Here is a 43,176-nt window from a genome sequence, read left to right as displayed (position 1 = left end):
GCCCCCCCCCCCCCCCCCCCCCCCCCCCCCCCCCCCCCCCCCCGCCCCCCCCCCCCCCCCCCCCCCCCCCCCCCCCCCCCCCCCCCCCCCCCCCCCCCCCCCCCGACTGGATGGATGGTGGGTGGCTACTTGATCTCGAGCAGCACGGTGCCCTGGGTGACGGCTGCGCCCGCCTCGATGGCGAGGCCGGTCACGACACCGTCCTTGTGCGCGGTCACCGGGTTCTCCATCTTCATCGCCTCAAGCACCACGACGAGGTCGCCTGCGGAGACCTCCTGGCCCTCCTCGACGGCGATCTTGACGACGGTGCCCTGCATGGGCGCGGCAACCGAGTCGCCGGACGCGGCAGCACCGGCACCCTTGCTGCGAGTGCGCGGCTTCGGCTTCTTGCGGACAACGCCATTGCTCGACGACCCTCCGCCGAGAGCGAGGTCGCCGGGCAGTGAGACCTCGACGCGGCGGCCACCGACCTCGACGACCACGTTCTGGCGCGGCGCCGAATCGTCCTCTTCGATGGCTGCGCCACCGGTGTAGGGCTCGATCGGGTTGTCCCAGTCGGTCTCGATCCACTTGGTGTAGACGTCGAACGTCTCGACGCCGTTCTCATCGGTGTGGCCGACGAACGCGGGGTTGGTGACGATGTGACGGTCGAAGGGGAGGACCGTTGCGAGTCCCTCGACCTCGAACTCGTCGAGGGCGCGGCGCGCACGCTCGAGTGCCTGCTCGCGGTTCTCGCCGGTGACGATGAGCTTGGCGAGCATCGAATCGAACTGTCCGCCGATGACGTCGCCCTGCTCGACGCCGGAGTCGACGCGCACACCGGGACCCGATGGCTCCTTGTAGACCGTGATCGGGCCGGGGGCGGGCAGGAAGTTGCGGCCGGGGTCTTCGCCGTTGATCCGGAACTCGATGGAGTGTCCGCGCGGTGCGGGGTCTTCGGAGAACTCGAGCTTCTCGCCGTTGGCGATTCGGAACTGCTGGCGGACGAGGTCGATGCCCGACGTCTCCTCGGTGACCGGGTGCTCGACCTGCAGGCGGGTGTTGACCTCGAGGAACGAGACCAGGCCGTCGTTGCCGACGAGGAATTCGACGGTGCCCGCACCGTAGTAACCGGCCTCGCGGCAGATGGCCTTCGCCGACGAGTGGATGCGGTTGCGCTGTTCGTCGGTGAGGAACGGTGCGGGTGCCTCCTCGACGAGCTTCTGGAAACGACGCTGCAGCGAGCAGTCGCGGGTACCGGCGACGATCACGTTGCCGTGCTGATCGGCGATGACCTGCGCCTCGACGTGGCGCGCTTTGTCGAGGTAGCGCTCGACGAAGCATTCGCCGCGACCGAACGCGGAGATGGCCTCACGGGTGGCCGACTCGAACAGCTCGGGGATCTCCGCAATGGTGTAGGCCACCTTCATGCCGCGGCCACCGCCGCCGAACGCCGCCTTGATCGCGACCGGCACGCCGTACTCCTCGGCGAATGCGACGACCTCGTCGGCGTTCTTGACCGGGTCCTTGGTGCCCGGAGCCATCGGGGCGTCGGCCTTCAGTGCGATGTGGCGCGCGGTGACCTTGTCGCCGAGGTCGCGGATCGACTGCGGTGACGGTCCGATCCAGATGAGACCGGCGTCGAGCACTGCCTGGGCGAAATCGGCGTTCTCGGACAGGAACCCGTAGCCGGGGTGGATGGCGTTGGCGCCCGACTTCGCGGCGGCGTCGAGGATCTTGTCGAAGACCAGGTACGACTCTGCGGAGGTCTGACCGCCGAGGGCGAAGGCCTCGTCGGCGAGCTTCACGAACTTGGCGTTCGCGTCGGGTTCCGCGTAGACCGCGACGCTGGGGATTCCGGCGTCGCGCGCGGCGCGGATGACGCGGACCGCGATCTCTCCTCGATTGGCGATCAGGACCTTGTTGATCGTCGAGTTGGAGCTGATCGTGGAGTTGGGCGCTTGTTCACTGGGCACTTGCTTGATCTCCTGGGCCTGGCTCTGTGCTGAGCTGTCTTCACGGGGTGCTGCCGCCGGTGTGCGACGTCCCCCTCGTCTCACCACTCGTTGTTGATCGTGCGGCTTCGTCGTACCGGTGTCACGCCTGGGCGGTGTTGTCACGTGGACTGTGCTCTCACCTGGAGGGTGTCATCTGGGCGACGTCAACCACTCGAGTCTATCGGGTGGGTTCCGCGGTTCACCCTAGCCCACCGAGCAATCGTTCGGTTGCGGTCGGGGTCACACCGTGGAACCGAATGTGCTTGCGTCACCGACGGACCGGACGAACTCGGCGAAATCATGCAGGTAGGCGTGCACCGGACCCTCCTCGCGCGCGATCTCACCCGGAGCGGTACGTGCTTCGGGGTCGGCGATCAGCGTGGGGCCGACGACCTCGCCGACATGGCTTTCTTGGGGGAATCGTGCCGAGAAGCGCATACCCGACGGTGTGCGGTTGATCCAGATGAAGACCTCGTTGCGGGCGTAACTGTGGCTTCTGATCACGGTGGCGCGGCCACTGTCGGCCTCGGCGGCGCCGGGAGCGTAGCGCGTGTCGATGAACGAGATGACGAACTGCGGTTCACCCCGATAGCCGATGAGATCCGCAACACGCAGGAATGGCAGTGATGCGCCCTGACGTGCGCGTTTGAGCTCGTCGGTTGCGCGGGCCACCGCTTGGTCGAAGGTGGGCGAATCCGACATGTCCAGGCAGAACGGGGCGACGGCGACGAACCAACCAAGCGCGGTGAGCCACCGCTGCTCGTTTCGTGTGTGCCGCGGCAGGACGCAGCGGAACTCCCGATCACCGGTGCGGCGATGATGGACGATCGCGAACGCGGCGAGTATCCCCGCGGTCAGAGTGCCGCCGGCCTCCGAGCACACCGCCGTGAAGCGGTTCGCCGAGTCGTCGTCGACGATCACACCCGACAGCGACTCCTGCGGGACGTCGACAGCGGGATCGGGCGGCTCGTCGACGGCGGTGTTCGCCGCCGGTGTCTGGAACGCAGGCATGTCGCCTGCGCCTGTCTTCAGAAACGACGTCCAGGTGGACACGCTGGGATGGTCGGCTCCGGTTTGGTCGGCGAGTCGACGCTCCTGTGCGCTGAAGTCGACGTAGCTACCGACCTCGGGCAGTGCGGGGTCGGTGCGGTCGCGTGCGGCTCGATAGAGCGTGATCAGTTCGTGCTGGGCCATGATCAGCGAGTAGCCGTCGACCAACGAGTGGTCGGCGGCGAACAGCAGCGTGAACGACGATTCGCGGCCGACGGTGGCGAACATGTAGGCGGGCCATTGCATCGGGGCGGTCGCGCGGTCGAAGGCGCCCGCGATCTGTTCGAGGAGCGGACCGGACTCGGAGTACCACCCGATTCGGCCCATCTTGAGTCGGACGGTGCCCGGCGGCGTGCTCAACCGGTGCAGGCCGTCGGCCTTGATGATGACGTGGCTGCGCAGTACCTCGTGGCGATCGATCCACTGCGACAGCGCGGCACGGATAGCGGGAATCGAGAGCGGTTCGTCGAAGTGGATCGACAGTCCGAGCCATGACTCGCGACCGCCCTCCTTGCGGGTGCGCACGCGGTAGTCGAACGCGTCGCGCAGATGCTGCTCGTGGTTGTGCGACGTCAGCCGTGTGTCGTCGAGCCAGCCTCCGAGTCCGCCGGGAACAGAAGGAACCCACTCGACGAGACCGCCCGGTTCGATCGGCTCCTCGAGGATCTGGATGAACTTCACTGATGACCGGTCTGACTGCGTACCTGGCTCTTCACCCTGCCGAGCATCCCGGCCATACCGCGAAGACGCAGTGGACTGACCGCGGCGTCGAGTCCGAGGTCGTGGTAGAAATCGCCGGGCACCGCGAGGATCGCGTCGGCGGATTCGCCGTCGAGGCCCTGGGCGAGGATGGACGCGAAACCGCGGGTCGTCGGGGCCTCCGGCGGGGCGCTGAAATAGAGCCTCACGGCGTCGGCGTCGGCGGCGTCGACCGATAAGAACACCGGCGATTGGCACTCCGGTACCGGTTCCATCGCCTCGGTCGCGAGGTCGTCGGGGAGTGCGGGGAGTTCGCCCGCGAACTCGAGGAGGAGTGTCACCTTGTCCGAATCGCCAAGTGCGGCAAAGTCGTCGACGATCTCGGCAAGGGATGCGGGGAGTGTGCCCATCGGTATTCCTACGCGGGTGCGTCGCCGGGTTCTTCGCCGACCGCGATGGGGACGCGCACGGCGTTACCCCACTCGGTCCACGACCCGTCGTAATTGCGCACGTGTGTGAATCCGAGGAGATGGGTCAGCACGAACCAGGTGTGGCTCGACCGCTCGCCGATGCGGCAGTACGCGATGGTCGGGGTTGCGGGGTCGAGGTCGCCGTAGATCTCGTCGAGTTCGGCACGTGAACGGAATCGGCTGTCGGCGCGTGCGGCCTTGGCCCACGGGATAGAGATCGCCGTCGGGATGTGACCACCGCGCAGCGCACCCTCTTCGGGGTAGTCGGGCATGTGGGTGCGTTCGCCGGTGTACTCCTGCGGCGAGCGCACGTCGACCAGCGGCTCGGTGCCGAGCGAGTCGCGTACATCTGCCTCGAAGGCGCGGATCAGCGAGTCGTCGCGCTCGACGACGGGGTAGTCCGACCGCGGGTACTCGGGGACGTCGAAGGAGGTGTCGCGATCCTCCGATATCCATGCGTCGCGACCGCCGTCGAGTAGGCGAACGTCCTCGTGACCGAACAACGTGAAGACCCACAGTGCGTACGCGGCCCACCAGTTGCTCTTGTCGCCGTAGATGACGATGGTGTCGTCGCGTTCGATTCCCTTGCTGCGCATCAACTCTGCGAACTGCTCGCCGTCGATGTAGTCGCGCACCACCTGATCGTTGAGGTGAAGGTGCCAGTCGACCTTCTGTGCGGTCGGGATGTGACCGATGTCGTAGAGCAGGACGTCTTCGTCGGACTCGATGATCTTGAGACCCTTGGCCCCCAGATGCGCGGACAGCCACTGCGTGGTGACCAGACGCTCAGGGTGCGCGTAACCGGCGAAGGCCGGGTTCGGATCGGTTTCCACAGTCACGGTGAGATTCTCCAGCTCGGATCGGGCCACGGCGCGGGCGGCGCAGGACGGCGAAATTCAGCCTAGTCGACAACACTCCGTCCGCACGGTTGGGCGGGCGCGGTTCACCAGTCGTTTTGTGACGACCTAGACACGTTTGGGGCACTCGTGTCGGGGACGACTCGTGCCCGGATATCAGTCCGGCGCGGGTGCTAGGAAGACGCGTTGGGAGACCACAGGGCCGCGACCGGGATGTCCAGTCGGCGCAGAAGGTGACGGACGGTGGGCAGTCCTATGCCGATCACCGACGACGGGTCGCCCTCGATACCCGCGATGAACCACCCGCCACGGCCGTCGAGCGTGAACGCGCCCGCGACCTCGAGCGGTTCGCCCGTCGACACATACGCCTCGATCTCGTCGTCGTCGACGTCGGCGAACCGGACCACCGTCGACGCGGACTCCGCCGAACGTCCGACCACATCGAGTCCGCTGATGTGCGCCACGCAGTGGCCCGTCACGAGCTGGGCCTCGTCGCCGCGCACTCGCTTCCACTGCTCGATCGCCACCTGCGCAGAGTGTGGTTTACCCGTCAGCGTGCCTCGATACAGGAGCATCGAGTCGCACGTGAGCACCACGAGGTCGGGGAGGGTCTGCGCGTCGTCGGTGGCGGCGTGGTCGATGCGTTCGGCCAACAGGGTCGCGATCACCGAGTCGGCCTTCGCTTCGGCCAGTCGCGTCACGGCGTCGCCCGGATTCTCGGCAGCCATGGTTTCGAGGAGGTGGTCCTCGTCGACGTCGGCTACGACGACTCTCGGGTCGAGACCCGCATGACGCAGCACCGTCAGGCGCGCGGGCGACGCCGAGCCGAGGATCACCTCGTAGCGTCGACCGGCTCGGGTCGCGTCGGACTCCTCGCTGGACACGTCGGCGTTCCCGTCAGAAGCGCAGGAACGACGACGCCGAACCACACACAGGACGGAGGCGGTCGATCGGACGGCCCCAGTCGTTGCGCGGCTCCGCGCTGTGCGGTTCCGGAGCGCCACCGCCACCGGTGGCGAGCAGTGCCACCAGAACTGCGACGTCCTCGTCGGTCGGATTGCCCTTCACGACACGCAACACGGAGCGGGCCGATTGCTGCCCGGCTTCGGCGTCGGCAGGCGTGTTGTCGTCAGGTGAGCTCACAGCGGAATGTTCCCATGCTTCTTGGGTGGTACGTTGACGACCTTGCGCTCGAGGAGCTTGAGTGCGGTCGCGATCTGGCCGCGTGTGTGGCTCGGCGGGATGACCGCATCGACGTAGCCACGCTCGGCGGCGACGTAGGGGTTGACCAGCGTGTCCTCGTACTCCTCCTGCAGTTGGAGGCGCAGCGCGTCGACGTCCTCGCCGTTGGCCGCGGCCTCCTTGAGGCGCGCACGATAAACGAATCCGACGGCTCCCGATGCGCCCATCACGGCGATCTGAGCGGTCGGCCACGCAAGGTTGACGTCGGCACCCATGTGCTTGGAACCCATGACGTCATACGCACCGCCGTACGCCTTGCGGGTGATGACGGTGATCTTGCCGACGGTCGCCTCGCCGTAGGCGTAGAGCAGCTTGGCCCCACGACGGATGATGCCGTTGTATTCCTGGTCGGTGCCGGGGAGGAAGCCGGGAACGTCGACGAGGGTCACGATCGGGACGTTGAACGCGTCGCAGGTGCGCACGAAACGCGCGGCTTTCTCCGATGCGTTGATGTCGAGGCAGCCCGCGAACTGGGTCGGCTGGTTGGCGACGATGCCGACGCTGCGTCCGTCGACCCGGCCGAAGCCGACGAGGATGTTGGTCGCGTACTCGGCCTGCACCTCGAGGAACTCGTCGTCGTCGAGGATGCGCCGGATGACCTCGTGCATGTCGTACGGCTGGTTCGGTGAGTCGGGGATGAGCGTGTCGAGTTCGAGATCCTCATCGGTGAGGGTGTCCTCGATCGAACCGGCGGCGGGTTCGTCGACGGGCAGCCGCGGCGGATCTGCGCGGTTATTGCTCGGCAGGTAGGCGAGCAGGTCGCGGACGTACTCGAGTGCGTCCTCCTCGTCGGACGCCACGTAGTGGGCCACACCCGACTTGGTCATGTGGGTGTTGGCGCCGCCGAGCGCCTCCATCGTCACGTCCTCACCGGTGACCGTCTTGATGACGTCGGGACCGGTGATGAACATCTGGCTCTGCTGATCGACCATCACGACGAAGTCGGTCAGCGCGGGCGAGTAGACGTGGCCGCCGGCAGCAGGTCCCATGATCAGCGAGATCTGCGGGATCACGCCGGATGCGCGCACATTGCGGTAGAAGATGTCGGCGTAGAGACCGAGGGAGACCACGCCCTCCTGGATGCGGGCGCCCGCACCCTCGTTGATGCCGATCAGAGGGCGGCCGGTCTTGATCGCGAGGTCCATGACCTTGACGATCTTCTCGCCGTAGACCTCGCCGAGGCTGCCGCCGAAGACGGTGACATCCTGGCTGAAGACACAGACCTCGCGGCCGTCGATGGTGCCGTACCCGGTCACGACACCGTCGCCGACGGGGCGGCGTTCTGCGAGACCGAAGTTGGTGCTGCGATGACGGGCGAGCGCGTCGAGTTCGACGAACGACCCCTCGTCGAGAAGATGCGTGATGCGCTCGCGGGCGGTGAGTCTGCCCTTGTCGTGGATCTTCTCGATGGCGGCCTCACCGACCGGATGCAACGTCTCGTCGAGGCGCTCGCGCAGGTCGGCGAGTTTGCCTGCGGTGGTGTGGATGTCTGGAGCAGCGTCGGGCTGCTGCGGCGCAGAGGTCATAACAGCCGATGCTATCGAGCGCTCGGTAGCCCGCGTCAACCACCCCAATATGAGATCGTCCTCATCTTTCTCGTGATCGGTGCCACGTCGAGGTGTCGAAGTGTGCCACGACGACGCTGCTCGGGTGACTAATCTCGATACCTGTGAGCGACGAGCAGACACCACAGGATTCCCGACCATCTCAGGACGCCGACGCGTTGCGTGCAGCCATCGTGGAACGCTTCGGTTCGCCCGCAAGCGGTGTGGGGTCGACGATCGAGGTCGTCGAGTCGACGGGGTCGACCAACGCCGATCTCGCAGCGCGTGCGGGGGAGCCGGGGATCGTCGGAACCGTGCGCATCACTACCGACCAGACGTCGGGGCGCGGTAGGCACGCGCGGGTGTGGTCGGCTCCCGCGGGAGGGCAGGTGGCCATCTCGGTGGCGCTCGACGCGGGCGATCAGACCGAGCAGCTGGGCTGGTTGTCGTTGGCGACGGGGGTGGCCGCGGCGTCGGCCATCGAGTCGGCAACGGGCGTACGTCCCACACTCAAGTGGCCCAACGACGTGCTCGTCGACGGGAAAAAGGTGGCGGGCATCCTCGCCGAGTACATCCCGGCGTCGACGGGCGGGGTGGTGGTGGTCGGGATCGGAATCAACACCGGCATGACCGCCGACGAGCTTCCGGTGCCGACGGCCACGAGCCTGCGGGTGGAAAGCGGCCGCCCGGTCGACGTTGCCGCACTGGTGGCGGAGTACCTGCGGGCGCTGGCCGACGCGCCGTGGCCCGACGACATCGCCGAGGTCGCGCGACGTTATCGAGATCGCTGCGACACGCTCGGGCGTCGTGTTCGGCTCTCGCTGCCGGGGGACCGCGATGTCGAGGGTGTTGCCGACGACATCGACGAGCAGGGGCGGATCACAGTGCGCACCGATGACGGCCAGAAATTCACGGCCGCCGCGGGCGACGTGCTGCACCTGCGTCCCGCGCAGGACTGAGCACAGTTCCGACGGAATTCAGTGCCTGCGGAGTTCAGTGTCTGCGGAGTTCAGCGCCCACGGATTCAGCGCTGGATGCTCTTCTCGCCCATTGCGGGGATCAGCGACAGCACCGGGAGTCCGATGACGAGATGGACCACGGCCGTACCGATCCCGGTGGATATCTGCGCCGACAGCACAAGCGGGATGATCACCGCTGCGGCGATCAGTAGCCCGACGATCCAGCGGTAGAACTGGTTGGGCGACGGGGTCGTCAGGTAGAGGACGTACCAGAGGGCGCCGCCCGCGAGTGCGCACAGGAATCCGGTGATCGCGAACCAATACTCGTCCTGCGCGAGTGGGTTCCAGACGCCGAGATTGCCCGCCTCGTTGACGCGTTGGGCGATGGCCCGGATGATCCACGCCACCAGCCAGGCGGCCAGGCCGGTCACGACGCCCGTCATCACGACGCCGCCCGCGTAGAGACCCGCGTTGATGTTCGGTCGTTGACGCTGCTTGGGCTGGTTCGGGTACGAGCCCGCGGCGGCGTATCTCGGGTCGGACTGGCCGGAGCTGTAGCGAGGGTCGCCGGGCTGCTGATTGCCGTATTGCTGCTGGTACCGATCGGTCGGCTGGCTGTAGGCACGCGACTGCGGCGAGTAGCCGGTCTCGTAGCGCGCCGTTCCCTGATCCCTGGGGTCCTGATCTCGGGGGTCGCGGGGGTCGCGGTAGCTCATGGTTCTCCTGACCTGTTGCGCGTCGTGTGCACGCAGTCTACCGAGCGGGCGGCAGGAGCCGGGCCGGGTTGACCGACCGCCCGTTCATCTGCGGATATGCTGAGATTCATGTCGTTTCCCAGGGACAACCTCGCGAGTGGTGAGCGCGTCGTCGTGCATCACCACCCGCACTGGAAGTGTCTGATCGGCCCGTTCTCGATCTTCATCGTGTGCACAGGACTCGCAGGACTCGCGGCGGGGGCGATCGGGGCGTCGACGATGAACACGACGCTCGCGCTGATTCTCAACATCGTTGTCGCGGCGTGCTGGGTCGCTGCCGCGGTCTGGTTCTTCGTCCGTCCGCTCATCGCATGGAAATCGACTCACTTCGTACTCACCGACCGTCGCGTGATCTTCCGCAGGGGAGTGCTCACCCGCTCGGGTATCGACATTCCCATCCGACGGATCAACACCGTCGAATTTCGACACGGACTCCTCGACCGCATGCTGCGCACCGGCACCCTGGTCATCGAGTCGGCGTCCGACGAACCGCTCCTGTTCGACGACGTGCCGCAGGTCGAACGGGTGCATTCGCTGCTGTATCACGAGGTGCTCGACGAACACGAGGATGACTTCGGCGACCGCTTTGACCTGGCCGACAGACACGAGGGTCGCCGACACGACGGCGACTCCGCGTACTCTCGCCGCGTGGAGGTCGACAGGCGATGACGGACGTATTGCTGGCAGAAGACGACGCGGCGATCGCCGAACCGCTGGCGCGTGCGCTCGCCCGCGAGGGCTACGGATGCGACGTCGTCGGGACGGGATCGGCTGCGCTCGAGCAGGCCCGCGATCAACGCTATGAGTTGCTCATCCTCGACCTCGGGCTTCCGGAGATCGACGGACTCGAGGTGTGTCGGCGCGTGCGCGTCGAACGTCCCGAGCTCGCGGTGTTGATGCTGACCGCGCGCACCGACGAGGTCGATTTCGTCGTCGGACTCGACGCGGGCGCCGACGACTACGTGGGCAAGCCCTTCCGGTTGGCCGAACTGCTCGCGCGGGTGCGCGCGCTGCTGCGGCGACGGCAGACCGTCGACGTCGTGCTCACCGGCGGCGACGTCCAACTCGACGCGCGCGGGCGGCGGGTGCTCGTCAACGGAGAAGACCTGGTGCTCGCGAACCGCGAGTTCGATCTGCTGCGCTTCCTCATGGAGCGTGCCGGTGAGGTGGTGTCGCGCGACGAGATCCTGACCGAGGTGTGGGGTTCTGCGGACCTGCGTTCGTCGAAGACCCTCGACATGCACATCTCCTGGTTGCGTCGCAAGATCGGCGACGACCGTCACGACCGACCGCGCCACATCGTGACGGTGCGCGGCGTCGGCTTTCGGTTCGACGCCTAGGGAGAGACCTTCCAGTGCGCCGTCGAATCCTCTACACGATGATCGCCATGCTCATGGCGGTCGGCGCGCTGCTGGGAATCCCGCTCAGCGTCATCGCATGGTGGTGGGTGGCCGACAGCGCGCACCAGTTGATGGATTCGCGTCTGAAGACGATCTCCGATCAGATCATCCGCCAGGCGGAGATGGGCGAACACCTCAACAACGCGGCCATCGACTCGGAGTCGATTCGGCTCATGCTTCCCGAGGACGGCAGGCTCACCCTGCGCTATCAGGACGCCAACGGTAGGCGGGCCATCACGTCGATCGGCGCCGACATCACCGGCGCGACGATGTCGGATTCGATCGGCCTCGGCGCTGCGGGCACGTTGATTCTCGAGATCCCGATGGACAGCGTCCGCAGCGACCAACTCGCCGCTGTCGGCATCGTCTGCCTCGTGGTCGCGGGATCGATGGCCGCCGGCACCGTCGCGGCTGCGGTGACGGCCGGGCGCATCGCCGACCCTCTCATCGACCTCGCCGACCGTTCGGAGGCCATGGCTCGCGGCGACTTCCGGTCGCGGTGGAAGACCTACGGTATCGACGAGCTCGACCGCGTCTCGCGCGCGCTGGGCGACGCGAACGCCGAGATCGCACTGCGGCTCGAACGCGAGGGCGAGATCGTCGGCGATGTCTCGCATCAGATTCGATCGCGCCTCACCGCGATCCAACTGCGACTCGACGAACTCTCGCTGCACGACGATCCGGCCGTCGTGAGCGAGGCCGAAGCCGCGCTCGGGCAGGTTGAGCGTCTCGCCGCGGAACTCGACGAACTCGTTGCGGCCTCACGCGACGAACCGGTACAACCCCACAGCATCGACGTGTCGTCGCTGATCATGACCCTTGTCGGTGACTTCGATCAGGCCTTCACCGCCGAGGGCCGCACGTTGGCCGCATCATTCTCCGGCGACGCGATTGCGCGCAGCGCCGGTCCCGGTCGGCTGCGGGAAGCGGTCAGCGTGCTCGTCGACAACGCGCTACAGCACGGCAGCGGGGAGTGTCGAATCTCCGTCAGCGACCTCAAAGGCGACATGTTGCGCATCACCGTGTCCGACGAGGGCCCCGGCGTCGCCGACGACGTGGCGACCGACATCTTCCGCCGAGGGTTCTCCGGCGGCGCGGGCAACGGTGTCGGACTCTCACTCGCCCGAGCACTCGTCGAGGCCGACGGCGGACGACTCGAACTCACGTCGCGACGGCCGCCGGTGTTCGCGATCGTGGTGCCCGCGGCCGACCACGAGAACGCCCGACCCCAGGGCGCCGGTGCATCGTCGACGTCGCGCGATGTCGGCGCACGGGTGGGGCTGCGGCGCGACCGGGTACCTCATCGGTGACGTGGGTGGATGCCCATTGCATGGTCGGTGAAGCGGCAGTCACGCCGGCCATGCCACGATGTATCGCGTGACTGCCCGAGATCCAGATACCGGCGCAAACGCCGCGGCACCGCCCGATGCGGCCGCCCGAGCGATTCCCGAACGCGACATCTTGCCGACCGTGACGATGATCGGTGGTGGTCAGCTCGCCCGGATGACTCACCAGGCCTCGATCGCGCTCGGCGAGTGTCTGCGCGTGCTCGCCGCGAGTGCGACAGATCCCGCCGCCCAGGTCAGTGCGGACGTCGTGCTCGGCTCGCACGACGATCTCGACGATCTCCGACGCGCCGCCACTGGTGCGGTGGCGCTGACCTTCGACCACGAGGGGGTGCCCCTCGAGCATCTTCGGGTGCTGGAGTCCGAGGGCGTCGCGGTGCGGCCACCGTCGGCCGCGCTGGTGTTCGCGCAGGACAAGCGGGCGATGCGGGTGAAGCTGAGCGAATTGGGGCTACCTGTACCCGATTTCGCCGACCTCGCAGGTGACCTCGGACTGGCTCGCGGCCGACTCGTCGAATTCGGTGAACGGCACGGCTGGAACATCGTGTTGAAGGCCGTACGCGGCGGATACGACGGACGTGGCGTGTGGATCGTCGACAACGGGCCGGACGCGCTCGCGGTGTTCGACGAGCAGTTCGCTGCCGGCGTCGACCTGATCGCCGAGGAAAAGGTGCAGATGCGCCGCGAACTGTCGGCGATGATCGCGCGCTCGCCGTTCGGGCAGGGTGGCGCATGGCCTGTGGTCGAGACCGTGCAGCGTCGGGGACAGTGCGCGGTGGTCATCGCTCCCGCACCGGATCTGAGTGCCGAGACCGCCGAACGTGCACAGGAGATGTCGCTGCGGCTGGCATCGGAACTCGGCGTCGTCGGTGTGATGGCGATGGAACTCTTCGAGACCACCGACGGCGAGCTGCTGGTCAACGAGCTCGCGATGCGTCCACACAACAGTGGCCACTGGACGATGGACGGGGCTGTGACGTCGCAGTTCGAACAGCACCTCCGGGCCGTTCTCGACTACCCGCTCGGCGACACCTCGCCGCGCGCCGAGGTGACCGTGATGGCCAACATCCTCGGCGCACCACAGGCGCCGGAGATGTCGATGGATGAGCGCACCCACCATCTGATGGCACGCATGCCCGACGCGCGAATTCACCTGTACGGAAAGGGAGAACGCGCCGATCGGAAGATCGGCCATGTCAACATCGTGGGGAAGCCGGGCGAGGATGGCGCTGCGGTTCGCGAGCGTGCCGAGCGCGCGGCGCACTGGATGTCACACGCCGAGTGGACGGACGGTTGGGACCCGCATTCATGAACGACGAATCCGTGAACGACGAGACCGTGAACGACGAAACGACAGGCGACCTGGTGGACCACGAGACAGACACGACCGAGGCTGGGGCAACGGAGACCGCGGCAGCGGAGGCTGGGACAACGGAGACTGGGACGACCCAGGCAGGCGCTACATCTGCGCCGGACGTGGCCGGCGAGTCCGGCGCCGCTCCCGAGTCCGACACCGCCACGGAGGCGGGCGCCGCTTTTGAAACCGGCACCGCTTTTGAAGCCGAGCCGGCGTCGCCGCCGATCCGCAGCCGGGCCCGCGTCGGACTGATCATGGGCAGCGACTCGGACTGGCCGACGATGGAGGCCGCGGCCGAAGCGCTCGCGGAGTTCGACGTCCCGTTCGAGGTCGGTGTCGTGTCGGCGCATCGCACCCCGCAGCGCATGCTCGACTACGCGAAGTCGGCTGCGGGCGAGGGCATCGAGGTCATCATTGCGGGCGCGGGAGGCGCGGCACATCTCCCGGGAATGGTCGCCGCTGCCACCCCGCTGCCCGTCATCGGTGTGCCGGTACCGCTGCGCTACCTCGACGGCATGGACTCGCTGCTGTCCATCGTGCAGATGCCCGCTGGCGTCCCGGTGGCGACCGTGTCGGTGGGCGGCGCGCGCAACGCGGGGCTGCTCGCGGTACGCATCCTCGGTTCATCCGACCCCGTGCTGCGGGCACGCATGGAGGCCTTCCAGCGTGGACTCGAACAACTTGTGCTCGACAAGGACGCCGCCCTGCGTCAGCGGCTGCTCGGCGGCGACTGAGAAGCTGGGCTGACCAGCTACTGATCAGCGGCTACTGATCGTCCGCGACCGGCTTGGTGATCCCGAGCCGCTCGGCGAAGAAGTCGAGTACCGCGACCAGGGCGTCGTGCGTCGGTTCGCCCGGAACGTCGACGAGGTCGTTGGTGAGCGCGGAATGCGGTGTCGGCAACGGTGATTCCGGATTGGCCGCCGAATCGGGCAGTTCGATCGCGAGGAATGCGTCGCCGAGGACTTCGCGTAGGAACCGAAAGCGCGACGGTGGCGACATCCGATCGCCCTCGAATCGCACGCCCATGACGTCGAGTCCGCGTGCGCACCGTCCGACGACCGTTGCGAGGTCGTCGTCGGAGATGTCGAGTGATCGTGCACGACGGGGGCTGATCGCGAACGGCAGCGACGGTTGAGCCAGGACGGGCGCAAGGATGCGTTCGTCGGTGGCCATCGCGAGGGCGAACCCGCCGGTGAAGCACATGCCGATCGCGCCGACACCTGGCCCGCCGCAGCGCTGGTGTTCCTCGGCGGCCAATGCCCGCATCCACTCGACGGCAGGTGAGGTCCTGCCCGTCGCCAGGATCGTGAAATCCCTGCTGATGCAGGCGCGTCCCATCGTGCCGAGCATGTTCGACGCGCCCCGATGACCCCGAGATTCGACGGTGACGGGTCCTGACCGTCGACACCGTAGATCGACGGCATGACCGCGGTTGCTCCGATACCCGCGACCCGTCTGGCGCAGTCGGCGACGGCGGGACTGATACCGGGCATCTCGGTGATGATGATCACGGCGGGTCCCTCGCCGATGCTGTGGACGCGGCGAGGGGTGCCGTGGTGGGTTGCGATCCGTACGTCGAAGTCGGAGAGCGGGTCGTCGGCGGTGTGTCGGGTCACCGCGACGTGCCTGTCGACCACGCCTCGCGTCCGTCAGGGGCGACGAGGGTGCCCTGGAGTGCCCACTCGAACGCGCGGCCTGCGAGACCGGCTGCGAGCGGAAGGTCGGGTGAGTCGGCGGGAATGATGGTGGGCCGGACCAGTGTGTACTGCTTGCCTTTTCGAGTGATCCCGGCCGAGCCCGCGGCGAGCGTGTTACGTACCCAGTCGGTGTCGCGCCCGTAGGTCAGGATGATGTAGATCTTCTTTTCGTCGCCCGTCTCACTGACCCACGCGAGCACCGGGTTCGAGTAGATTCGCCCACTCTTGCGTCCGACGTGATGGATCATTGCCCACGGCGCCAGATAGGGCGCCCAGCGTCGTTGCAGGGGATTGGTGATCTTCTTGTTGGCGCGGGCCAACCAGTCGGGTAGCTGCATGTGGCCCACTCTGCCGCATGAGGCGCCCGCCGTGAACCACTCCGGAACAAGTGTTCACCTCGAGGGCGTCGTGGTCAGTCGAGAACGACGTCTGCGCGCTCGGAGGCCGCACGCGCCGCAAGGTCGGTGTCGGGGGTCGGGGAGACCCACACGAGACTGGCGCCGACGCTCAGCGGCGCGATGAGATTACTCAGAATGCCTGCACCCGTGCGCCATTCACGTGTCGAGAGCACCCGGCTGTGTGCGGAGACCCCGTCGGCGGATGCTGTGGCCGATGCGGTGGCGAGGATGTCGGCCGCAGGGGCGCCGTCGAGCGCAGGCCCCGAATATCGAGGCGGCGAGTATTGATCGCCGTGCACGCGGACCGCCGACGCATAGTCGGTGACCCCCGGTGGAAGGTCGCCGACGCCGAGCGCGAACGGATCGAGCGAGGCGACGACGAGTTCGTCGGCGTCGGGGTGCTCGTCGATTCCCGCGGCGCTGGTGAACGCGACCCGCGGGACGTCGACCTCGGTGGTGACATGCACATGCGCGCCTGCCCACCACGCGCCCAACAGGATTGCGGCGCTCTGCCAGTGTTCGGGCAGATCGACGACGACGTCGTCGCCGGGTGCGAGACCGAGTTCGACGACGAGATAGTTGGCGGTCTTCGCCGCCCAGTTGCCCAGCGTCGCACCCGACAACTCGGTGCGTTCGCCGGTGTGGTCGTCGTAGTAGGTGAGCAGTGGGCGGGCCCAGTCGTCGATACGCCCGAGCAGGGAGGTGGTCAGCGTGTCGTCGGCCATCAGTTCACACACACCGGTCCGTCGGTACCCGCCGTGATCGGTGGGGCGTTGTTGCCCACGCGCTCGCTGGCGGGTGTGTTGTTGGTCTGTGGTCCGGTGTCGTTGATCGATCCCGGACCGGCAAAGGTGTTGGTGAGCACCAACTTCAGGTGATGCTCGTCGAGGTCTGGTTGCGCCTCGACGCGCACCGCACGCAGATCCTTCGCGAGCAACTGTGCGCCGGGGTTGTCGGCGCTGTGTGCGTAGATCACCGAGTCCTTGATGTCGGCGGGCGTGCTGCTGGTCTTGCCCGCCTGGAATCCCTTGTTGGTCAAGATGTTCGAGACGTTGCTCGCCAGTCCGTCGATGGTGCCCGCGTTGTCGACGTCGACGGTGTAGTCGCCGCGTCGTGATTGTGACTTGGACGCACCGTCGTTGAGTAGATTGCTGGTGAAGGTGTGCACGGCATTGGGGTCGACCGTCACGACGCTCTGCTGTCCGTCTTCGCTCCAGCCCTGTTCGTCGAGCACGGGAATGGTGGCGAACTTGACGCGCCCGCCGCTGAGATCCTTGAGCTGCTCGGCGAATTGCACGACGTTCCAGTCGTCGTCGATCACCACGGAGCGCGACACGGCGTTCTCGAGGTCGTCCAACTTCGACGGATCGGTGAGGGTGTGCGCCGAGAGGATTTTCTGCGTCAGCGATGCCATGTAGACCTGCTGGCGGGTGATGCGGTCGAGATCACCGCGGGGGAGCTCGTGGCGTTGGCGGACGAAGCTCAATGCCTGTGGGCCATTGAGGGTTTGGCGTCCGGCCTTGAAACGCGCACCCGAAAGCGGTTCGTTCACAGCATCTTTGAGGCATACCTCGACACCACCGACCGCCTTGGTCAGCAACGCGAAGCCGAGCAGGCCGACCTCGGCGTAGTGATCGACCTTGACGCCGGTGAGGTCGGCAACCGTGTCGATGAGCGCCTTGCGGCCAGCGAGGGTGCCCTCGCGCTCGGCGTCTTCTTCGGGCTTGCCCGCTTCGACTGCTCGTTGGCGCGCACCCTCGCGGGTGGTGCCGTACGCGGCGTTGATCTTCGACATCCCGATACCGGGGACCGACACGTACGAGTCGCGTGGGATCGAGATGGCCGTGGCCGACGATCCGTCGTTGGGGATGCGAATGAGCAGGATGGTGTCGGTGTTGGTGGAGATGTCGTCGCCTGCCCGCAGCCACTTGAGTTCCTCGGACGACAGCGGGTTGCCCTTGGCGTCCGTGCGGGAATCGGTGCCGACCAGCAGGATGTCGGTTGCGCCGTCGTCGCCTCCGCCGAGACCGAGGCCACCGAGCTGGGTGATCTTCGACGTCAGTCCGTTGACGCTGCTCCACGCGTACCCGGTGCAGACCAGGACGGCGACGGAGACCAGCGCGATCAGTCCGCGCCCCCAGGCTTTGCGTCCGAAGCCGCCGACGGCCGCGAGGGTTCCGCGGGCGGGCGGATGTGGATCCTGGTTCGGGGTCTTCTGGTCGGGAGTCTTCTGGTCCGGTGTGTTGGGGAGGGTGGCCGAGTTCTTGGTGTGAATCTCGCCGGAGCGACGCTGCCGCGGCCGTCGCTTGACACCTGGCTCCGCGGGTGTGCCGACCTCGTCAGCGGCCGCGGCGGTCCGGCGTGAGGTCGGTGCTTGCCGAGGCGGCTGCGGCGTACGCGGGCGCTGACCGTCGGGACCTTGTCGACGAGTCGCCTCGGGATTGCCCCGACGCTCGCCGGTCCGCTGACGCTCCGAAGTCCGCTGGCCCGTACTCCGCTGACGCTCCGAAGTCCGCTGGCCCGTACTCCGTCGGCGCGGATCTCCGGCGCCTTCGCGACGCGGCGCGTCTGATGGCGCGCCGTCGGGGCGGGGCCGTTTCGGGCGGGTCGCGCGTTGCTCGTCGTGCGCGTCCTGGGCTGGGCGTCGGGGATGGGCTGCCCGGGACTCGTCGTGCGCGTCCGAGGTTGGGCGTCGAGGGCCGCTGGGCCGCCGACGCGCGCCTTCGGGTCGTGACTCCACGAGTGGTCAGGTCCTTTGCGATCGTCGAATTCGGCGTTCGGCTCCCGACTCAAGGGATCGCGTCCCGTTCCCCGCGGGACGCATGTGAATGCCGTTATTCAAGAGGTTGACGTTACTGAAGTTGTTGTACTGACGTCAGGCTACTGAAGTGGCGCCCAATATCGCGGTTGCAACGCCGACGCGATCTCGTCGTCGGAGGTCTGCGTGACGTGACGATCGACACCCCGTGTGTCGGGTCACGTGCGCGAGGCTGTGATCAGTGCGGCACGATGAGGCCATGCACAGGGGCGACGACGTAGATGAGGGACCCGCCGCGGGACCATCGGACAGCGGTAGCGCACCGAAAGCGCGCACGGTGTGGATCGTCGGAGCGGGCGGTCAGCTCGGCGCGGCGCTGCTCGAATCTGCACGCAGACCGCCGCACGTGCGCGCGCTGACGTCGCGCGACATCGACATCTCCGACGCCGCGTCGGTCGGGCGGGCGCTCGCCGACCTCGACGTCGGGGATGTCGTGGTCAATTGCGCGGCCTACACCAACGTCGACGCCGCGGAGTCCGATCGCGAACGTGCCGCCGCGGTCAACGCCAGCGGCCCGGCAAATTTGGCGACGCAGACCGCCGGAGCCGGCGCGTGGCTGATCCACATCTCCACCGACTACGTCTTCGGTGGGGCTGCCCGGGGCCGCCCCACCGAGGGCGAGACGCGGCCCGCGCCGCGGACCACGCCATACGAAGCGATCATGATCGACGACGGTCCCGCCCCCGAAACCGTGTACGGCGCAACAAAACTCGAGGGCGAGCGTGCTGCGCGAGCCGCCGATCCGACCGCCACGATCGTGCGCACCGCCTGGGTGTACACCGGAGGCCGCGACAGCCCCGACTTCGTCGGCACGATGCGCCGTCTCGAGGCGACGCGCGGTGCGATCACCGTCGTCGACGACCAGACCGGTTCACCGACCTACGTGCGCGACCTCGCCGACGGCCTGTGGGAATTGGCGGCACGCGTCGGCGACGACGCCGTGACCGGGGCGGTGCTGCACGCCACCAACACGGGTGCCGCCACGTGGTTCGACGTCGCGCAGGCCGTCTTCGCGGACGTGGGTGCCGACCCGGCGCGGGTATCGCCCGTGACCACAGACGAGTTCCCGCGGCCCGCACCGCGGCCGGCCTATTCGGTCCTCGACGCGTCGTCCTGGGCAGGCGCGGGGCTGACTCCGCTGCGGGGATGGCGGGATGCGCTGGCCGCGGCGATCTCGGAACCCGGCGTCGGCGACGAGTGAGGTTCCGCTGATCGGCAGACCACTGTGACGAACGCGGGAGGACGCACCCGGGAGGGACGTCGGGGATCCTGCCTGCCGTTCGTTACCCTGACCGGGTGACTTCTGCCCTCGGTGTCGTGACGGTGACCTACTGGTCCGGCGGCCACGTGGAGACCTTCTTGAAGAGTCTCGACCACGCGACCTCCGCTGTACCCCGCGTCATCATCGCCGACAACGGCTCCGGCGACGGCGCGCCCGAGGCCGCCGCCCGCGACCACGACAACGTGACGTTGGTGCACACCGGCGGCAATATCGGCTACGGCGGAGGCATCAACAGGGCGGTTGCCGAACTCGGCGCCGACGTCGACTTCATCGTGATCGCAAACCCCGACGTCGAGTGGTCGCCGGGTGCGATCGACGAATTGGTCGCAGCCGCCGCACGGTGGCCGCGGGCCGGCGCGCTGGGACCCCTGATCTACGAACCGGACGGTTCGGTGTACCCGTCGGCACGCAGTGTCCCGAGCCTGGTCTCGGGAACGGGTCATGCGCTGCTCGGGACCGTGTGGAAGTCGAATCCGTGGACGGCGGCCTACCGCGCCGACGACGTCGCGCCGAGCGAACGGCCCGTCGGGTGGCTGTCGGGATCGTGCCTGCTGGTGCGCCGCGAGGCGTTCGAGGCGATCGGTGGCTTCGACGAGCGGTACTTCATGTACATGGAAGACGTCGACCTCGGTGATCGGCTCGGCAAAGCCGGATGGCTCAACCTGTACGTGCCGGGCGCCGAGGTCACTCACACCAAGGGCCACAGCGCAGGTCGCGACCCCGGCGCGATGCTGCCCGCACACCATCGCAGCGCTTACATGTTCCAGGCTGATCGCAACCAGGGACTGCTGCGCGCACCGCTGCGCCTCGCCCTGCGGCTCGGACTCGCTGTTCGCTCTCGCCTCGCAGTCCGCGCTGCGGGGCGCGCCCTGATCGATGATGATGATTCGACCCACCCGAGAGGACACGACCAGTGACCGGATTCACCGTGCCGAGCACGGCCACGTCGACTTCCGCGCCCAGTGCCGACGTCGACATGTCGAAGACCCAGGCGGTGATCCTCGTCGGCGGTAAGGGCACACGGCTGCGCCCGCTGACGCTGTCGGCGCCCAAACCGATGCTGCCCGTCGCAGGCCTGCCCTTCCTCACCCATATGTTGTCGCGAATCCGCGCTGCAGGGATCACCGACGTCGTACTCAGCACCTCTTTCAAGGCGAGTGTGTTCTCGGAGTACTACGGCGATGGCTCGAAGCTCGATCTGAGCCTTCGCTACGTGACCGAGGACGAGCCGCTCGGCACCGGCGGTGGCATCCGCAATGTGCTCGATCTGCTCACCGCCCAGGACATCGTGGTGTTCAACGGCGACGTGCTCAGCGGAACCGACATCAGCCAGGTGGTCGCGACACACCAGAGCACCGAGGCCGATGTCACGCTGCATCTTGTGCGCGTCGGTGATCCGCGTGCCTACGGCTCCGTGCCCACCGACGAGAACGGGAGGGTCACGGCGTTCCTGGAGAAGACCCAGGACCCGCCCACCGATCAGATCAACGCGGGCACCTATGTGTTCCGCCGCGAGGTCATCGAGCAGATCCCCGCGGGCCGCGAGGTGTCTGTGGAGCGCGAGGTGTTCCCGCGCCTACTGGCCGAAGGCAAGCGCGTCCAGGCCTACGTCGACAACACCTACTGGCGTGACATGGGTACGCCGGAAGACTTCGTGCGGGGCTCGGCCGACCTCGTGCGCGGAATCGCGCCCTCGCCTGCTCTGGGTGACCGTCACGGTGAGTCGTTGGTCCACGAGGGCGCGGGCGTTGCGCCCGGTGCCGTCCTCGTCGGCGGAACCGTCGTGGGTCGCGGCTGCGAGGTCGGCCCACGTGCCCGACTCGACGGCGCGGTGCTGTTCGACGGCTCGGTCGTCGAAGCGGGTGCGGTCGTCGAGCGCAGCATCGTCGGCAAGGGTGCGCGTATCGGCCCGCGTGCGCTCATCCGCGACACCGTCATCGGCGACGGCGCAGAGGTCGGCGCGCGGTGTGAACTACTGCGCGGCGCGCGCGTGTGGCCGGGAGTGCAACTGCCCGACGGCGGCGTCCGCTTCTCCACCGACGTCTGAGAGTCCGTCGAGTTCGTCAGCGGGCTTTCGCCGCTGCGAGTACCTGTCAGCGGGCTTTCGCCGCTGCGAGTACACCGCCTCCGAGGGGAACGACGACGGGCAGCAACTGATCGTCGTCGGCGATGCGCAACGCGGCGGCTCGTGCTGCGCTCGTCACCGGGTCGGTGCGCGTCGGGTCGCCGACCGCTCCCGACGCCGTGGCGTTGTGTACGACGACCACACCGCCCGGCCGCAACATCCGGACGGCCTCGTCGACGAAGGTCGGGAGGTCGATCAGCGGACCGTCGATGAAGACGAGGTCGTAGGAACCGTCGGACAGCCGCGGCAACACCTCACGCGGAGTGCCGTTGATCAGCCGGGTCCTGCCGGGCGGAATGTCGGCGCCTGCGAAAGACGCGCGCGCAGCTCGGTGGTGTTCGGGTTCAGGGTCGATGGTGGTGAGGACCCCGTCGCCCGACATCCCGTTGAGGAGCCAGAGGCCACTGACCCCCGTACCGGTCCCGATCTCGGCGACGGCGTGTGCGTCGCACGAGCGAGCCAGCAACGCCAGCAGTGCACCCACCGCCGGGCTGACGGGATCGGTCCCCAGTTCCTCTGCGCGTGCCCGCGCGGCGGCCAGCGCGTCGTCTTCGACGATCGCCGATTCGGCGTAGTCGATCAGGGCCGCGGCAGCGGCATCGGTACCGGTGGGTGCATCGGTCATTCCATGAGATTAGGCCGCGCACTGCCCTCGATGTCAGTGGCACGCCCGATTCGGGTGTTCACGGGGGTCGACGCGCCGCAAAATTGACCCATCCGAATCGTCGCGGGCTCCGACGTACTTCTGTGACGACGTGCTCGGCAGGGAAGACCTACTCGGCGAGTACGTCTCAGCGAAGACTTACTCAGTGAAACCTCAGCCGCCTCACACTGCGACCACACCGCGATGGGAGAAGGTGAGACAACAGCACGGGCGCGGTGGTCGGAATAGCCGTCGATGCGCAGGTGTTCAAGATAGCGAATTCGTGTCGAATCGGACTTGTGCCGCTCGACAGTCAAAGAAGGGAACCGGCCACACGCGATGACTGATCCCCAGGCGTCCACCACCGCAGAACTGAATACGGGAGTCGAGACGATCGACGTCATCCCCTCGGGGACCGCAGGCTTCGACGCGACCGGCGACGAGTTCTTGATGCCGACGTGGGACGAGTTGGTCCGTGAGCACGCTGACCGCGTGTATCGGCTGGCCTACCGCCTGTCGGGCAATCAGCACGACGCCGAGGATCTGACGCAGGAAACCTTCATCAGGGTGTTCCGTTCGCTGTCGAATTACCGGCCGGGCACGTTCGAGGGCTGGCTGCACCGCATCACGACCAACCTCTTCCTCGACATGGTTCGTCGTCGCAATAAGATCCGTATGGAGGCGCTGCCCGAGGAGTACGACCGTGTCCCCGGCGACACGCCCGATCCCCAGCAGATCTACGCCGACGCCAATCTCGACCCGGACCTCCAGGCGGCACTCGACTCGCTGACCCCCGATTTTCGCGCCGCAGTCGTCCTCTGCGATATCGAGGGACTGTCCTATGAGGAGATCGCCGCGACGCTCGGCGTCAAGCTCGGTACCGTGCGCAGTCGTATCCACCGGGGAAGGCAGACGATCCGTGATTACCTCGCGGCTCGTGGCCACGACAATCGACGCTCGGTAGCCGTCGGAAGCTGACGTTTTCACCCGTTTCGGGAACCCCGGGCACCGTCGTGCCGTTTGGGATTCGGATAGGCTGTGGTGCCGGCACGGGCCCGCAGCGCCCTCCGTCTCGCGGACCCGACCGGTTCGCCCACGGAGACCGACCTGTGAAGAGGGGTGAATCACACATGATGGACGGCCGACGGGATCGACGAGATTCCGCAGCGGACGCCGACAAACGAGCGCACGTCGACAACAGCCCGCCTGCTGACGGTGGGTTTGCTGATGGGGCGTTTGCTGATGGGGCACCTCACGTCGACACCGCCGGGCACGCCGACGGTGTGGTTGCATCGCCGGGCATGCGGGGCCGGAGACGTTCTCCGTGGAACCCCGCCACATGGTCGCCCGCAACGTCGTCCTTCGCGCCCAACCCCGCTTTCCGACGCCCCCGTCCGCGTCGATTCGCATCAACCGAGCATCTCGCACCCGAGGCCGTCGCGGCGTTTGTCGACGGCGAGCTGGGCATGACTGCGCATGTGCGGGCGACCCACCACCTCGCGCTGTGCCGTGAATGCATGGATGCCGTCGACGCACAACTCGATGCCCGCACCAGGTTGCGCCATTCCGGCACCGTGGCATTGCCGGCTGATCTGCTCGGCCAATTGAGCCAGATCCCCACGCGTGAGATAGATATGACAGGCATGCATGACCGCCGCGAACGTGGCCGCAGAGAGCAGAGCCATCGCGAACAGGGCTCCAGAGAACAGGGCCGCCGCGAAGAGGGACGCCGCGAACAGGGACGCACTGCCGGCACGCTCGGTCCCAACAACTTTCATGCGAACCCGTTTCCGGATGGACGTTTCCATGGGCCCTGTGCCACCCCCGGACCACTCGCGGCGTCGGGCCTGCCGCCGGTGAACGCACAGGCCGACTTCGGGCACGAGTCATCGCGCCCCGCCACTGCGCCGATCGATGCGGTCAGCGGTGAGCCCGCCCGCGGGCGCCGCAACCGCTGGCGCGGGCGCTGAGTACCGGAAACCAACGCGTGGGAGCAGACGACATCGACGAGACCGCTGCCGGCGGATCGGACGGCGGTCAACGCCGTTCGCAGCCGGACGATTCACCGTTCAGCCGTGAGAACGCCGCTGCAACGGGAGGCGTGACGCCACCCGGCGATACCCAGAGCGGCGATACCCAGCGCGGCGATACCCAGCCCGGCGACGCGCACACCAGCGACGGCGCTGCGGCCCGCGGCCAGCAGCGACACGTTCCGGTGTCTCCCGCGACCGCGCAGGTCTTCGGCCGTCCCGCAGGCGTACGTGGCTCCTTCGCGACAACGCCGTCGTCGTCGGGGCCCGCTCCACAGATCGCGCCACCCGACGCGGTGCTGGCCGAAGCCTTCGGCAGGCCGGAGGGTTCCGACGAGACGCTCCAACGCGATCCACTCGCCGCGTATGGTGTCTCGACCGACGAGCCCGCTCCCGCAGATCCGTGGCGCGACCCGGAGAGCATCGCCTCCCTGGACGCGCCGGCACTCGTGGACGAGGCCGCGAGACAACCGACGGTCGCCGGTCCGAAGCTGGGCGTCAAGGATCTGCTGTTCGGTAAGCGGGTGACGTGGTACGCCCTCGCCACCCTCGCCGTGCTGGCACTGCTGATCGGGTTGGTCGGCGGACTGATCGGCCGGTTTACCGCAGAGGTCGCGGCGCCGCTGAACAGCAACACGGTGAAACTCTCGACAGGTGATGGTGGAGACGGCGGGGGAGAGCCGAAATCGGCCGTCGCGCGCGTCGCGAAGGCTGTCGAGAAATCGGTGGTGTCGGTGGATGTGCGGACCGCGAGCGCCTACGGCACCGGTTCGGGTTTCGTGATCGACTCCGCCGGTTACATCCTCACCAACAACCACGTGATCTCGATGGCTGCGAACGACCGGAGCGCCAAGCTCGAGGTTGTCTTCTCCGATCGCAACCGTGTGCCTGCCCGGATCGTCGGCCGCGACATCCACACCGATCTCGCGGTACTCAAGGTCGACAACGTGGCCAACCTGACGGTTGCCAAGATCGGCAACTCAGACAACCTGCAGATCGGTGAAGAGGTCATCGCATTCGGCTCGCCGCTGGGACTCGACCGCACTGTCACCAGCGGGATCGTCAGCGCGACGCACCGCGCGGTTCCACTCCCACCCGACGCCGAGTCGGACACCGACGCGGTGATCGACGCGATCCAGACCGATGCCGCGATCAACCCGGGCAACTCTGGTGGTCCGCTCGTCAACGAGTCAGCGGAGGTGGTCGGCATCAACACCGCCATCGCCTCGGGTGCCGGCGGCTCGATAGGTCTCGGCTTCGCCATCCCCATCAGCCAGGCCATCCCCATCGCCCAGTCGTTGATCCGTGACGGCAAGGTCAACCATCCGCAGATCGGCGTGAGCGCGAGCTCGGTCCGTAACGACCGTGTACTCGGCGCTGGCGTGCGCAATGTCGTCGCCGACGGACCCGCCGCGCAGGCGGGCGTCAAGGAGAACGACGTCATCACCTCCTTCAACGGCCGCAGCATCGAAAGCGCCGACGAATTGACGGTTGCGGTGCGCACGACGAAGATCGGTGAGCGGGTGCCGTTCACCTACTGGCGTGATGGTCGAACCTTTAACGGGTCGATCACCACTGCCAGCGACTAGCGGCGACGTTTCGGCGACAGAAGTAGGGAAGTGCCATGTTCAGCAGCATCGGTTGGGGTGAGATCCTCGTGCTGCTCGTCGCTGCGTTGGTCATTCTCGGCCCCGAGCGCCTACCCGGAGCCGTGTCGTGGACGATGCAGTCGCTGCGCAAGGCCCGCGAGTACGCGACGGGCGCCACCGATCAGCTGAAGAACGACTTCGGACCCGAGTTCGACGAGCTGCGTAAGCCGCTGTCGCAATTGAACGAGCTCCGCGGACTCACTCCGCAGTCGATGATCACCAAGCATCTCTTCGACGGCGACTCGTCGATCTTCACCAGCGGGCCGTCGTCGAACACCGTCGAGCGTGACTCGCAGACCCCGCCGATCAAGCCCGTCTCCGCGCCCGTACCCATGACCAAGGACGCCCCGAGTTCGACGACGAGTGCGTCCAGCTCTCACCAGACCCCGCGTCGGCACGACGTCGCCGATTGGGACGCCACCTGACTGTGCCCGGCAGCACTCACCTGTCGAAGTTGTGGAGCAAGTACTCGCTGAGCCGCTCTGTTGGGGCTGATTGAATAGACGTGGCACGTGCGAGTGCCACGCTCCGTCGGTGCATGTTCCCGGCCAACGCCACCTCGACGAGGCCTGACGGAGCGCGCTCGTCATGGGGGAGCAGCGCGATGCCGAGGCCGCGCGCGACGAGTTCACGTATCGTCGCGAACTCGGTGACTTCGATGCTGATCTCAGGTTCGAATCCTGCTGTACGACACCATTCTTCGGTCACCCGGCGAAGGTGGTAACTGGTCGGGTTTGCGATGAAGGGCTCTTCCGCGAGCGCTTCCAAACCAATGTTGTCCCGGTGTGCGAGTGCATGGCTGTGCGGCAGTGTCACGCAAATGTCCTGATAGCCCATGAGGCAGTGTTCGACGTCGTCTGGCGCAGGGATGACGACGGCCAGATCGAGTGCTCCGCTACGAAGTTCGTTAGTCAGCTCGTTCCCGTGTGCCTGTTTCAGGACGACATGAATTCCCGGATGCGCACGCCTGAACTGTGCCAGCAAGTCGGGCATCCGGCCTGCACCCATGGTGAGGGGGAATCCGAAACGGACAGTTCCGCGGTCAGGGTCGACGTCGTCCGACAACTCGACGAGTGCCTGGTTGAGTGCGGCGAGTGGCTCACGTATCTGCATGGCGAGTCGCTCTGCAGCAGGAGTCAGCCGCACATTGCGCCCGTCGGCGATTACCAACGGCACCTTCAGTGCCGATTGGAGTCCGTGGATTCGTCGGCTCATCGTCGATTGGGGGATACCGAGTTCGGCAGCCGCGCTGGTCATGTGACCATCGCACGACGCGAGTGCCACCAAAGCGCTCAATTGCGGCGCCAGTGAGGTCATCCACTTATCCATATTCGGATTATATTGTCTCAACTATTCATTGGACGGATCGAATTGCCCGTGATTACGTGGACTCGCAGTGACGAACACTCACTCACTTCGAGATGAAAGCCAGGTGAGCAGGATGGCGCCCGCATCCACAACCTCTTCATTCCAGTCGAACGATCGGCCCTACGATGTCGTGTTGATCGGTGGGGGGATCATGTCGGCGACGCTCGGTTCCCTACTGGCGGTCCTCGAACCCGAATGGCGCGTCGTGCTACTCGAGCGCGGCGAGTTGCTCGCCGCCGAGAGCAGCGATCCGTGGAACAACGCGGGGACAGGCCACAACGGGTTTTGTGAGCTCAACTACATGCCCAATCCCAACGACGCCACCAAGCCGTCCTTGATTGCTCGCCAGTTCCTGCAGTCACGTCAATGGTGGGCGCATCTGGTGAGTCTGGGGCTGCTGAACCCCGACACCTTCATCCACGGCGTCCCGCACATGAACGTCGTCTTCGGTGATGACGACGTCGACTACTTGCGCCGGCGATTCAGCGCATTGAAGGGCGACCCCCTCTTTGCGGCAATGGAATTCAGCGACGACCCAGAGGTCATCGAGGGGTGGGCACCGCTGGTGATGAACGGCCGCGAGCATCTCGACGACCGATGGGGTGAACCCATGGCAGCCACCTTCGAACCCGACGGCACCGACGTCGACTTCGGAGCGTTGACACGGGCACTGACGGGGATCATCACGGATCGGGGCGGAGAGGTCAATGTCGGCCACGAGGTCCGGGCGATCGATCGTGCGGAAGACGGGTCCTGGTGTATTCGTGGTCGGCGCATCGGAGAAAGCGTTGGCGCCGGGTTCGAGGTCCGTGCCGACAGGGTATTCGTGGGTGCGGGTGGGCAGGCATTGCGGCTGCTGCAGCACGCTGATCTGCCTGAGGTGCGCGGGTACGGCGTCCTGCCGGTAGGCGCTGCCTTCCTTCGGTGCTCAGCGCCCGAGGTCGTCGCTCGTCACTCCACCAAGGTGTATGGGCAAGCCGAGGTGGGTGCGCCGCCGATGTCGGTGCCCCACCTGGACAAGCGGGTGGTCGAGGGCAAGGAGTACCTGATGTTTGGGCCATACGCGACGTTCAGTACCAAGCTGCTCAAGAATGGGCGGTGGACCGACTTCTTCACCACAGTCCGGTGGCGCAACGTTGTGGTGATCATCGCCGCGGTCGTGCAAAATCTTTCGTTGGTGCGCTACCTCATCGGTCAACTCGTGTCTACACGACGTCGAAAGTTCGCCCAGCTCAGAAAGTATTTTCCCGCAGCCGACGACGCGCAGTGGGAGTTCGTCACCGCGGGACAGCGCGCCCAATTGATCACTCCCGACTCCACACGGGTAGGAGTCATTCAGCAGGGGACGGAACTGGTGCTGAGTGCTGACGGGTCGATATCCGGTCTTCTCGGCGCCTCACCGGGGGCGTCGACGGCGTTGCCGATAATGCTGGAGCTGCTTCAGCGCGGTTGGCCCGATCGGTGGCGCAATTCGTGGTCGGTGTCCATACAGGCAGCAATTCCGGCTATGGCCGAGACCGATTGGGATGTCGTCACGGCCGGACGTTTCATGGCCGAGACAGCGCACGTGCTGCGACTTGACGCTGAGGCCGTTGCGGACTAGCTACGGTGTGGCACACGGAGCCAGTAGAACTGGATCGTCAGCCGTGGCGCGTCGTGTCGATGCCCAGGCTCATGCCCGCGAGGCCACGTCGACGCACCGCGAGCTTGTCCGCGATAGCGCGCAGTGCCCGCCCCGATGCCGACTCGGGCGCTGAAAGCACCACGGGCTCACCGGAATCACCGCCCTCGCGAAGAGCCGTCTCCAGCGGCACCTGGCCGAGCAATTCGACGCTCGACCCGACAGCACGGGTCAACCGCTCTGCGACCTTCTCGCCGCCTCCGGAGCCGAAGGGCTCCATTCGCGTACCGTCGGGCAGTTCGAGCCACGACATGTTCTCGACGACGCCGAGGATCTTCTGCCTGGTCTGCAGTGCGATCGCGCCCGCGCGTTCGGCGACCTCGGCGGCGGCCTGCTGCGGGGTGGTCACCACGAGGATTTCCGCACCGGGGATGAGCTGAGCAATGGAGATCGCGACGTCGCCGGTACCCGGCGGGAGGTCGAGCAGGAGAACGTCGAGATCGCCCCAGTAGACGTCGGCGAGGAACTGCTGCAACGCACGGTGCAGCATCGGTCCGCGCCACGTGACGGGGGTGTTGCCGTCGGTGAACTGCCCGATCGAGATGAACCGCACGTCGTGGCTCATCGGCGGCATGATCATCTTCTCGACCTGCGTCGGCTTCGCATCGCTACCGAGCATGCGCGGGACGGAATGGCCGTAGATGTCTGCGTCGAGGACGCCAACGGACAGGCCGCGCTGCGCAAGAGCGGTGGCCAGGTTGACCGTCACCGACGACTTGCCGACGCCGCCCTTGCCGGACGCAACGGCATAGACCCTGGTCAGTGAATCCGGTTGTGCGAACGGGATGACCGGTTCGGCCTTGTCGCCGCGGAGCTTCTTGCGTAGCTCGGTGCGCTGTTCGTCGTCCATCACGTCGAGATCGACGCGGATCGTGCCGACACCGGGGACGTCGGCGACGGCCTTCTCCACGCGACCCGAGATCTCGGTGCGCATCGGACACCCCGACGTCGTCAGATAGATGGTGACGTCGACGCTCGCGTCGTCGTTGATCTGCACCGACTTGAGCATTCCCAGGTCGGTGATCGGCTTGCCGATCTCGGGATCGTTGACCTTGCTAAGCGCTGAGCGGATCGCGGATTCGGTTGGCTGAACTCCGGTAGTCATCTCCGCCAGCTTAGCGCCGCGATCAGCGCAGGTAGAGAACGGGTGGGGTGCTCACCCGGACACCGATCACGCGGCCGGTCCGACCATCGGGTCACAACCTCGAGGCACACCTACCCCGGCAAGATCTTCAGTGCGGGGGTGCTCGTGGTCGCTGGTCCGGGCTTGCGCGGCGCGTTCTGCTGGGGTGCGGGCTTGGGCGCGGGCTGGCCGGGGATCGTGATGCCCGGAGGCAGGCAGATCGCGCCAAGACACTGCTGCGACGGCGTTGTCGGAGTCGACGGCGTCGACGAATCCGACGACGAGTCGGGTGAACTCGGCTCGCCCGGCTTCGGAGGCTTCGACGGCTTCGACGGCTTGGAACTCGACGACGAGGACGAGGACGGTCGCTTCGGCTCGGGAATGGGGTTGGTCGGCATCACGCCGGTCGCATACGCCCCCGCCCAGGCCAAGACATTGGTCACGTAATCCATCGAGTGGTTGTACCGATACACCGCTGCGACCTTGTTCTTGTCTGTCATGATGTCGGTGAAACCCGAGCACAGGTAGCGGCCGGCCGAATAGGTGGCGTCGAAGATGTTGTTCGGGTCGGCCTTGCCGTCGCCGTTACCGTCGGCTCCCCACGCGGCCCACGTACTGGGAATGAACTGCATTGGTCCCATCGCTCGTGCATAACCGCCCTCGTGACGAATCACCTCGTTGCCTGCGAGAGAGCCGTCGAGTACGGGGCCCTCAATGGGATTGATGGTGTTGCCGTATTGGTCGACGGAGCCGTTGCTCGCATGATTCGACTCGATCCTGCCGATGCCCGCCAGCAGGAACCAGGGGAGCTTGCACTGTGATTCCTCGGTACCGATGCGGTTCGCAGCAAGTTTGTAGGCCTGGAGCACGACGCCCGGTATGCCGAGCGGACCCGATGGCAGGTCAGCTGCGAGACGATACTGCGGGGCGGCTGCGGTCGCCGCAGCGGCGGAACTGGCCGAGACGGTCGGCGGGGGCGCGAAACCCAGCAGCGCGACCGGCTCGGCGGGTGCGACCGCCGCGAGCACGACCGGCTTCTCGGGCTCGGCGCGCACCGCCACCGGAACCCCGCCCTGGGCGCTCGACGTCGCCGCTCCGAGCACCATCACACCGACGAGGGCACCGCCCGCGCCGACGGCGAGAGCTCGTCCGGGGAGTCGGGTGCGCTTGGGGCCGCGACGACGTCGAAAAGCGTGTGGCGCTCTCAATCTCGGACCCTCCCGAGATCGCTGACACCCACCAGTCGAGTCTGACCCGTCATCGACACTCCATTGCCTCCACAGAAACGCCGGGCGTCACTGTCGGCTGATGTCCGACGGCACTCCGGCTGTGACCCACCATACATATGGGTCATGCGTCCGAGTGCGGAACCTCCACGAAAGTTCACCATGTGAAAGTCATCGCGTGATCTAGCCGTGAAGTTACGCGCACCGCGGTACTAGCGCTCGGGGTGACGCCGCGCCTTCTCTGTCTCGGTCGCGCCATCGAGTCCCTCGAGGCGGGCAACGAGCCGGTCGGCGAGGTCGTCGAGCATGTCGTCGAGTTCTTTTCGCAGGTAGTCGCGGGTGACGGTATCGCCGACGGCGAGGCGGACCGCGGCGAGCTCTCGGGCGAGGAACTCCGTGTCTGCTTTGGTCTGGGCTGCACGCGCACGATCCTCGTCGAGCGCGACCCGGTCGCGGTTCTCCTGTCGGTTCTGGGCCAGGAGGATCAGGGGCGCGGCGTATGCGGCCTGCGTCGAGAAGGCCAGATTGAGCAGGATGAACGGGTACGGGTCGAATCGCAGCGCAACCCAGCTCAGATTGATGATGATCCAGACGATGACGATCACCGTTTGAATCGCCAGGTAGCGGCCGGTGCCGAGGAAGCGCGCGATGCGCTCGGCGTACATGCCGATCAGGTCGCTGTCGACGTGGAACGACGGGCGTCGGTTGACGCGTGGGGTGTCGAGGCGGCGGGTGCTCTGCTCGCTCGTCATTCACTCGCTCCTGATGTGCCGTTGCCGTTCGCGGCGCCTGCCGTCGCCGACTCTGGTTCGTCGTCCTCGGGTTCGTTCTCGCGCCAGTCGCGCGGAAGCATCTCGTCGAGGAGGTCGTCGACACTGACCGCGCCGAGGAGGTGGTTCTCGTCGTCGACCACCGGTCCACAGACGAGGTTGTAGGTCGCGAAGTAGCGCGTGACCGTCTCGAGCGAATCGTCGGGGTGCAACGACTGCAGGTCCGTGTCGAGGATGCCTCCGACGATGTTCGCAGGTGGCTCGCGCAGCAGCGCCTGCAGGTGGACGCATCCCAGATAACGGCCGGTCGGCGTGGCGGTAGGTGGACGCACGACGAAGATCATGCTGGCCGCTGCCGGGGTGACGTCGGGGTCGCGGACTCGTGCGAGCGCCTCGGCGATCGTGGTGGAGGCGGTGACGATCAGCGGCTCCGAGGTCATGAGGCCGCCCGCGGTGTCGGGGGAGTGGGTGAGCAGTCGTCGGACGGGCTCGGATTCCTGGGGATCCATTCGCTCGAGCAGCGACTCCGCCTCGGTGTCCGACAGTTCGCCGAGGAGGTCGGCGGCATCGTCGGGGTCCATCGCCTCGAGCACGTCGGCGGCACGTTCGACGCCGAGGTGTGCGAGCACGTCGGTCTGATCGTCCGGCGGCAGCTCCTGCAGCACGTCGGCGAGTCGCTCGTCGTCCAGGGCTTCGGCGATCTCGTCGCGACGTTTGGGCGGCAACTCGCGCAGGGCGTTCGCGACGTCGGCGGCGCGCATCCCCTCGAACTGGGAAAGCGCCTGTGCCACGCCCTGTCCGGGTAGCTCGAGTGCGCTCGCGGTGAGTCCCTGCACCCGATTCCACTCCACCACAATGGTTTCGCCGCGTCGCAGTCCTCGACGTGCCGGACGCGCCGCGACACGCGAGACCACCCAGTCGCGAGTACGGGTGCGCTCGATACCGAGGTCGACGACGATCATGTCGATGCCCTTGAGGTCCTCATGGTCGGGATCGTCGATGCGCACGCGCGTGTCCAGGATCTGTCCGATCGCGAGCGCTTCGCCTGGGCGCAGGTGCAGTCGCCGCAAACTCACGGTTCCGGTGTTGAGCGTCACCGCGGTGGGATCGATGGACGTGACCCGAAGCATGGGGACGAAGATCCGTCGGCGCGTGGCCAATTCGACGGCGAGACCGAGCACGCGAGGCTGTTGTCCCGGAAGGCGGACGGCGATGACGGCATCGCGGACACGACCGATCGACTCACCATCAGGACCAAGGACCGCCAATCCGACTAATCTGGCCACGAAGACCTTGCTCACCGACGCCATGTGGGTAAGGGTAGTTGCCGAGTGGAGGACATGACATGACCAACCCGCTGAGTTCCGGTCGGCAGACCCCGGGTCTCCCGACCCCGCCCAAAGGGTGGCCGATCGGCTCGTACTCGACTTACGCTGAGGCGCAACGTGCTGTCGACTATCTCTCCGATGAGAACTTCACCGTCCAGGACGTGACGATCGTCGGCGTCGACCTGATGCAGGTCGAGCGTGTCATCGGCCGACTCACCTGGGGCAAGGTGATCGGCGGCGGTGTGGTCTCGGGGGCATGGCTCGGGCTGTTCTTCGGTTTGCTGGTCTCACTCGTCGTCAGCGGCAACGCGTTGGTGCCCATCCTGTTCGGTCTCGTCGGCGGCATCGTCTTCGGTGTCATCTCGACGACGATCCCGTACGCGGCGACTCGCGGCCAGCGCGACTTCGCGTCGACGATGCAACTCGTCGCCGGACGCTACGACGTTCTCTGCGACCCGAAGAGCGCCGAGAAGGCCCGCGACATGCTCGCCCGCCTCAATCCCTGACCCACTCTTCGATCCCTCGCGTATGTGCGTGAAACCGGCGTGCGCGAAGAACTTTGGCACGGTCGCGCCGAATGTGTTGCTTGTCACTACCGCACCGGGCTAGCGTAGCCACCAACGCCATGGCGCGCGGTGACGCTCGCTGTGCTGCGTACGACATCGAGGAGGCTGCGTGCGGAGCGACGGTGACCAAGCCGATAGCGGCGATCACGACGGGAATACAGACAACAGCGATAGAGGCAACAGGCATACAGGCATTGGGGTCCAGCGGAATAGGGCCGCAGGCGATGTTGCCGGGCGAGCAGTGGGACGGAGCCGATCGCGACGCATGTCGGTGAAGGCGGCCGTCGCCGCTGCGGCACTGGTCACCGTGCTCCCGATCGTGTCGGCGTGCGGTTCCGGTCATGAACCAGGACTCCTGAATCTGTACCCGCCTGCCGACGGTGCCGGTTCGATCAAATCCATGGGCGACAAGTGTTCTCAGGAGTCCGGTGGCAAATATCGCATCGTGACGACGGCCTTGCCGAAGGCTGCCGACGACCAGCGCCTGCAGTTGGCGCGACGGCTTTCCGGCAACGACAAGAGCCTCGACCTGATGGGCATGGACGTCGTGTGGACCGCCGAGTTCGCCGACGCGGGTTGGTTGACTCCGGTACCAGAGAACATCGCCGGTGAGGTGGAAGGCAGAACGCTCGGTGGTCCGCTCGAGACTGCCAAGTGGAAGACCAAGCACGATGACGCGGAACGCCTTTACGCGATCCCGATCTGGACCAACACCCAATTGCTCTGGTACCGCAAAGATGTTCTGCGCGAGACCCTCGACAAAAGCCAGCCCGCCAAGACATGGGACGGCATGGTGGCTGACGCGACCCGCAGCCTCGCCAAGGGCGGGCCGAGCTACATCATGGTGCAGGGCAAGCAATATGAAGGCCTGATGGTCTGGTTCAACTCTGTACTCGCGAGCGCGGGCGGTGAGGTGGTCGACCCCAACGATCCGAACAAGGTGACGCTCAACGACACCCCAGAACATCGAGCCGCGACGGTGAAGGCGCTTCGTATTCTCAAGGCCGTTGCGACCGCTCCCGGACACGATCCGTCGTTGACCAACGGCGACGAGACCAGTTCGCGACTGGGCATGGAGACGGGAAAGGCGATCTACCAGGTCAACTGGCCGTTCGTGCTCTCCTCGATGCGAGAGAATGCCGCCGCGGGCAGCGTGCCGTTCCTGACCGAACTGCAGCAATACTCCGGTCTGTTCGCCGACAAAGACAACACCCCGACAGACGAACAATTGGCGCCGGTTACCCGTGCGGTTCGGCAGAAGTTCGACTTCGCCCCCTATCCCGGTGTGACAGAAGCAATTCCGGCCAAGAGCACGGTCGGCGGACTGAATATCGCAGTGGCGAACACCTCGCAGCAGAAAGACCTGGCGTTCGAGGCGGCGATGTGTCTGACGAACGCGCGCGCGCAGAAGTTCTACTCGATCGACGCGGGTACCCCGCCGGTCATCTCGTCGCTCTACAGCGATCCCGATTTCCGCGCGGCCTATCCGATGGCCGACGACATCAAACTCCAGCTCGAACCCGAGCATGCTGCACTGCGTCCGAAATCACCTGATTACCAAGCGATCTCGACGCTGCTGCAGGCAAAGCTCTCTCCGGTCGGCTCCTGGGACCCCGAGACCCTTGTCGACGAGCTTGCCGAGCAGGTGCAGAAGGCGATCAACGGGGAGGGACTCATCCCATGACATCCGGCAACGACGGCACGGGCAACGACCCGGCCGAGGAGCGCAGGGGCAGGCACGCAATGCCCGGCGACGGTGACGACACCGGGGGATCGGCGAGGACGGACGGGTCGTCAACCGGGCACGGGCCCGGATCTTACGGCCGCACAGTGCATTCGGACGCGTGGACGCCGCCCGAGCGTCTCGGGCAGCCCACCGGGGGCGCACCTGAGCACGCCGCGCCGACGTCGAGCACCCCGTCCACTGGGGTTTCGTCCACTGAGGTTCCGTCCTCCGGGGTTCCATCCTCCGAGGCCCCGTCTGTGAAGAAGTCCGCGCCCCTGACGCCTACCGCCGCGCAAGCGACGGTGGTCGGGGACGCTTCCCGCTCGGATGCCGCGAGGTCGGGAGGCGGGACTTCAACGGCGACTCTGGAGCGATCCGAGACGTCGTCGAAGCGCGCGAAGCGATCCGGTGAGGTGAGTGAGGGCAAGAAGCAGGAACGTCGACTGGCGTACTGGTTGATCGCTCCGGCGGTGATCCTCATGCTGGTGGTCACCGCGTACCCGATCGTCTACGCATTCTGGTTGTCGCTCAACAAGTCGAGCCTGTCGGCGCCGGGCGAGCGTGAGTTCACGTGGTTCAGCAACTACGGCACGGTGCTCAGTTCCAACTACTGGTGGACGGCGTTCTTCGTCACGCTCGGCATCACCGTGGTCTCGGTCGCCATCGAGTTGGTGCTCGGCATGGCGATCGCAATCGTGATGCACCGCACCATCTTCGGGCGCGGTGTGATCCGGACCGTCGTGCTGATCCCCTACGGCATCGTGACGGTTGCGGCCGCGTTCTCGTGGTACTACGCGTGGACACCCGGAACCGGCTACCTCGCCAATCTCCTGCCGGACGGCAGTGCGCCGTTGACACAGCAGTGGCCATCACTGGCGATCATCGTGCTCGCCGAGGTCTGGAAGACCACGCCGTTCATGGCGCTGCTGCTGCTCGCCGGTCTCGCGCTGGTGCCCGATGAGCTACTCAAGGCCGCAGAGGTCGACGGCGCGGGCGCGTGGACCCGCCTGCGGCGCATCATCATTCCGATGATGAAGCCCGCGATCCTGGTCGCGCTGCTCTTCCGCACGCTCGACGCGTTCCGCATCTTCGACAACATCTATGTGTTGACGGCGGGCAACAACAACACCTACTCGGTGTCGATGCTCGGCTACGACAACCTGTTCAAGGCGTTCAATCTGGGTGTGGGATCAGCGATTTCGATACTCATCTTCGTGTGTGTCGCGATCATCGCCTTCATCTTCATCAAGGGCTTCGGCACCGCCGCGCCCGGTTCCGACAACGAGGGGAGGTAGGACGCCATGAACCGCACCGCCAAATCTCGGGTCGGCTGGCTGATCGCCGACATCCTGGTCGTGCTCTACGCGATCATTCCGCTGCTGTGGATCATCAGCCTGTCGTTCAAGCCGGCCAGCAGCGTGACCGACGGCAATTTCTTCCCGACGCACTTCACACTGGAGAATTACTCGGGGATCTTCCAGACGAGTGCGTTCACCTCTGCGCTGCGCAACTCGCTCGGAATCGGTCTCATCACCACGCTCATCGCCGTCGCGATCGGCACGATGGCCGCCTACGCGGTTGCGCGACTGGACTTTCCCGGCAAGAAGCTGCTCGTCGGTGCCGCACTGCTGATCGCGATGTTCCCCCAGATCTCTCTGGTCACACCGCTGTTCAACATCGAGCGCAGTATCGGACTCTTCGATACCTGGCTCGGCCTGATCCTCCCGTACATCACGTTCGCTCTGCCGCTGGCCATCTACACTCTGTCGGCGTTCTTCCGAGAGATCCCGTGGGAGTTGGAGAAGGCGGCAAAGATGGACGGCGCCACGCCGTTTCAGGCGTTTCGTAAGGTCATCGCACCGCTGGCCGCGCCCGGTGTCGTGACCGCGGCGATCCTGGTATTCATCTTCGCCTGGAACGATCTGCTCCTCGCGCTGTCGTTGACCTCAACAGAACGGGCGATCACCGCTCCCGTCGCGATCGCCAACTTCACCGGCAGTTCGCAATTCGAGGAGCCGACCGGCTCCATCGCTGCCGCGGCGGTGGTCATCACCATCCCCATCATCATCTTTGTGCTCTTCTTCCAACGTCGAATCGTCGCCGGCTTGACCTCCGGCGCGGTGAAGGGATAGTCCCCATGGCAGAGATCGTGCTCGACAATGTCAGCAAGAAGTACGCGGACGGCACTGTCGCCGTTCACGACTTCACCCTCACGATCGCCGACGGCGAGTTCATCATCCTCGTGGGGCCGTCGGGTTGCGGAAAGTCGACGACCCTCAACATGATCGCGGGTCTCGAGGACATCAGCAGCGGCGACCTGTACATCGGTGGGGAGCGGGTCAACGACAAGTCGCCCAAGGACCGCGACATCGCCATGGTGTTCCAGAGCTACGCGCTCTACCCGCACATGACGGTCCGACAGAACATCGCGTTCCCGCTCACCCTGGCAAAGCTGCCGAAGGACGAGGTCAACAAGAAGGTCGACGAGGCCGCCAAGATTCTCGATCTGACTCAGTACCTCGACCGCAAGCCGTCGAATTTGTCTGGAGGCCAGCGCCAGCGCGTCGCCATGGGACGCGCGATTGTGCGGTCGCCCAAGGCGTTTCTCATGGACGAGCCGCTGTCGAACCTCGACGCCAAGCTCCGCGTCCAGATGCGCACCGAGATCTCGCGTCTACAGACGCGACTGAGCACGACGACCGTCTACGTCACGCACGATCAGACCGAGGCGATGACCCTCGGTGATCGTGTGGTGGTGATGCGCAACGGATATGTCCAGCAGGTCGGCGCACCCAACGAGCTCTACGACAATCCGGTCAACGTGTTTGTCGCAGGGTTCATCGGTTCGCCGTCGATGAACTTCCTGCCGGGTACCTTGAGGGCTGACGCGATCGATACGCCGCTGGGTCGATTGGTGCTCGGCGACCACGATGTCGTTGCGGCCGAGGCGAAGAAGGAAGGCAGCAATGGCGAGGTGCTGATCGGCATCCGGCCCGAGCAGATCGAGGACGCCTCGCTCATCGATCCGGCGGTCAAGGCGCGTGGGACGACGTTCACCGCGGACATCGATGTGCTCGAGTCGATGGGTTCGGACAAGTACGCCTACTTCACCATTGACTCGGGCCGCGCAGCTAACGACGCCCTGGCTGAACTGGCAGCGGATTCGGGCTCAGACCTCGGTACTGGCGAGATGGTCGCCAGGCTCTCGCCGGAGTCGGCGGTGACGAAGAACTCGCGCGCCGAGTTGGTGTTCGACACCGACAAGATCGCCGTGTTCGACCAGCAGTCGGGAGTGAGCCTGCGCCGCAGGTGATCGCCCCCGCTGCTCGAGCCTGTCGAGACCACCGCTGCTCGAGCGCCAACCCGCTGGTCGAGCGCCAACCCGCTGGTCGAGCGCCAACCCGCTGGTCGAGCTTGTCGAGACCACTACCGCCGGCGGCGGCGCGACTGCTCGCGGAGTTCCTCGATGATCTCGTCGTCCCAGATGTGCCTGCGCACAAGGCGATAGCGCTCGCCCGCGACCCACATGTAGAGCTCGGCGTCGTCGGTGATGTCCGGCCGGACCTCGGCGCGGCGGGCCATCCGAACCACCGGTAGGAACTCCTCACCGAACCACCGGCGCGCGACTTCCGGTCTGCTCAGGAACTCTCCGACTTCTTGGCTGAGCCGAAAACCCCACGCCTCGACAGCCTCTGCGAGTTCGGCGTAGGCGAACGGGTCGGACAGGCGCACGGCATCGGCCTGCGCTCCCGTGAGGGGAACACGTGCGAGAAAGAGTCGGCGATGGTCTTTGAGTACGAGGTCAGACGGCGCGTTGATGCCATCAGGTGTGATGCGCGTGTGGATTTCGGTGACGTAGGCGTCGATCGTCTCGACATGGCGGGCGATCGCGATCGAGACGCGGTGATGACCGTCGATCACGAAGTACATCGACCCGATCTTGTACAGCAGGACCGGCGGAACCGACTCTCCCCGCCGCTGCGCGGCGGCAAGACGTTGCCAACGTTGCCGGATGCGCGACGACGTCGGCCGGAAGTACTTGTCGAAATCCTTTGTCCGGTCGACACTTCCGACGATGTCACGCACGTTGACCTGCTGCAGACCCAGGTTGGTCTCGCCGGTTCTGCCCAGTGCGCGCACGACTTCGTCGAACGGCAGGATCGTGTTGACGTCGGCGGGTTGGCGGGTGAACCAGTGTGTGAGGCGGGCGAGTTCGGCCTGACGCCGCATGCGGGCGAAATCGTTCTCGGCGTCGGCGTCGGGAAATCCGGTGTCACGCGCCATATCGTCGCCTCACGATCGTGAAGTCGCGGCTCTCGGGCTCTATGTCGAACTGGCAGTATCCGACCACGTTCATCGACACGGTGTCCTCGCCGACGATCTTGTCCTGTGGATGTGCGCCGAACGGATGAACATGGCCGTGGACGAGTAAGGCCGGATGAAGGTCCGACACCAGGCTGTTGAGGCACTCGAAACCGCGATGCGGCGCGTCGTCGCCGTCACCGACGCCACGGGCAGGACTGTGGGTCAAGACGATATCGGGTCGACGCCGCCGCAGGTGGGCGCCGATACGGACTCGCCAACTGCGCCATCGCTGTTGCGCTTCGGTGTACTGATTGGGGCCGCCGTTGTAGCGGATGGAGCCGCCGAGTCCACTGATACGCAGCCCGGCGGCCTCGACGGTGCGGCCGTCGGCGTTGATCGCTCCGAGCGGGCCGGGATCGCGTGCCGGTAGCCCGGCGCGCACCCAACCGGTCCTGGATTGTCGGTAGCCACTGAGATCTGGATCGTGGTTACCCGGAACGAAAACGCACGGCGCGTCGCAGAGCATCATGAGAGAGTCCAGATATTCGAAGGGAAGGTCCCCGGCGCCGAGGATGAGGTCGGGTTTTCCCTCGATGCCCACCCCGAAGGTGAGTGAGTCCACCACCTCGTCGGCGACAGCCAGAACACGCACCATGTGTGTCAGGGTAGGCCCGGCGTGCGGTGCACGTGGCCGAGCCCTTTAGAAGCTGGCGTGCGGAGCGCCGATTCCCGGGTCGATCCGCACCGGGCCGTCCTTCGAGGGCGCGACCGGAAAGTCGAAGATCGCGGTCGGAATGTACACGGTCGCACAGGAATTGGGAATGTCGACGACCCCGGACAACCGTCCCTCGATCGGCGCCGAGCCGAGAAGCAGGTACGCCTGCTCCGGGCTATATCCGAACTTCGTGAGGTACTCGATAGCGTGCAGACATGCCCGCTGGTAGGCGAGGTCGGAGTCGAGGTAGCGCTGCTCACCGTCGAGCGTGACCGACGTACCCGAGAACGCGATCCACTCCGAGTACTGCGGATCGGTATTGCCGGGCATGAAGATCGCGTTCTCGGTGACGCCGTAGGTCTCCATGCCGCCCTTGATCAGGTCGACGTGCAGATCGATGAAACCGCCCATCTCGATGGCCCCGCAGAAGGTGATCTCGCCGTCGCCCTGAGAGAAGTGCAGGTCGCCAAAGGAGAGGTTGGCGCCCGGCACGAAGACGGGATAGAAGACGCGCGTGCCCTTCGTGAGGTTTTTGATGTCCTGGTTGCCGCCATTCTCGCGAGGCGGTGCCGTTCGCGCAGCCTCCGCGGCGACGCGACCGAAGTCGGCCCCGCTCAGCGACCCGAGGATGGCGCCGTCGGGTTCGGGTGGAAGTGCGAGTGGCGGAACGCGTTCGGGATCTGTGGCGATCAGCGCGCCCTCCCGCGCATTCCAGGTTGCCAGCAACTGAGGGCTCGGGGCCGTGCCCATCAGGCCGGGATGCACGATTCCGGTGTACTTCACGTGCGGCACATGGCGACTCGCCGCACTCTGCCCGGCGAAGTCCCAGATCGCCTTATACGCGTCGGGAAATTGCTCGGTGAGAAACCCTCCGCCGTTGAGTTTGGCGAAGATACCCGTGTAGCCCCAGCCCTGGCCTGCGAGCGGACCCGAATCCTCCTGGGGAATGGGCCCGACGTCGAGGATATCGACGATCAGCAGGTCGCCGGGCTGCGCGCCTTCGATGGCGAATGGTCCCGAGAGAGTGTGCACGTTGTTCAGTGGGGCGTTGAGGATGTCGTCGGCGGAATCGTCGTTGTGGATCGCGCCGTCGAACCACTCACGGCAATGTGCGCGGAAGGTGTCTCCCGGCTTCACCGTGACCGCAGGCGGAATATCGGGATGCCAACGGTTGTGTCCGACGATCTGCTGCGCGGTGAACGGCGCGCCATCCCACAGGGGCTCACCGAGATCGACCAGTGCGTCCGGCGCGAGGATGAGTCCCTCGACAGCGGGCGCCGCGGCAACGGTCGCCAATCGCCGGTGCAGGCCGGGCATCGGGACCCGGTTGTGCATCCGCACCACGAGTTCTGCGCGGGGGCCGCGCAGCGGGTCGGCATGCAGGTCACCCGGATCGGTCATCGGATGACGGGCGCATCCGACGGTCACGAACACCACGTCGTCGTCGAGCGCGAATCGTTCGACGTCGATGGGCTCGACGCCCAGGAAGGTCACCGACGCCCGCTGTGGTTCGACGCCGAGTTCGGAGACGACGTACTCGTGCACGGTGTCGGTGACGGAAGGACTCACGGCACTCAACGGTAGCCGGGCGGTTCAGGGACGCGGTAACCGCCGGTGCAGCGGATTGGTGGTCACCGGCGTCGAACGTCGCTGCGAACCCGGGACCGACGACACAACGGCCGGTGCGTCGGCGGTCGCTCGCGTTGCGTCGTGTGCCCGCATGGCAGCACTGTCGCCGACGCCGAGCCGTGGGGCGGTCACGATTCGTCGAGCGCGCTCCGAGCAGACCGGGCACTCCACGTCGTCGGGGACGGTGAGCATCGAGTGCACCCGTTCGACGTCATCGCATGCCTGCGGGCACCGGAAGACGTAGGTTGGCATGTGCAGACCATAGCGCGACCTGTGCGTCGCGGAATCTTGAAAGGCACTGCACCGTCGCGACATCAGGAGGCCGTCATGCCGGAGTTGCTCTTCCCGTTGGACTCATCGAAGCCGTTCACCGCGCAGCAGATCGTCGGACACAACCGTTGGCATCCCGATATTCCGCCTGCGGTCACGGTGAAGCCGG

41 protein-coding genes and 2 pseudogenes are annotated in these 43,176 nt (G+C 66.3%); 21 read left to right on the top strand and 22 right to left on the bottom strand.

Going from position 1 to position 43,176, the window contains the following annotated elements:
• Positions 1–125: 125 nt before the first annotated feature.
• The 7 genes from A5777_RS02750 to A5777_RS02720 all read right to left on the bottom strand — a co-directional run bounded on the left by A5777_RS02750 (position 126) and on the right by A5777_RS02720 (position 7,820).
• Positions 126–1,955 (bottom strand): acetyl/propionyl/methylcrotonyl-CoA carboxylase subunit alpha, encoded by a 1,830-nt coding sequence (locus tag A5777_RS02750; protein ID WP_005205819.1) that lies wholly within the window; start codon positions 1,953–1,955, stop codon positions 126–128.
• Between the two features lie 261 nt (positions 1,956–2,216).
• Entirely contained in the window at positions 2,217–3,707 is a 1,491-nt protein-coding gene (locus tag A5777_RS02745) for a condensation domain-containing protein (RefSeq protein WP_005205818.1), read from the bottom strand.
• On the bottom strand, positions 3,704–4,135 hold the full coding sequence (locus A5777_RS02740; RefSeq protein ID WP_005205817.1) for a SufE family protein: 432 nt from the start codon (positions 4,133–4,135) through the stop codon (positions 3,704–3,706). The genes A5777_RS02745 and A5777_RS02740 overlap by 4 nt, the downstream gene beginning before the upstream one ends.
• Positions 4,136–4,143: 8 nt before the next feature.
• Positions 4,144–5,034 (bottom strand): sulfurtransferase, encoded by an 891-nt coding sequence (locus A5777_RS02735; RefSeq protein ID WP_064861542.1) that lies wholly within the window; start codon positions 5,032–5,034, stop codon positions 4,144–4,146.
• A 191-nt stretch (positions 5,035–5,225) separates the two neighbouring features.
• Complete coding sequence (locus A5777_RS02730) at positions 5,226–5,936, bottom strand: Maf family protein (RefSeq protein ID WP_005205815.1); 711 nt, start codon at positions 5,934–5,936, stop codon at positions 5,226–5,228.
• Between the two features lie 13 nt (positions 5,937–5,949).
• Positions 5,950–6,195 carry an acyl-CoA carboxylase subunit epsilon gene (locus tag A5777_RS02725; RefSeq protein WP_005205814.1) on the bottom strand — a complete coding sequence of 82 codons (246 nt, stop codon included), beginning with the start codon at positions 6,193–6,195 and terminating at the stop codon, positions 5,950–5,952.
• Positions 6,192–7,820 (bottom strand): acyl-CoA carboxylase subunit beta, encoded by a 1,629-nt coding sequence (locus A5777_RS02720; RefSeq protein ID WP_005205813.1) that lies wholly within the window; start codon positions 7,818–7,820, stop codon positions 6,192–6,194. Before A5777_RS02720 ends, A5777_RS02725 begins: the two co-directional genes overlap by 4 nt.
• Before the next feature lie 143 nt (positions 7,821–7,963).
• On the opposite strand from A5777_RS02720, the gene A5777_RS02715 reads away from it, so the two are divergent.
• Complete coding sequence (locus tag A5777_RS02715) at positions 7,964–8,797, top strand: biotin--[acetyl-CoA-carboxylase] ligase (RefSeq protein ID WP_442903007.1); 834 nt, start codon at positions 7,964–7,966, stop codon at positions 8,795–8,797.
• Between the two features lie 65 nt (positions 8,798–8,862).
• On the opposite strand, the gene A5777_RS02710 is transcribed toward A5777_RS02715, so the two are convergent.
• Positions 8,863–9,513, bottom strand: a complete 651-nt coding sequence (locus A5777_RS02710; RefSeq protein WP_005205811.1) for a DUF6069 family protein — start codon at positions 9,511–9,513, stop codon at positions 8,863–8,865.
• A 108-nt stretch (positions 9,514–9,621) separates the two neighbouring features.
• On the opposite strand from A5777_RS02710, the gene A5777_RS02705 reads away from it, so the two are divergent.
• From A5777_RS02705 to purE, 5 genes are all read left to right on the top strand, one after another.
• A complete protein-coding gene (locus A5777_RS02705) occupies positions 9,622–10,221 on the top strand; it encodes a PH domain-containing protein (protein ID WP_005205810.1) in 600 nt (199 codons plus the stop codon).
• Positions 10,218–10,892, top strand: coding sequence for a response regulator transcription factor (locus tag A5777_RS02700; RefSeq protein ID WP_005205809.1), 675 nt, complete (start codon positions 10,218–10,220; stop codon positions 10,890–10,892). Before A5777_RS02705 ends, A5777_RS02700 begins: the two co-directional genes overlap by 4 nt.
• Positions 10,893–10,906: 14 nt before the next feature.
• On the top strand, positions 10,907–12,262 hold the full coding sequence (locus A5777_RS02695; RefSeq protein WP_005205808.1) for a sensor histidine kinase: 1,356 nt from the start codon (positions 10,907–10,909) through the stop codon (positions 12,260–12,262).
• 58 nt (positions 12,263–12,320) lie between these two features.
• Positions 12,321–13,610, top strand: coding sequence for a 5-(carboxyamino)imidazole ribonucleotide synthase (locus A5777_RS02690; protein ID WP_005205807.1), 1,290 nt, complete (start codon positions 12,321–12,323; stop codon positions 13,608–13,610).
• A 269-nt stretch (positions 13,611–13,879) separates the two neighbouring features.
• Complete coding sequence (gene purE, locus A5777_RS02685) at positions 13,880–14,389, top strand: 5-(carboxyamino)imidazole ribonucleotide mutase (protein WP_039855548.1); 510 nt, start codon at positions 13,880–13,882, stop codon at positions 14,387–14,389.
• A gap of 31 nt (positions 14,390–14,420) precedes the next feature.
• Here the strand turns inward: purE and A5777_RS02680 are convergent.
• The 4 genes and pseudogenes from A5777_RS02680 to A5777_RS02665 form a co-directional block, all read right to left on the bottom strand.
• Positions 14,421–15,274: pseudogene (locus A5777_RS02680) on the bottom strand (dienelactone hydrolase family protein).
• Positions 15,271–15,693, bottom strand: a complete 423-nt coding sequence (locus A5777_RS02675) for a nitroreductase family deazaflavin-dependent oxidoreductase (protein WP_064861537.1) — start codon at positions 15,691–15,693, stop codon at positions 15,271–15,273. Before A5777_RS02675 ends, A5777_RS02680 begins: the two are co-directional and overlap by 4 nt.
• Before the next feature lie 74 nt (positions 15,694–15,767).
• Positions 15,768–16,478 carry a TIGR03089 family protein gene (locus tag A5777_RS02670; protein ID WP_064861536.1) on the bottom strand — a complete coding sequence of 237 codons (711 nt, stop codon included), beginning with the start codon at positions 16,476–16,478 and terminating at the stop codon, positions 15,768–15,770.
• The gene (locus A5777_RS02665) at positions 16,478–18,493 is read right to left on the bottom strand and encodes an LCP family protein (protein WP_064861535.1); all 2,016 of its coding nucleotides are present in this window, start codon (positions 18,491–18,493) and stop codon (positions 16,478–16,480) included. The genes A5777_RS02670 and A5777_RS02665 overlap by 1 nt, the downstream gene beginning before the upstream one ends.
• 277 nt (positions 18,494–18,770) lie before the next feature.
• Here A5777_RS02665 and rfbD point away from each other — a divergent pair, with 277 nt between their 5' ends.
• The 3 genes from rfbD to A5777_RS02650 all read left to right on the top strand — a co-directional run bounded on the left by rfbD (position 18,771) and on the right by A5777_RS02650 (position 21,900).
• Positions 18,771–19,772 carry a dTDP-4-dehydrorhamnose reductase gene (rfbD, locus tag A5777_RS02660; RefSeq protein ID WP_231894912.1) on the top strand — a complete coding sequence of 334 codons (1,002 nt, stop codon included), beginning with the start codon at positions 18,771–18,773 and terminating at the stop codon, positions 19,770–19,772.
• A gap of 95 nt (positions 19,773–19,867) precedes the next feature.
• The gene (locus tag A5777_RS02655) at positions 19,868–20,770 is read left to right on the top strand and encodes a glycosyltransferase family 2 protein (protein ID WP_005205800.1); all 903 of its coding nucleotides are present in this window, start codon (positions 19,868–19,870) and stop codon (positions 20,768–20,770) included.
• Positions 20,771–20,829: 59 nt separating this feature from the next.
• Positions 20,830–21,900, top strand: a complete 1,071-nt coding sequence (locus A5777_RS02650) for a sugar phosphate nucleotidyltransferase (RefSeq protein ID WP_210734924.1) — start codon at positions 20,830–20,832, stop codon at positions 21,898–21,900.
• Between the two features lie 46 nt (positions 21,901–21,946).
• On the opposite strand, the gene A5777_RS02645 is transcribed toward A5777_RS02650, so the two are convergent.
• Positions 21,947–22,603: an O-methyltransferase gene (locus A5777_RS02645; RefSeq protein ID WP_005205798.1), complete on the bottom strand. Its 657-nt coding sequence runs from the start codon at positions 22,601–22,603 to the stop codon at positions 21,947–21,949.
• Positions 22,604–22,960: 357 nt separating this feature from the next.
• On the opposite strand from A5777_RS02645, the gene sigE reads away from it, so the two are divergent.
• From sigE to tatB, 4 genes and pseudogenes are all read left to right on the top strand, one after another.
• On the top strand, positions 22,961–23,599 hold the full coding sequence (gene sigE / locus A5777_RS02640) for an RNA polymerase sigma factor SigE (RefSeq protein ID WP_005205797.1): 639 nt from the start codon (positions 22,961–22,963) through the stop codon (positions 23,597–23,599).
• A gap of 323 nt (positions 23,600–23,922) precedes the next feature.
• A pseudogene (locus A5777_RS23935) lies at positions 23,923–24,258 on the top strand (hypothetical protein); the annotation flags it as partial.
• A 350-nt stretch (positions 24,259–24,608) separates the two neighbouring features.
• On the top strand, positions 24,609–26,240 hold the full coding sequence (locus tag A5777_RS02630) for a trypsin-like peptidase domain-containing protein (RefSeq protein WP_005205795.1): 1,632 nt from the start codon (positions 24,609–24,611) through the stop codon (positions 26,238–26,240).
• 35 nt (positions 26,241–26,275) lie between these two features.
• A complete protein-coding gene (gene tatB, locus A5777_RS02625; RefSeq protein WP_064861533.1) occupies positions 26,276–26,725 on the top strand; it encodes a Sec-independent protein translocase protein TatB in 450 nt (149 codons plus the stop codon).
• Positions 26,726–26,741: 16 nt separating this feature from the next.
• Here tatB and A5777_RS02620 read toward each other — a convergent pair whose 3' ends face one another.
• Positions 26,742–27,629: a LysR family transcriptional regulator gene (locus A5777_RS02620; RefSeq protein ID WP_064861532.1), complete on the bottom strand. Its 888-nt coding sequence runs from the start codon at positions 27,627–27,629 to the stop codon at positions 26,742–26,744.
• 112 nt (positions 27,630–27,741) lie between these two features.
• On the opposite strand from A5777_RS02620, the gene A5777_RS02615 reads away from it, so the two are divergent.
• Positions 27,742–29,271, top strand: coding sequence for a malate:quinone oxidoreductase (locus tag A5777_RS02615; protein ID WP_064861531.1), 1,530 nt, complete (start codon positions 27,742–27,744; stop codon positions 29,269–29,271).
• A gap of 37 nt (positions 29,272–29,308) precedes the next feature.
• On the opposite strand, the gene A5777_RS02610 is transcribed toward A5777_RS02615, so the two are convergent.
• From A5777_RS02610 to A5777_RS02595, 4 genes are all read right to left on the bottom strand, one after another.
• The gene (locus A5777_RS02610; protein ID WP_064861530.1) at positions 29,309–30,454 is read right to left on the bottom strand and encodes an Mrp/NBP35 family ATP-binding protein; all 1,146 of its coding nucleotides are present in this window, start codon (positions 30,452–30,454) and stop codon (positions 29,309–29,311) included.
• Positions 30,455–30,564: 110 nt separating this feature from the next.
• Positions 30,565–31,680, bottom strand: coding sequence for a lytic transglycosylase domain-containing protein (locus A5777_RS02605; protein WP_197502275.1), 1,116 nt, complete (start codon positions 31,678–31,680; stop codon positions 30,565–30,567).
• A gap of 230 nt (positions 31,681–31,910) precedes the next feature.
• The gene (locus tag A5777_RS02600; protein ID WP_064861528.1) at positions 31,911–32,450 is read right to left on the bottom strand and encodes a DUF1003 domain-containing protein; all 540 of its coding nucleotides are present in this window, start codon (positions 32,448–32,450) and stop codon (positions 31,911–31,913) included.
• Positions 32,447–33,778 (bottom strand): magnesium transporter MgtE N-terminal domain-containing protein, encoded by a 1,332-nt coding sequence (locus A5777_RS02595; protein WP_064861527.1) that lies wholly within the window; start codon positions 33,776–33,778, stop codon positions 32,447–32,449. The genes A5777_RS02600 and A5777_RS02595 overlap by 4 nt, the downstream gene beginning before the upstream one ends.
• Before the next feature lie 35 nt (positions 33,779–33,813).
• On the opposite strand from A5777_RS02595, the gene A5777_RS02590 reads away from it, so the two are divergent.
• From A5777_RS02590 to A5777_RS02565, 6 genes are all read left to right on the top strand, one after another.
• Positions 33,814–34,302: a general stress protein gene (locus tag A5777_RS02590; RefSeq protein ID WP_005205789.1), complete on the top strand. Its 489-nt coding sequence runs from the start codon at positions 33,814–33,816 to the stop codon at positions 34,300–34,302.
• A gap of 119 nt (positions 34,303–34,421) precedes the next feature.
• The gene (locus A5777_RS02585; protein WP_064861526.1) at positions 34,422–34,637 is read left to right on the top strand and encodes a hypothetical protein; all 216 of its coding nucleotides are present in this window, start codon (positions 34,422–34,424) and stop codon (positions 34,635–34,637) included.
• On the top strand, positions 34,628–36,046 hold the full coding sequence (locus A5777_RS02580) for an extracellular solute-binding protein (RefSeq protein WP_064861525.1): 1,419 nt from the start codon (positions 34,628–34,630) through the stop codon (positions 36,044–36,046). Before A5777_RS02585 ends, A5777_RS02580 begins: the two co-directional genes overlap by 10 nt.
• A complete protein-coding gene (locus A5777_RS02575) occupies positions 36,043–37,383 on the top strand; it encodes an ABC transporter permease subunit (protein ID WP_082933517.1) in 1,341 nt (446 codons plus the stop codon). The genes A5777_RS02580 and A5777_RS02575 overlap by 4 nt, the downstream gene beginning before the upstream one ends.
• A 6-nt stretch (positions 37,384–37,389) precedes the next feature.
• Positions 37,390–38,220: a carbohydrate ABC transporter permease gene (locus A5777_RS02570; RefSeq protein WP_005205785.1), complete on the top strand. Its 831-nt coding sequence runs from the start codon at positions 37,390–37,392 to the stop codon at positions 38,218–38,220.
• 5 nt (positions 38,221–38,225) lie between these two features.
• Complete coding sequence (locus tag A5777_RS02565; protein WP_064861524.1) at positions 38,226–39,401, top strand: ABC transporter ATP-binding protein; 1,176 nt, start codon at positions 38,226–38,228, stop codon at positions 39,399–39,401.
• 113 nt (positions 39,402–39,514) lie between these two features.
• Here A5777_RS02565 and A5777_RS02560 read toward each other — a convergent pair whose 3' ends face one another.
• From A5777_RS02560 to A5777_RS02545, 4 genes are all read right to left on the bottom strand, one after another.
• On the bottom strand, positions 39,515–40,372 hold the full coding sequence (locus A5777_RS02560; RefSeq protein ID WP_005205783.1) for a ParB N-terminal domain-containing protein: 858 nt from the start codon (positions 40,370–40,372) through the stop codon (positions 39,515–39,517).
• On the bottom strand, positions 40,362–41,048 hold the full coding sequence (locus tag A5777_RS02555) for a metallophosphoesterase family protein (protein ID WP_064861523.1): 687 nt from the start codon (positions 41,046–41,048) through the stop codon (positions 40,362–40,364). Before A5777_RS02555 ends, A5777_RS02560 begins: the two co-directional genes overlap by 11 nt.
• A gap of 45 nt (positions 41,049–41,093) precedes the next feature.
• On the bottom strand, positions 41,094–42,602 hold the full coding sequence (gene fmdA / locus A5777_RS02550; protein ID WP_442903008.1) for a formamidase: 1,509 nt from the start codon (positions 42,600–42,602) through the stop codon (positions 41,094–41,096).
• A 99-nt stretch (positions 42,603–42,701) separates the two neighbouring features.
• Positions 42,702–42,989 carry an FmdB family zinc ribbon protein gene (locus A5777_RS02545; protein WP_064861522.1) on the bottom strand — a complete coding sequence of 96 codons (288 nt, stop codon included), beginning with the start codon at positions 42,987–42,989 and terminating at the stop codon, positions 42,702–42,704.
• Positions 42,990–43,064: 75 nt separating this feature from the next.
• Here A5777_RS02545 and A5777_RS24545 point away from each other — a divergent pair.
• Positions 43,065–43,176 (top strand): acetamidase/formamidase family protein (locus A5777_RS24545; RefSeq protein ID WP_156529264.1); only part of this gene is annotated, 112 nt, incomplete at its 3' end.

Source organism: Gordonia sp. 852002-10350_SCH5691597 (assembly GCF_001665715.1).
GTDB classification, from domain to species: Bacteria; Actinomycetota; Actinomycetes; order Mycobacteriales; family Mycobacteriaceae; genus Gordonia; species Gordonia sputi.
The sequence above is the reverse complement of the archived record's forward strand: the minus strand, read 5'-3'. Positions and strand labels throughout refer to the sequence as shown.

What these genes read in the sequence shown, in the direction of transcription:
- A5777_RS02560 (WP_005205783.1), bottom strand. Translation starts at nt 40,372, where the DNA reads ATGGCGCGTGACACCGGATTTCCCGACGCCGACGCCGAGAACGATTTC.
- A5777_RS02570 (WP_005205785.1), top strand. Translation starts at nt 37,390, where the DNA reads ATGAACCGCACCGCCAAATCTCGGGTCGGCTGGCTGATCGCCGACATC.
- A5777_RS02580 (WP_064861525.1), top strand. Translation starts at nt 34,628, where the DNA reads ATGTCGGTGAAGGCGGCCGTCGCCGCTGCGGCACTGGTCACCGTGCTC.
- A5777_RS02690 (WP_005205807.1), top strand. Translation starts at nt 12,321, where the DNA reads ATGTATCGCGTGACTGCCCGAGATCCAGATACCGGCGCAAACGCCGCG.
- A5777_RS02675 (WP_064861537.1), bottom strand. Translation starts at nt 15,693, where the DNA reads ATGCAGCTACCCGACTGGTTGGCCCGCGCCAACAAGAAGATCACCAAT.
- A5777_RS02650 (WP_210734924.1), top strand. Translation starts at nt 20,830, where the DNA reads ATGTCGAAGACCCAGGCGGTGATCCTCGTCGGCGGTAAGGGCACACGG.
- A5777_RS02610 (WP_064861530.1), bottom strand. Translation starts at nt 30,454, where the DNA reads ATGACTACCGGAGTTCAGCCAACCGAATCCGCGATCCGCTCAGCGCTT.
- tatB (WP_064861533.1), top strand. Translation starts at nt 26,276, where the DNA reads ATGTTCAGCAGCATCGGTTGGGGTGAGATCCTCGTGCTGCTCGTCGCT.
- A5777_RS02575 (WP_082933517.1), top strand. Translation starts at nt 36,043, where the DNA reads ATGACATCCGGCAACGACGGCACGGGCAACGACCCGGCCGAGGAGCGC.
- A5777_RS02555 (WP_064861523.1), bottom strand. Translation starts at nt 41,048, where the DNA reads ATGGTGCGTGTTCTGGCTGTCGCCGACGAGGTGGTGGACTCACTCACC.
- rfbD (WP_231894912.1), top strand. Translation starts at nt 18,771, where the DNA reads ATGCACAGGGGCGACGACGTAGATGAGGGACCCGCCGCGGGACCATCG.
- A5777_RS02740 (WP_005205817.1), bottom strand. Translation starts at nt 4,135, where the DNA reads ATGGGCACACTCCCCGCATCCCTTGCCGAGATCGTCGACGACTTTGCC.
- A5777_RS02590 (WP_005205789.1), top strand. Translation starts at nt 33,814, where the DNA reads ATGACCAACCCGCTGAGTTCCGGTCGGCAGACCCCGGGTCTCCCGACC.
- A5777_RS02545 (WP_064861522.1), bottom strand. Translation starts at nt 42,989, where the DNA reads ATGCCAACCTACGTCTTCCGGTGCCCGCAGGCATGCGATGACGTCGAA.
- A5777_RS02700 (WP_005205809.1), top strand. Translation starts at nt 10,218, where the DNA reads ATGACGGACGTATTGCTGGCAGAAGACGACGCGGCGATCGCCGAACCG.
- A5777_RS02585 (WP_064861526.1), top strand. Translation starts at nt 34,422, where the DNA reads ATGGCGCGCGGTGACGCTCGCTGTGCTGCGTACGACATCGAGGAGGCT.
- A5777_RS02600 (WP_064861528.1), bottom strand. Translation starts at nt 32,450, where the DNA reads ATGACGAGCGAGCAGAGCACCCGCCGCCTCGACACCCCACGCGTCAAC.
- A5777_RS02595 (WP_064861527.1), bottom strand. Translation starts at nt 33,778, where the DNA reads ATGGCGTCGGTGAGCAAGGTCTTCGTGGCCAGATTAGTCGGATTGGCG.
- A5777_RS02720 (WP_005205813.1), bottom strand. Translation starts at nt 7,820, where the DNA reads ATGACCTCTGCGCCGCAGCAGCCCGACGCTGCTCCAGACATCCACACC.
- A5777_RS02670 (WP_064861536.1), bottom strand. Translation starts at nt 16,478, where the DNA reads ATGGCCGACGACACGCTGACCACCTCCCTGCTCGGGCGTATCGACGAC.
- A5777_RS02710 (WP_005205811.1), bottom strand. Translation starts at nt 9,513, where the DNA reads ATGAGCTACCGCGACCCCCGCGACCCCCGAGATCAGGACCCCAGGGAT.
- A5777_RS02615 (WP_064861531.1), top strand. Translation starts at nt 27,742, where the DNA reads ATGGCGCCCGCATCCACAACCTCTTCATTCCAGTCGAACGATCGGCCC.
- A5777_RS02705 (WP_005205810.1), top strand. Translation starts at nt 9,622, where the DNA reads ATGTCGTTTCCCAGGGACAACCTCGCGAGTGGTGAGCGCGTCGTCGTG.
- sigE (WP_005205797.1), top strand. Translation starts at nt 22,961, where the DNA reads ATGACTGATCCCCAGGCGTCCACCACCGCAGAACTGAATACGGGAGTC.
- A5777_RS02645 (WP_005205798.1), bottom strand. Translation starts at nt 22,603, where the DNA reads ATGACCGATGCACCCACCGGTACCGATGCCGCTGCCGCGGCCCTGATC.
- A5777_RS02565 (WP_064861524.1), top strand. Translation starts at nt 38,226, where the DNA reads ATGGCAGAGATCGTGCTCGACAATGTCAGCAAGAAGTACGCGGACGGC.
- A5777_RS02620 (WP_064861532.1), bottom strand. Translation starts at nt 27,629, where the DNA reads ATGGATAAGTGGATGACCTCACTGGCGCCGCAATTGAGCGCTTTGGTG.